At 67.0% G+C, this 57,671-nt stretch carries 51 protein-coding genes and 1 pseudogene (2 of these 52 only partly in view); 26 read left to right on the forward strand and 26 right to left on the reverse strand.

From position 1 onward, the window contains the following. The 5 genes and pseudogenes from kdsA to tpiA all read right to left on the reverse strand — a co-directional run. Positions 1 to 405, reverse strand: partial view of a 3-deoxy-8-phosphooctulonate synthase gene (gene kdsA, locus LH400_RS14060; RefSeq protein WP_229153361.1) — the 5' portion only. It extends 426 nt beyond the left edge of the window; the window shows 405 of its 831 coding nt (coding positions 1–405); it begins with the start codon at positions 403 to 405; its stop codon lies beyond the left edge, outside the window. Then, on the reverse strand, positions 402 to 1,238 hold the full coding sequence (locus LH400_RS14065; protein ID WP_229153362.1) for a VOC family protein: 837 nt from the start codon (positions 1,236 to 1,238) through the stop codon (positions 402 to 404). The genes kdsA and LH400_RS14065 overlap by 4 nt, the downstream gene beginning before the upstream one ends. Positions 1,239 to 1,265: 27 nt before the next feature. Further along, on the reverse strand, positions 1,266 to 2,894 hold the full coding sequence (gene pyrG / locus LH400_RS14070; protein ID WP_229153363.1) for a CTP synthase: 1,629 nt from the start codon (positions 2,892 to 2,894) through the stop codon (positions 1,266 to 1,268). A 534-nt stretch (positions 2,895 to 3,428) separates the two neighbouring features. After that, positions 3,429 to 3,977, reverse strand: a pseudogene (secG, locus tag LH400_RS14075) (preprotein translocase subunit SecG); the annotation flags it as partial. A gap of 98 nt (positions 3,978 to 4,075) precedes the next feature. Then, entirely contained in the window at positions 4,076 to 4,831 is a 756-nt protein-coding gene (tpiA, locus tag LH400_RS14080) for a triose-phosphate isomerase (RefSeq protein WP_229153364.1), read from the reverse strand. Positions 4,832 to 5,035: 204 nt separating this feature from the next. Here tpiA and LH400_RS14085 point away from each other — a divergent pair, with 204 nt between their 5' ends. From LH400_RS14085 to lexA, 6 genes are all read left to right on the forward strand, one after another. Continuing rightward, positions 5,036 to 6,922: a peptidyl-prolyl cis-trans isomerase gene (locus LH400_RS14085; protein WP_229153365.1), complete on the forward strand. Its 1,887-nt coding sequence runs from the start codon at positions 5,036 to 5,038 to the stop codon at positions 6,920 to 6,922. After that, a complete protein-coding gene (gene trpD, locus LH400_RS14090) occupies positions 6,919 to 7,950 on the forward strand; it encodes an anthranilate phosphoribosyltransferase (protein WP_229153366.1) in 1,032 nt (343 codons plus the stop codon). The genes LH400_RS14085 and trpD overlap by 4 nt, the downstream gene beginning before the upstream one ends. Next, positions 7,947 to 8,762, forward strand: coding sequence for an indole-3-glycerol phosphate synthase TrpC (gene trpC, locus LH400_RS14095; RefSeq protein ID WP_229153367.1), 816 nt, complete (start codon positions 7,947 to 7,949; stop codon positions 8,760 to 8,762). The genes trpD and trpC overlap by 4 nt, the downstream gene beginning before the upstream one ends. Beyond that, positions 8,759 to 9,250, forward strand: a complete 492-nt coding sequence (gene moaC, locus LH400_RS14100; RefSeq protein WP_229153368.1) for a cyclic pyranopterin monophosphate synthase MoaC — start codon at positions 8,759 to 8,761, stop codon at positions 9,248 to 9,250. The genes trpC and moaC overlap by 4 nt, the downstream gene beginning before the upstream one ends. Beyond that, on the forward strand, positions 9,247 to 10,458 hold the full coding sequence (locus tag LH400_RS14105; protein WP_229153369.1) for a molybdopterin molybdotransferase MoeA: 1,212 nt from the start codon (positions 9,247 to 9,249) through the stop codon (positions 10,456 to 10,458). Before moaC ends, LH400_RS14105 begins: the two co-directional genes overlap by 4 nt. 79 nt (positions 10,459 to 10,537) lie before the next feature. Further along, a complete protein-coding gene (lexA, locus tag LH400_RS14110; RefSeq protein WP_229153370.1) occupies positions 10,538 to 11,299 on the forward strand; it encodes a transcriptional repressor LexA in 762 nt (253 codons plus the stop codon). Here lexA and LH400_RS14115 read toward each other — a convergent pair. Continuing rightward, positions 11,293 to 13,743 (reverse strand): ComEC/Rec2 family competence protein, encoded by a 2,451-nt coding sequence (locus LH400_RS14115; protein ID WP_229153371.1) that lies wholly within the window; start codon positions 13,741 to 13,743, stop codon positions 11,293 to 11,295. The two genes, lexA and LH400_RS14115, sit on opposite strands and share 7 nt — an antisense overlap. 117 nt (positions 13,744 to 13,860) lie before the next feature. Here LH400_RS14115 and gltX point away from each other — a divergent pair, with 117 nt between their 5' ends. Next, positions 13,861 to 15,285 (forward strand): glutamate--tRNA ligase, encoded by a 1,425-nt coding sequence (gene gltX / locus LH400_RS14120; RefSeq protein WP_229153372.1) that lies wholly within the window; start codon positions 13,861 to 13,863, stop codon positions 15,283 to 15,285. A gap of 145 nt (positions 15,286 to 15,430) precedes the next feature. Further along, positions 15,431 to 16,723: a citrate synthase gene (gene gltA, locus LH400_RS14125; protein WP_229153373.1), complete on the forward strand. Its 1,293-nt coding sequence runs from the start codon at positions 15,431 to 15,433 to the stop codon at positions 16,721 to 16,723. A gap of 108 nt (positions 16,724 to 16,831) precedes the next feature. On the opposite strand, the gene lpxB is transcribed toward gltA, so the two are convergent. From lpxB to LH400_RS14220, 19 genes are all read right to left on the reverse strand, one after another. Beyond that, a complete protein-coding gene (lpxB, locus tag LH400_RS14130) occupies positions 16,832 to 17,986 on the reverse strand; it encodes a lipid-A-disaccharide synthase (RefSeq protein WP_229153374.1) in 1,155 nt (384 codons plus the stop codon). Continuing rightward, positions 17,983 to 18,876, reverse strand: coding sequence for an LpxI family protein (locus LH400_RS26375; protein ID WP_229153375.1), 894 nt, complete (start codon positions 18,874 to 18,876; stop codon positions 17,983 to 17,985). Before LH400_RS26375 ends, lpxB begins: the two co-directional genes overlap by 4 nt. 10 nt (positions 18,877 to 18,886) lie before the next feature. Then, positions 18,887 to 19,693, reverse strand: coding sequence for an acyl-ACP--UDP-N-acetylglucosamine O-acyltransferase (lpxA, locus tag LH400_RS14140; RefSeq protein WP_229153376.1), 807 nt, complete (start codon positions 19,691 to 19,693; stop codon positions 18,887 to 18,889). A 2-nt stretch (positions 19,694 to 19,695) separates the two neighbouring features. After that, positions 19,696 to 20,163, reverse strand: a complete 468-nt coding sequence (gene fabZ, locus LH400_RS14145; RefSeq protein ID WP_229153377.1) for a 3-hydroxyacyl-ACP dehydratase FabZ — start codon at positions 20,161 to 20,163, stop codon at positions 19,696 to 19,698. Continuing rightward, a complete protein-coding gene (gene lpxD / locus LH400_RS14150) occupies positions 20,156 to 21,214 on the reverse strand; it encodes a UDP-3-O-(3-hydroxymyristoyl)glucosamine N-acyltransferase (protein WP_229153378.1) in 1,059 nt (352 codons plus the stop codon). Before lpxD ends, fabZ begins: the two co-directional genes overlap by 8 nt. 44 nt (positions 21,215 to 21,258) lie before the next feature. Next, entirely contained in the window at positions 21,259 to 23,739 is a 2,481-nt protein-coding gene (bamA, locus tag LH400_RS14155; protein ID WP_229153379.1) for an outer membrane protein assembly factor BamA, read from the reverse strand. Between the two features lie 204 nt (positions 23,740 to 23,943). Beyond that, on the reverse strand, positions 23,944 to 25,083 hold the full coding sequence (gene rseP / locus LH400_RS14160) for an RIP metalloprotease RseP (protein WP_229153380.1): 1,140 nt from the start codon (positions 25,081 to 25,083) through the stop codon (positions 23,944 to 23,946). Positions 25,084 to 25,198: 115 nt separating this feature from the next. Beyond that, the gene (locus LH400_RS14165) at positions 25,199 to 26,050 is read right to left on the reverse strand and encodes a phosphatidate cytidylyltransferase (protein ID WP_229153381.1); all 852 of its coding nucleotides are present in this window, start codon (positions 26,048 to 26,050) and stop codon (positions 25,199 to 25,201) included. A 4-nt stretch (positions 26,051 to 26,054) separates the two neighbouring features. Beyond that, the gene (locus LH400_RS14170; protein WP_229153445.1) at positions 26,055 to 26,741 is read right to left on the reverse strand and encodes an isoprenyl transferase; all 687 of its coding nucleotides are present in this window, start codon (positions 26,739 to 26,741) and stop codon (positions 26,055 to 26,057) included. Between the two features lie 87 nt (positions 26,742 to 26,828). Beyond that, a complete protein-coding gene (frr, locus tag LH400_RS14175; protein WP_229153382.1) occupies positions 26,829 to 27,386 on the reverse strand; it encodes a ribosome recycling factor in 558 nt (185 codons plus the stop codon). 46 nt (positions 27,387 to 27,432) lie between these two features. Next, positions 27,433 to 28,152 (reverse strand): UMP kinase, encoded by a 720-nt coding sequence (pyrH, locus tag LH400_RS14180; RefSeq protein WP_229153383.1) that lies wholly within the window; start codon positions 28,150 to 28,152, stop codon positions 27,433 to 27,435. Between the two features lie 216 nt (positions 28,153 to 28,368). Further along, the gene (gene tsf, locus LH400_RS14185; RefSeq protein ID WP_229153384.1) at positions 28,369 to 29,295 is read right to left on the reverse strand and encodes a translation elongation factor Ts; all 927 of its coding nucleotides are present in this window, start codon (positions 29,293 to 29,295) and stop codon (positions 28,369 to 28,371) included. Between the two features lie 161 nt (positions 29,296 to 29,456). After that, entirely contained in the window at positions 29,457 to 30,290 is an 834-nt protein-coding gene (gene rpsB, locus LH400_RS14190; RefSeq protein ID WP_229153385.1) for a 30S ribosomal protein S2, read from the reverse strand. Between the two features lie 333 nt (positions 30,291 to 30,623). Next, positions 30,624 to 31,451: a universal stress protein gene (locus LH400_RS26380; RefSeq protein WP_229153386.1), complete on the reverse strand. Its 828-nt coding sequence runs from the start codon at positions 31,449 to 31,451 to the stop codon at positions 30,624 to 30,626. A 141-nt stretch (positions 31,452 to 31,592) separates the two neighbouring features. Then, complete coding sequence (locus LH400_RS14200) at positions 31,593 to 31,967, reverse strand: response regulator (RefSeq protein WP_229153387.1); 375 nt, start codon at positions 31,965 to 31,967, stop codon at positions 31,593 to 31,595. A 211-nt stretch (positions 31,968 to 32,178) separates the two neighbouring features. Further along, positions 32,179 to 32,802 (reverse strand): response regulator FixJ, encoded by a 624-nt coding sequence (gene fixJ / locus LH400_RS14205; RefSeq protein ID WP_229153388.1) that lies wholly within the window; start codon positions 32,800 to 32,802, stop codon positions 32,179 to 32,181. Next, on the reverse strand, positions 32,789 to 34,684 hold the full coding sequence (locus tag LH400_RS14210; protein ID WP_229153389.1) for a PAS domain-containing sensor histidine kinase: 1,896 nt from the start codon (positions 34,682 to 34,684) through the stop codon (positions 32,789 to 32,791). Before LH400_RS14210 ends, fixJ begins: the two co-directional genes overlap by 14 nt. A gap of 116 nt (positions 34,685 to 34,800) precedes the next feature. Continuing rightward, positions 34,801 to 36,159, reverse strand: a complete 1,359-nt coding sequence (gene hemN / locus LH400_RS14215) for an oxygen-independent coproporphyrinogen III oxidase (RefSeq protein ID WP_229153390.1) — start codon at positions 36,157 to 36,159, stop codon at positions 34,801 to 34,803. Further along, positions 36,152 to 36,694 (reverse strand): hemerythrin domain-containing protein, encoded by a 543-nt coding sequence (locus LH400_RS14220; RefSeq protein ID WP_229153391.1) that lies wholly within the window; start codon positions 36,692 to 36,694, stop codon positions 36,152 to 36,154. Before LH400_RS14220 ends, hemN begins: the two co-directional genes overlap by 8 nt. A 180-nt stretch (positions 36,695 to 36,874) precedes the next feature. Here LH400_RS14220 and ccoN point away from each other — a divergent pair, with 180 nt between their 5' ends. The 8 genes from ccoN to ccoS all read left to right on the forward strand — a co-directional run bounded on the left by ccoN (position 36,875) and on the right by ccoS (position 45,197). Further along, positions 36,875 to 38,509 (forward strand): cytochrome-c oxidase, cbb3-type subunit I, encoded by a 1,635-nt coding sequence (gene ccoN, locus LH400_RS14225; RefSeq protein ID WP_229153392.1) that lies wholly within the window; start codon positions 36,875 to 36,877, stop codon positions 38,507 to 38,509. Between the two features lie 10 nt (positions 38,510 to 38,519). After that, entirely contained in the window at positions 38,520 to 39,320 is an 801-nt protein-coding gene (gene ccoO, locus LH400_RS14230) for a cytochrome-c oxidase, cbb3-type subunit II (protein ID WP_229153393.1), read from the forward strand. Between the two features lie 10 nt (positions 39,321 to 39,330). Next, positions 39,331 to 39,486: a cbb3-type cytochrome c oxidase subunit 3 gene (locus LH400_RS14235; RefSeq protein WP_229153394.1), complete on the forward strand. Its 156-nt coding sequence runs from the start codon at positions 39,331 to 39,333 to the stop codon at positions 39,484 to 39,486. Between the two features lie 3 nt (positions 39,487 to 39,489). Next, entirely contained in the window at positions 39,490 to 40,362 is an 873-nt protein-coding gene (gene ccoP, locus LH400_RS14240) for a cytochrome-c oxidase, cbb3-type subunit III (RefSeq protein ID WP_229153395.1), read from the forward strand. A 270-nt stretch (positions 40,363 to 40,632) separates the two neighbouring features. Continuing rightward, positions 40,633 to 42,195: a cytochrome c oxidase accessory protein CcoG gene (gene ccoG, locus LH400_RS14245; RefSeq protein WP_229153396.1), complete on the forward strand. Its 1,563-nt coding sequence runs from the start codon at positions 40,633 to 40,635 to the stop codon at positions 42,193 to 42,195. Further along, complete coding sequence (locus tag LH400_RS14250) at positions 42,192 to 42,674, forward strand: FixH family protein (protein WP_229153397.1); 483 nt, start codon at positions 42,192 to 42,194, stop codon at positions 42,672 to 42,674. The genes ccoG and LH400_RS14250 overlap by 4 nt, the downstream gene beginning before the upstream one ends. A 7-nt stretch (positions 42,675 to 42,681) precedes the next feature. After that, the gene (locus LH400_RS14255) at positions 42,682 to 45,006 is read left to right on the forward strand and encodes a heavy metal translocating P-type ATPase (RefSeq protein WP_229153398.1); all 2,325 of its coding nucleotides are present in this window, start codon (positions 42,682 to 42,684) and stop codon (positions 45,004 to 45,006) included. Next, on the forward strand, positions 45,003 to 45,197 hold the full coding sequence (gene ccoS / locus LH400_RS14260; protein WP_229153399.1) for a cbb3-type cytochrome oxidase assembly protein CcoS: 195 nt from the start codon (positions 45,003 to 45,005) through the stop codon (positions 45,195 to 45,197). The genes LH400_RS14255 and ccoS overlap by 4 nt, the downstream gene beginning before the upstream one ends. A gap of 122 nt (positions 45,198 to 45,319) precedes the next feature. On the opposite strand, the gene LH400_RS14265 is transcribed toward ccoS, so the two are convergent. Next, positions 45,320 to 46,261 carry a LysR family transcriptional regulator gene (locus LH400_RS14265; RefSeq protein WP_229153400.1) on the reverse strand — a complete coding sequence of 314 codons (942 nt, stop codon included), beginning with the start codon at positions 46,259 to 46,261 and terminating at the stop codon, positions 45,320 to 45,322. Between the two features lie 154 nt (positions 46,262 to 46,415). On the opposite strand from LH400_RS14265, the gene LH400_RS14270 reads away from it, so the two are divergent. The 10 genes from LH400_RS14270 to LH400_RS14315 all read left to right on the forward strand — a co-directional run. Further along, a complete protein-coding gene (locus LH400_RS14270) occupies positions 46,416 to 48,026 on the forward strand; it encodes a GMC family oxidoreductase (RefSeq protein WP_229153401.1) in 1,611 nt (536 codons plus the stop codon). Between the two features lie 182 nt (positions 48,027 to 48,208). Beyond that, a complete protein-coding gene (locus LH400_RS14275) occupies positions 48,209 to 49,810 on the forward strand; it encodes an ABC transporter substrate-binding protein (RefSeq protein ID WP_229153402.1) in 1,602 nt (533 codons plus the stop codon). 113 nt (positions 49,811 to 49,923) lie between these two features. Next, positions 49,924 to 51,024 (forward strand): mandelate racemase/muconate lactonizing enzyme family protein, encoded by a 1,101-nt coding sequence (locus LH400_RS14280; RefSeq protein ID WP_229153403.1) that lies wholly within the window; start codon positions 49,924 to 49,926, stop codon positions 51,022 to 51,024. Positions 51,025 to 51,106: 82 nt separating this feature from the next. Continuing rightward, positions 51,107 to 52,594, forward strand: coding sequence for an aldehyde dehydrogenase family protein (locus tag LH400_RS14285; protein ID WP_229153404.1), 1,488 nt, complete (start codon positions 51,107 to 51,109; stop codon positions 52,592 to 52,594). Between the two features lie 46 nt (positions 52,595 to 52,640). Continuing rightward, positions 52,641 to 53,597: an ABC transporter permease gene (locus LH400_RS14290; protein WP_229153405.1), complete on the forward strand. Its 957-nt coding sequence runs from the start codon at positions 52,641 to 52,643 to the stop codon at positions 53,595 to 53,597. Next, on the forward strand, positions 53,594 to 54,493 hold the full coding sequence (locus LH400_RS14295) for an ABC transporter permease (protein WP_229153406.1): 900 nt from the start codon (positions 53,594 to 53,596) through the stop codon (positions 54,491 to 54,493). The genes LH400_RS14290 and LH400_RS14295 overlap by 4 nt, the downstream gene beginning before the upstream one ends. An 8-nt stretch (positions 54,494 to 54,501) precedes the next feature. Further along, positions 54,502 to 56,121, forward strand: a complete 1,620-nt coding sequence (locus tag LH400_RS14300) for an ABC transporter ATP-binding protein (protein WP_370638392.1) — start codon at positions 54,502 to 54,504, stop codon at positions 56,119 to 56,121. Between the two features lie 372 nt (positions 56,122 to 56,493). Continuing rightward, positions 56,494 to 56,703: a hypothetical protein gene (locus LH400_RS14305; RefSeq protein ID WP_229153407.1), complete on the forward strand. Its 210-nt coding sequence runs from the start codon at positions 56,494 to 56,496 to the stop codon at positions 56,701 to 56,703. A gap of 261 nt (positions 56,704 to 56,964) precedes the next feature. Continuing rightward, complete coding sequence (locus LH400_RS14310) at positions 56,965 to 57,144, forward strand: hypothetical protein (protein WP_229153408.1); 180 nt, start codon at positions 56,965 to 56,967, stop codon at positions 57,142 to 57,144. Between the two features lie 111 nt (positions 57,145 to 57,255). Beyond that, positions 57,256 to 57,671 carry the 5' portion of a hypothetical protein gene (locus LH400_RS14315; protein ID WP_229153409.1) on the forward strand. Its footprint extends 154 nt past the window's final position, so 416 of the gene's 570 nt are visible here — the first part of the coding sequence; its start codon is at positions 57,256 to 57,258; the stop codon falls past the right edge of the window.

Below are 57,671 nucleotides of genomic sequence, written 5' to 3' on the forward strand. Positions count from 1 at the left end.
GATCACCCGGCCGGTCTTCGCGGCGGCGATCAGAAGATCGGTCTGGCGGCAGAGGAAGGCCGGGATCTGCAGGATGTCGCAGACGGCGCCGACCTCGCGGGCCTGCTCTTCCGTGTGGATGTCGGTCAGCACCGGCAGGTCGAACGTCTCGGCGATTTCCTGGAAGACCGGAAGCGCACCGGAAAGGCCGATGCCGCGCTTGCCCGAAAGACTCGTGCGGTTGGCCTTGTCGAAGCTCGCCTTGAAGACGTAGGGGATGCCGAGATCGGACGTGATCCGCTTCATCTTCTCCGCGATCATCATCGCATGGTCGCGGCTCTCCATCTGGCACGGCCCGGCGATCAGCGCGAAGGGCGCTGCGTTGGAGAACGAGGCGGACTTGGCGGAGACGGTTGTGGCGGTCATGAGCGGTCCTCGATGAAGCGGATGCGGCCGGTGCCGTTCGGACAGGCGATCGAGACGGCGTCGTCTTCGTCGGCGCAGTCGATCTCCCGGCTCTGCCAGAACTCCCGGGCGAAAGCGAGGTCGGCGACCGCGATGGTCGCACTGGCCACCGCCAGCGTGTCGACATCGCCGGAGATGACGTCCAGCCGGCCGTTTTCGAGGGAGACCGACAGCGTGCCTCCGCCCCCGTCCCGGACCTCTGCGCCGGTGACGGCTGCGAGATAGCTGCGATAGACCTGCGGCTCGCGCGTTGCCAGCGTAACGCCGACAATGCCGCGGGCTCCGTTCGGATGCCGGGTGAGCATCGAGCGGTCGGGCGTTACCCGATGCCGCGCCTCGACGTAGAAGAAGCTGGGCGCGCCGGCGGAAAAGACCGCTGCGAAGGCGAGGCGAAAGGCGAGGTCTGTCGCACCGCCATCCGGCAGGCGCATGGCGCGCGAAAACTCCACGAGCCCCTCTTCGCCGAACCCGGCGGTAAGGAGCTGCTCCCGGTCCGCCCACGCGTCCATGGAGCGGAATGCGAGCCCGGAAATCGCCGGCGGTGCGTCGGCATGGCGCGCCATCGCGTCGCGCTCGACAAAGAGATGCCCGTCATCTCGCGATTGCTCATAGACGGCAGGCTCGGCGACCGCGAGCGGCTCCAGATACCGTCCGTCGGCGAAGAAGATGCAGGCATTGCCCGTTCCGAATGGGTGGACGGCGTCAGGCGCGACGAGGAAGCCGAGACGCTCGAACCAGCCGCGTGCGGCGGCGAGCGTCTCGAACGGCATCACCAGATGATCGATCGAGCGCATGGGCTCCTCCGTGCTGCCTGAGCGCTCCTAGACCAGCCGCGACTGCTCCACCGCCGCCGCGACGAAGCTTGCAAACAGCGGATGCGGATCGAAGGGCCGGGACTTCAGTTCGGGGTGATACTGGACGCCGATGAACCACGGATGCTCGGCAAGTTCCACCGTCTCGGGCAGGAGACCGTCCGGCGACATGCCGGCGAAGTCCATGCCCGCCTTCTCCAGCGCCGCGCGATAGTCGCGATTGACCTCGTAGCGGTGGCGATGGCGCTCCTCGATTTCCGTTGCGCCGTAGATGCCGGCGATCTTGGAGCCTTCACGAAGCTGCGCCTTGTAGGCGCCGAGCCGCATGGTGCCGCCGAGATCGCCCTCGGAGGCGCGCTTTTCCAGCTCGTTGCCCTTCAGCCATTCGGTCATCAGCCCGACCACCGGCTCCGGCGTCGCGCCGAACTCGGTCGATCCGGCCGCCGCGATGCCCGCGAGAGACCGGGCCGCCTCGATCACCGCCATCTGCATGCCGAAGCAGATGCCGAAATACGGCACGTTGCGCTCCCGGGCGAACCGCGCGGCGAAGATCTTGCCCTCCGCGCCCCGCTCGCCGAAGCCGCCGGGCACGAGGATGCCGTTGACGCGCTCCAGATAGGGTGCGGGATCCTCGGCCTCGAAGACCTCCGACTCGATCCAGTCGAGCCGCACCCGGACACGGTTGGCGATGCCGCCGTGATAGAGTGCTTCGATCAGGGACTTATAGGCGTCCTTCAATCCCGTATATTTGCCGACGATGGCGATGGTGACCTCGCCCTCGGGATTGCGGATGCCGTCCACCACCTGGTGCCAGCGCTGCAATTGCGGCTTTGGCGCCGGATCGATGCCGAAGGCGGCGAGAACTTCCGTGTCGAGCCCTTCGTGGTGATAGGCGATCGGCACGTCGTAGATCGTCGCAACGTCCAGCGCCTGGATGACCGCGGTCTCGCGGACGTTGCAGAAGAGCGAGAGCTTGCGCCGTTCTTCGGCCGGGATCGGCCTATCGGCGCGCACGAGCAGGATGTCCGGCTGAATGCCGATGGCCCTGAGTTCCCGCACCGAATGCTGGGTCGGCTTGGTCTTCAGCTCGCCCGCCGTCGGAATGTACGGCATCAGCGTCAGATGGACGTAGATCGCCCCGCCCCGCGGCAGATCGTTGCCGAGCTGCCGGATCGCCTCGAAGAAGGGCAGACCCTCGATGTCGCCGACCGTGCCGCCGATCTCGCAGAGGACGAAGTCGTAGTCCTCGTTGCCGTCGAGAACGAATTCCTTGATCGCGTCGGTGACGTGGGGAATCACCTGGACGGTGGCGCCGAGATAGTCCCCGCGCCGTTCCTTGGCGATGATCTGCTGGTAGATCCGCCCGGTGGTGATGTTGTCCATCTTGTTCGCCGAGCGCCCGGTGAAGCGCTCGTAATGGCCGAGATCCAGATCCGTCTCGGCGCCGTCGTCGGTGACGAAGACCTCGCCGTGCTGGGTCGGGCTCATCGTGCCGGGGTCGACGTTCAGATAGGGATCGAGCTTCCTGAGCCGAACGCGGTAGCCCCGCGCCTGAAGGAGAGCGCCGAGCGCCGAGGAGGCGACGCCCTTCCCGAGGGAAGAAACCACGCCGCCGGTAATGAAGATATATCGCGCCATGGGCCTTCCCGATAACGCCGAAGCATCGATTCTGCCAGTCACATTTGCTGGCCGCGAAAACAATCGGGGCGCCCAGGGCGCCCCGACGAAGCTGTGCCGCTCTCCGGCGATCCGCTATTGGCCGGCGGCCTGCGCGTCCGTGGCCCCGCTCGCGCCCGAAGACTCGACCGGCGGCACGGACAATGACGTGTTATCCGACGGAGAAGCAGACGGGGTCGTGGTTTCCGAGCCTGCCGCGTCCGCTCCTGCATCGCTGGACGTATCCGGCTGCGAGGTCTCGGCCGGGCTCGATGTGGTCTCGGCCGGACTCGAGGAGGCCGGCGCGGTGGCCCCGCCAGACGACGAGTCGCCGGCGGGCGAGACAGGCTCGCTCGTCACCGGAGCCGAGGCTGCCGGTGTCGACGACCCGGACTGTTCGGCGGGTGCGGCCGGCTCGTCGGACGATCCCGTGGCGGTCGGAGCCTCCGAGGTCGAAGACGAAGAAGCCGCGGGGGCCGTTTCGGCCGGCTCTGCTTGCGTGCCGGCGCCTTCGGCCGGCGCGACCGGCGTGGTGCCGTCCGTCGCAGCGCCACTGGCCGGCGTCGAACTTTCGCTGCCGGTCGTCGCCGCGGCACCCGAAGCAGCGGCGGGCGCGGTCGCCGGAGCCGAGGCGGGAGCCGCATTGCCGTTGGGAACACCGAGGTCATCTGCCGGGGCAGCGGGCGCGGCGACCGGCGCCGGCTGTGCCTGTCCTGCGACCGGGGCCGGCGAGGAAGTGCTGCTGTCCGGCAGGCCGCCAAGCTGGTCGAGCAGGCTGCCGCTCCCCTCGCCCGTTCCCGACTGGTTCGGCTGGAGCCGGTCGAGGATATCCGTCGGCTGGGCCCCGTAACGCGCGAGAATGCCGAGGGAGAGCGACGTCACGAAAAAGGCCGCCGCAAGGATCGCCGTCGTACGGGTCAGCGCGTTGGCCGCGCCGCGCGCCGACATCAGACCGCCGCCACCGCCGCCGATGCCGAGCGCCCCGCCTTCGGACCGCTGCAGGAGCACCACTATGACGAGCGCAATGACGATCATCAAGTGGATGATGATGAGAATGGTTTCCATCGAACTTTCGTTACGCGTCTTTGGGAATTTCCGCGCCTTCTATCGGAGCTTGCCCGGCTTTCCAACCGGATTTCTCCAAAGTCGGCGCCGCCGCCCACTCAGCCGACGGGTGTTGCCCGGCATATCGCGATGAAATCGTCGGCCTTCAAGCTGGCTCCGCCGACCAGCGCGCCGTCGACATCGTCGATCGCCAACAGCTCGGCCGCGTTGCCCGGCTTGACCGAGCCGCCATAGAGAATGCGCACTGCGGCGCCCCTCTCCTCGCCGAGTCGTTCCACCAGCGTCCTGCGCAGGAAACCATGCGCATCGGCAATGTCCTCGACCGCGGCCGTGCGCCCCGTCCCGATCGCCCAGACCGGCTCGTAGGCGAGGACGAGATTTGCGCCCGTCGCGCCATCGGGAACCGATCCGGCGACCTGTGCGCCGAGGACGTCGAGCGTCTCGCCTGCCTCGCGCTGTGCCTCGCTCTCGCCGATGCAGACAATTGCGACGAGACCGGCGCGCCAGGCCGCCTCTGCCTTGGCTCTGACCGCGGCATCGTCCTCGTCATGGTCGGCACGGCGCTCGGAATGCCCCACGATCACGTAGCGTGCACCGACATCGGCGAGCATTTCCGCGGACAGATCACCGGTATGGGCGCCGCTCGGCGCCGCGTGGCAGTCCTGGCCGCCGATCGCGACCTTCTGGCCGAGAATGCCGCGGCTGGCCGACAGGATGGTCGCTGGGGGACAGATCAGGAGATCGCGGCCCTCCCCGATCTCCCCGGCCGCCTCGGCGATCATCTGCAGCTCCGTCAGCTGGCGCAGGAGGCCATTCATTTTCCAGTTCCCGGCGATCAGGGGCCGTCGCTTCATCCGCTGTCTCCTCCTCAGACGGGCCACCGCCTCCCGGTTCCCGTCATCCTTGCTCGCTCATCGGGGGAGCATTGCCAGCCACCTTGCCGGAAATCAATTGTCGCTTCTGCTTGCGCCCCAAGGCCGCTGTTTCCTAATAAGGCCGGATAGGAAAGACGATCGCGGACCGCGGGCTGGGCCCGGCCGCGCCGACGGGAGATGACGATGCTCGACATGCTGCGCCGAAGCGTGACCGGCTGGACCGCGAAGATCCTGATGTCCCTCCTGGTCCTCAGCTTCGTCGTCTGGGGCATTGGCGGCGCGATCAATGGCGGCTCGGTCGGCGCGGTGCTGTCGGCCGGCGAGACCGCCGTCACGCCGCAGGACTATGCGCTCGCCTACAGCCGGGCCGAAGCGCGGATCGCCCAGCAGATCGGGCGCCGCCCCAGCGCCCAGGAAGCGCAGATGTTCGGCCTCGACCAGAGCGTTCTCAGCCAGCTGATGGCGGGCGCCGTGCTCGACGAGCAGGCGCGCCGGATCGGCCTCGGCATGTCCGAGGACGAGCTCGCCAAGCAGATCGCCAGCGACCCGACCTTCCACGATTCCAACGGCACGTTCTCGCGCACCGCCTTCCGCAACATTCTGGCCAACGCCCGGATCAGCGAGGAGCAGTACATCACCAGCCAGGCGCAGTCGGCCCGGCGGACCCAGCTGCTCGAGGCGGTCTCGACCGGCGCCGACGCGCCGAAGACCTTCGAAACCGCTCTCGGCCTCTACAATGGCGAGCGCCGCACGATCGACTATTTCACGCTGACGGCGGCCGCGCTTCCCCCCGTCGCCGATCCGGACGAGAAGGCGCTGCAGACCTATTTCGACGCCCATAAGGACAATTACGCCGCGCCCGAATACCGCTCGATCGCCTATGCCGATCTGAGCCCGCAGGCGATCAGCGATCCCTCCACGATCAGCGAGGACCAGATCGCGGCCGACTACGAGGCGCATAAGGACCTGTACACGACACCGGAGCGCCGGCGCGTGCAGCAGATCGTCTTTTCGGACACCGATGCGGCTCAGGCGGCGAAGGCCAAGCTCGATGCCGGCGAAAGCTTCGAACAGGTGGCCAAGGACAACGGCAAGAGCCTCGCCGATACCGAACTCGGCCTTCTGTCTAGGACCCAGATCCCGGACGACAAGCTCGCCGAGGCGGCGTTCTCGCTGGAAAAGGACGGCATCTCCGACGTCGTGCAGGGCGCCTTCGGTCCGGCTATCCTTCACGTCACCGAGATCGAGCCGGCCGGGGTGAAGCCGCTGCCCGAGGTCTCCGACGACATCCGCAAGCAGCTCGCCCTCGCCAATGCCGCCGACGCGGTAAATACCGCCTATGACACCTTCGAGGACGCGCGGGCGGGCGGAGCGACCTTCATGGAATCCGCCAAGAATGCCGCGATCCCGGTCAAGACCGTCGCCGCCGTCGATAGCCAGGGCAACGGACCGGACGGCAAGCCGGTCGACCTGCCGGCGGGCAAGGACCTTCTCGAGCAGGCATTCCAGACCGAGCCCGGCTTCGACAACGTCCCGGTGAATCAGGGCTCGAACGGCTATGTCTTCTACGACGTCGTCAGCGTCGATCCGGCGCACGCCCGCACGCTCGACGAGGTGAAGGACAAGGTGGTCGCCGACTGGAAGGAAGAGCAGACCCGGGATGCACTCCAGAAGAAGGCCGAGGCGTTGAAGGCCGAGGTGGAGAAGGGCAAGAGCATTGCCGATGCCGCGAGGGAAGTGGGGGGCGAGCCCAAGACAGCAGCCTCCGTCACCCGCCAGTCCGGCCTTTCCGAGCTCGGCCAGTCGGGCATCGCCGCCGCCTTTTCCGGACCTCGCGGGACGGTCGCCGCGACGCCGGCGAGCAACTCCGACAGCCGGCTGATCCTGAAGGTGGCGGAAGTGTCGCCGCCGGCCGATCCGCAGTCGAATGTCGGGACGCAGGAACGCCAGCAGATGAGCGCTATGCTCGAGAACGACTTGGTGCAGTCCTACGTGACGCTTCTCCAGAACCAGTATCCGGTCAGCGTCAATCCGGCCGCCATCGACCAGGCCAAGGCCATGGTGCGATGAGCGCGTCGCTGAAGCCTCTCCTCGCCAAGGTCGCGAATGGCGAAGGCCTGACCCGTTCCGAAGCCGAGTCGGCCTTCGCGGCGATGATGTCCGGCGAGGCAACGCCCTCGCAGATCGGCGGCTTCCTGATGGCGTTGAGGGTGCGCGGCGAGACCGTCGACGAGATCGCTGGCGCGGTTTCGGTGATGCGGGCGAACATGCTGCGCGTGACGGCGCCGGCGGATGCGATCGACATCGTCGGCACCGGCGGCGACCATGCCGGCACGGTGAACGTCTCCACCTGCTCGGCCTTCGTGCTTGCCGGTTGCGGCGTGACCGTCGCCAAACACGGCAACCGCGCCCTCTCCTCGAAATCCGGGGCTGCGGACGTCCTCACGGCCCTCGGCGTCGATGTCGAGCTTTCTCCCGCGGAGATCTCCGAGGCGATCGCCGAGGCTGGCCTCGGCTTCATGTTCGCGCCAAGCCATCACGCGGCGATGCGCTTCGTCGGGCCGAGCCGGGTCGAGCTCGGCACGCGCACGATCTTCAACCTGCTCGGCCCCCTGTCCAATCCGGCCAGCGTCCGGCGGCTTCTCGTCGGCGTGTTCTCGCCCGAATGGCTGACGCCGCTGGCAGACGCGCTACGGGCGCTCGGAACCGACGCCGCCTGGATCGTCCATGGCGACGGGCTGGACGAGATGACGGTGACAGGGACGACCGAGGTCGCCGAATTGAAGGACGGAGAGATCCGCCGCTTCACCATCGAGCCTGAAGATGTCGGGCTGAGGCGCTGGGAGCTTTCCGACGTCAAGGGCGGTGACGCCACGAAGAACGCGGTCGCCCTGCGTGCGGTGCTGGACGGGGCAGCCGGCGCCTATCGCGACATCGTGCTTCTCAATGCGGCCGGCGCCCTGGTCATGGCGGGCGCTGTGCCCGATCTTTCGGCCGGTGTCGCAAAGGCCGCCGAGGCGATCGACACGGGGCGCGCACGCGCCGCGCTGGAGCGGCTCGCCGCCGTGACCCAGCGTATCTCCGGAGCGCGCCGATGAGCGACATTCTCGAACGGATCAAGGCCTACAAGCTGGACGAGATCGCGGCGGCCAAGGCGAAGATGCCGCTGGCGCGGCTCGAGGCGGAAATGTCCCGAATTCCTGCGCCCCGCGGCTTTGCCGCCGCCATAAGGCGAACGGTGGCAGGGGGAGACCTCGCGCTGATCGCCGAGGTGAAGAAGGCGAGCCCTTCGAAGGGCCTTATCCGCGAAGACTTCGACCCGCCCGCTCTGGCCCGTGCCTACGAGGCCGGTGGCGCGACCTGCCTCAGCGTGCTCACCGATGCGCCGTCCTTCCAGGGCGAGCCGGGCTTCCTCACCGCCGCGCGCAATGCCACTTCGCTGCCCGCCCTGCGCAAGGACTTTCTCTTCGATCCCTATCAGGTCGCCGAAGCGCGTGCCTGGCAGGCGGACGCGATCCTGATCATCATGGCGGCGGTGGACGACGCGCTCGCCGCCGAGCTCGAAGCCGCGGCGGAAACTTATGAGCTCGACGTCCTGATCGAGGTCCATGACGAGGCCGAATGCGAACGGGCCCTGCGCCTGAACTCTCCGCTGATTGGCATCAACAACCGCAACCTCCGAACCTTCGAGACCAGCCTCGAGACGTCGGAACGGCTGGCGCGCCTCGTGCCGGAGGGCCGCATCGTCGTCGGCGAGAGCGGCATCTTCACCAATGACGACTGCCGCCGCCTCGCCGGCCATGGGATCCGGACATTCCTCGTTGGAGAGAGCCTGATGCGCCAGCCGGATGTCGCCGCCGCAACGCGAACGCTCCTCGGCCGGCCGGCGGAGATCAAGGCGGCATCATGAGCGACGAAGCGCGGCTCACCCATCTCGACGCGGCCGGATCGGCGGCGATGGTCGATGTCGGCGACAAGGCCGAGACGGTTCGGGTCGCAGAGGCCGAAGGCCTCGTCGTCATGCAGCCGGAGACACTCGAACTGATCCGCGCCGGCGAGGCGAAGAAGGGCGACGTCGTCGGCGTCGCGCGGATCGCCGGCATCATGGCCGCGAAGCGGACGCACGAGTTGATCCCGCTCTGCCACCCGCTGATCCTGTCGAAGATCGGCGTCGACATCGCGTTCGATCCGGCCCTTCCGGGGCTCCGGGTGACAGCGACGGCGCGTCTCACCGGCCGTACCGGCGTCGAGATGGAAGCGCTGACCGCCGTCACCGTCGCCTGCCTCACCGTCTACGACATGGCCAAGGCCGTCGACCGCACGATGGAAATCACCGGTGTCCGACTGCTCGCAAAATCCGGGGGGCGGTCAGGCGACTTCACCGCCGAAGCGCGATGAGCCTGCTTCCGGTCGAAGAGGCGTTTCGCCGCATCATCGTCTCGGCGAACCCACTCGCCCGCCGCGAGCGCCTGCCGCTGCGCCTCGCCGCCGGCCGCATTCTTGCCGAAGATGTCCGCGCCACCCGAACCCAGCCGGGCTTCGACGCCTCGGCGATGGACGGCTACGCCGTCCGCGCGGCGGACACCGCCGCGCCGTTCCAGCCGCTTCGTGTGATCGGCGAATCCGCCGCCGGACGGGCCTTCGGCGGCTCGATAGGGCCTGGCGAGACCGTGCGGATCTTCACCGGCGCGCCCGTGCCGGAGGGAGCCGACGCGATCCTCATCCAGGAGGACGCCGAGAGGCTATCCGACGACACGGTCCGTCCGACCGAGACGGTCCGGCAAGGACAGCACATCCGCCCGGCCGGCGTCGACTTTTCCGAGGGCGCCCTGCTTGTCCCGGCCGGCTCGCGTCTCAGCCCCGGCGGCCTCGCGCTGGCGGCCAGCGGCGGTCATCCCGCCCTGCCGGTCGTTGCCCGGCCGAGGGTCGCGATCCTGTCGACCGGCGACGAGCTGGTGCTGCCGGGCGAAGCGGTCGGCCCCTCGCAGATCGTCGCGTCGAACACCTTCGGGATCGCGGCGCTCGTCGAGGCGGCGGGCGGCGAGGTGCTCGACTGCGGCATCGCGCCCGACGACGAGGTCCAGATCGGCGAACATCTCGACGCGGCAGTCGCCGACACGGCGGACGTCTTCGTGACAATCGGCGGCGCGTCCGTCGGCGACCACGATCTCGTCGGCAAGGTCTTCGCCTCCCGCGGTGTCGCCCTCGACTTCTGGAAGGTGGCGATGCGCCCGGGCAAGCCGCTGATGGCCGGCCGCCTCGGCGAGATGCGGATCGTCGGCCTGCCCGGCAATCCCGCCTCCTCCATGGTCGCCGCGACGCTGTTCCTCGGACCGCTGGTGCGCCGCCTCGCGGGACTGCCGGACCGGCCGCTGATGCGATCGGGCGTTCTGGCCGCCGCCATGCCCGCCAACGGTCTGCGCGCCGATTTCGTGCGTTCGCGCCTTACCGTCGATGAGGACGGCCGCCACCTCGTCGAGCCGCTGCCGCGCCAGGACTCCTCGCTCCTGTCGATCTATGCAGCGGCAAACGTCCTCCTCTACCGCCCGCCCCATGCCGGGCCGGCGGACCCCGGCGCCCCCTGCCGCTTCGTCGACCTCGACTGAGCATTTCCGGCGAAAGGGACTTGCAGAACACAACTAGAACAGATAGCTTTGTTCAGGTTTTGTTTTGAGGAGTCGCCCCATGCTGACCAAGAAGCAGCACGACCTTCTGCTGTTCATCAACGAACGGCTGAGGGAAACGGGGGTGCCGCCGTCCTTCGACGAGATGAAGGATGCGCTGGACCTCAGATCGAAGTCCGGCATCCACAGGCTGATCACTGCGCTGGAAGAGCGCGGCTTCATTCGCCGTCTTCCCAACCGGGCTCGGGCGCTGGAAGTGCTGAAGCTTCCCGAATCCATGCGCGCCGGCCGGCCAGAGGCCACTTCGGCAGGTGGTGGTCGGCCAGGCTTCACCCCGAGCGTGATCGACGGTAGCCGCGGCGCGGCCGCGAAGCCTTCGCTCGCCCCTCGATCCCCCGGCGTCGGCGTCGGCGTCGGCGTCGGTCGAAGCGCGGCCGAGAGCGCGGTGTCCATCCCCGTTATGGGCCGGATCGCTGCCGGCGTTCCGATCTCCGCGATCCAGCACAACACCCATTCGATCGCCGTGCCACCGGACATGATTGCCGGCGGCGAGCACTATGCGCTCGACGTCAAGGGCGATTCTATGATCGAAGCCGGAATCCTCGACGGCGACACCGTGGTGATCCGCCGGGGCGACACTGCCTCGCCGGGCGAGATCGTGGTCGCCCTCGTCGACGACGAGGAGGCGACCTTGAAGCGGTTTCGGCGGCGGGGCGACACGATTGCGCTGGAAGCGGCCAATCCCGCCTACGAGACGCGCATCTTCGGGGCGGACCGGGTCAAGGTGCAGGGCAAGCTGGTCGGGCTCATCCGCCGCTACTGATCCTCGCCGGCTTCCGCTTCCGGCGTCGATCCGCTCCCGGGCCGAGCGGCTGGCTGGTCCGAACGAGCAGGTCCCGCGTGCGGTGCGCGGCCGCGTGGGCTTGTCGGGACAGCCGTAGCCGCACCGGCCGGAGCGGCGCTGTCGGTGGCCTGAGACTGGGCTCCGGGTTTGGGCTTGCGCCAAGATTCCGGCCAAGGCGCGAGACGATGCCGGTTCCAGGGCGCCGGCGGCTCTGCAATCGCGTAAGTGACGGCGGGCCGCCCGGTCGCCGGGTCGCGCCGGATGGCAAGCGATCCGCTGACGCGCAGAGTCCGGAGCGTGACGAGCTTCGCACCGGAGCGGCATGCGGCAAGGCGAATCGCGCGCGCGACGATGGCGACGTCGGCGTGGTCGCAGGCATAGCCGGTCTGACGATAGTCGTCGGTCCAGACCACCTTGAGGCCGGCAGGCGTCGTGAAGCTGCAGAGATGCGCGTCGCAGGCGGGCGCGATCCGGATCCGGCCGGACTGAGGTGGCGGGTCGGACGATGCGGCATAGGCGCGTTCCCATTGCTCGGCGACGAAGTCGTTCGGGCGCTTGCGCAGAAAGGCGATGGTGCCGTCGGCCTCGATCGTCGCGACTTCCTTGCCGCTCTCGAAGATGAGTAGGTCGGGCGGCGGGGTCCGGTTGGGCGCGAGGAACAGCCCGGCAGCGGCCAGCGGAAGCGCCGTAAGGCGAAGCCAGCTCGCAAGCAGCGTCACGGCCAGGATCGCCGCCGCAAGAAGCGCCAGGCCGATGCCGGTGACGAGCCCGATCTTCTGGTCCGGAACGATGCCGGCGAGCCATTCTGTGATGTCGAGGACGATTCCGAGCGCGATGCCCATGGGTTGCAGGCACAAGGCGTCGAGACCGAACGGCATCAGGAGCGAGCCGATCAGGGCGAGCGGCATGATGACGAAGCTGAACAGCGGCATGGTCAAAAGGTTGGCGATCAGGCCGAAGGCCGCGACCTGGTGGAAATGGTATGCGGAGAACGGCGCGGTCGCGGCGCCGGCGACGAGCGACGTCATGAGGATGCCGCCGACAGCGAGAAGCGCGTGGACCCACGGGCCGCGCTTCGCCCAGCGCCGGTCCCGCCGCTCTCGCCTTTGGCGCCCGGCCTCCGACAGGGCCCGATAAGCGCCGACGAGGGCTGCGGTGGCGGCAAAGCTCATCTGGAAGCTTGCCGTCATGACGACGTGCGGCGCTGTCAGGATGATGAGGGTCGCGGCAATCGAGACGTTGCGGATGGTGAGCGCGGGCCGGTCGAAGATCACCGCGGCGAGCATGATCGCCAGCATGACGAAGGCGCGCTGCGTTGCGACATTGGCGCCGGACAGGCCGAGATAGAGGGCCGCGATGGCGAGCGCGCATCCCGCGGCCCATTTCTTGGCCTGCGAGCGCAGCGCGATCGCGGGAGACAGCGCCAGGAGCGAGCGCACCAGGACCATGACCGCGCCGGCGACGATGGCAAGATGCAGGCCGGAGATCGACAGGACATGGGCGATGCCCGTCGAGCGGAACCATGTCTCCACCTCCTCGGGGATGCCCTGCCGCTCGCCTGTGATCAGCGCCGCGGCGACCGCCCCTTCCGGCCCCGGGATCACCGCGCGGATGCGGTCGGTCATCGCTTCGCGCAGCTGCGCCAGGAACACCGTGATCGTTCCCGGCCCTTGATCGGGCTGTGGCATTTCGAGGCCTTCGGGCGGCGCTCTCGTCGGGGCGCCGAGCGAGAAGCCGTAGGCGCCGAGCCCGTCGAAAAACGGCGAGAAGGCAAAGTCGTAGCCGCCCGGATAGGCCGGCCCGGATGGCGGGCCGAGGCGTACGAGGCCGTAGAAGGCCTCGCCCGGCTCAAATGGCTCGTGCCGGCTGTTGACGAGGATGCGTGCCCGCTCCGGAGGCCGGGACAGCAGCGGCCGGGCCGTCGCCGCGATGTCGACGAGGTAGCGATAGCGGCCGCGATCGTCGATCGAGCGTTCGACCACGCGTCCCGCAATCCGGGTCGTCGCCGTGCCGGAGATGACCGTCGTCCGCGTGGTTGCGATCTCGGCGAGCGAGAGCGCCGCTCCGAGGAAGACGAAGCCACCAAGAAGCGCCAGATTGCGGCCGGTCGGTCGATCTGACAGACGCCATGCGGCAAGGAGCAAGGCTGCCGCGCTCGTTCCGGCGACGGCGACGATCGGCCGCCAGCCAAGACCGTGGACCGCAACGATGCCGAGGATCAGGCCGACCGGCATCAGGTGGAAGGCCGAGCGCGCACCGGTCTCGATGGCCACCTGCCGGGACAGCCAGATCGCCGCCGTCTCACCGAGGAGACGCCGGTCTGCCAGACGACGCAACGGTCCCGCGGCGAACAGCCGGCCGAGGTCGAAGCGCCGCGCGTCGGCGCTTTGGGTCTTGCCGTCCGGATCGTGGGTCGGGTCCACGCGGAAAGTGTCCGTTGCTTGTCTCTCGGCCACCCTATGCTACACAGCCGCCACGCAAATGCGATGTCCGGTGAGAGCGCCGGGCCGCAGCACCCGATTCTAACGAACGGAGCCTCCATGACGGACACCGTCGTGACCCGCTTTGCCCCCTCGCCGACCGGCTTTCTGCACATCGGCGGGGCCCGTACGGCGCTTTTCAACTGGCTCTACGCCAGAGCCAAGGGCGGCAAGATGCTGCTGCGGATCGAGGACACCGACCGCCAGCGCTCCACCGAGCCGGCGGTGAAGGCGATCATCGACGGGCTCGACTGGATGGGCCTTGCCGCGGATGAGCCGCCGGTCTCGCAGTTCGAGCGCGCCGCGCGCCACCGCGAGGTCGCCGAGGAGCTTCTCGCCAGGGGAATGGCCTATCGCTGCTACACCAGCCAGGCCGAACTCGAGGCGCTGCGCGAACGCGCTCGCGAGGAGCGGCAGCCACCGAGCGTCGCGACCCGGCTGTGGCGCGACCGCGACCCGTCCGAGGCGCCGGAGGGCGTCGAGCCGGTCATCCGCCTGCGCGCGCCGCTCGAGGGCGAAACGATCGTCCGCGACCAGGTCCAGGGCGACGTCCGCTTTGCCAACAAGGATCTCGACGATTTCGTGCTGCTGCGCTCCGATGGCAATCCGACCTACATGCTGGCCGTGGTTGTCGACGACCACGACATGGGCGTCACCCACATCATCCGCGGCGACGACCACCTCACCAATGCTGGGCGCCAGACGCTGATCTATCAGGCGATGGGCTGGGACGTGCCGGTGATGGCGCATATCTCGCTGATTCATGGACCGGACGGCGCCAAGCTGTCGAAGCGCCACGGCGCGCTCGGCATCGAGGCCTATCGCGGCATGGGCTACCTTCCGGTCGCGCTCAGGAACTACCTCGTCAAGCTCGGCTGGAGCCATGGCGACGACGAGATCATGTCGACCGAGGACCTGATCCGGTGGTTCGACTTCGACGGCATCAACAAGGGAGCGGCGCGCTTCGACTTCGCCAAGCTGGAGGCGCTCAACGGACACTGGATCCGCGCGAGCAAGGATGCGGACCTGGTCGAGATGCTGATGAGCGAGCGCGACGTCCTGCCGAATGGCGACATCCTGAAGACGCGCCCGGACGATCTCCTGCGTGAAAAGCTCACGGCGGCGATGCCCGGCTTGAAAGAGCGCGCCAAGACTTTGGTCGAGTTGACGGACAGTTGCCGATATCTGTTCGCCGACCGGCCGCTGCCGCTGGAGGAGAAGGCGGAGCAGATCCTCGCCGATGGCGGACGCGCGATCGTCGGGGCGCTGGTGCCGCAATTCGAGGCGGTTTCCAGCTGGTCCGCGGCGGAGCTCGAGGGCATCGTGCGCGCCCATGCGGAACAGGCGGGCCTGAAGCTCGGAAAGGTGGCGCAGCCGCTGCGTGCCGCGCTGACGGGACGCACCACATCTCCCGGCGTCTTCGACGTTCTGGAGGTTCTCGGGCGCGATGAGGCGCTCGCGCGGCTTCGCGAGCAGGCGGCGTGATTCGGGCTCGATCTGTTGCAGCGCAACCGGTTAGGCTTGGGGAAACTTGTGGAGCCCCAGCCTTTGGAGTAGGCAGAGGTTGGTCGAAACGTGTGCGCTGCGAAAGGTTCGTCCTTTCCGGTGGCAATGATCGAAAGGAAACCGCATGACAGACCAGTCGGCGAAATTTACACTGGGATCGACGAACGCCGATCTCGCACTGCGCAGCGGCACAATCGGACCGGACGTCGTCGACGTCACGTCGCTCTACAAGCAGTCCGGCGTGTTCACCTATGATCCCGGATTTTCCTCGACGGCGTCCTGCGAATCCAAGATCACCTATATCGACGGCGACGAGGGCATGCTGCTCCATCGCGGCTATCCGATCGACCAGCTCGCCGAGCGCGGCGACTATCTCGAGACCTGCTATCTCCTCCTCTATGGCGAGCTTCCGACGGCCCGCGAGAAGGAAGACTTCGTCTACCGCGTGACGCGGCACACGATGGTCCACGAGCAGATGAGCCGCTTCTACACGGGCTTCCGCCGCGACGCCCATCCGATGGCCGTCATGGTCGGCTCGGTCGGCGCACTATCGGCTTTCTACCACGACTCGACCGACATCGCCGATCCGCATCAGCGCATGGTGGCGAGCCTGCGTATGGTCGCCAAGATGCCGACCATCGCGGCGATGGCCTACAAGTACCACATCGGCCAGCCTTTCGTTTATCCGCGCAACGATCTCTCCTATGCGGAAAACTTCCTTCATATGTGCTTCGCCGTTCCGTGCGAGCCCTACCGGATCGACCCGGTGCTCGCCCGGGCGATGGACCGGATCTTCATTCTCCACGCCGATCACGAGCAGAACGCCTCGACCTCGACGGTGCGGCTCGCCGGCTCGTCCGGCGCCAATCCCTTCGCCTGCGTGGCGGCCGGCATCGCCTGCCTGTGGGGCCCGGCGCATGGCGGCGCCAACGAGGCGGCGCTGAACATGCTGACCGAGATCGGCTCGAAGGACCGCATCCCGGAGTTCATCGCGCGCGCCAAGGACAAGAACGATCCGTTCCGCCTCATGGGCTTCGGCCACCGGGTCTACAAGAACTACGACCCGCGCGCCAAGATCATGCAGAAGACCTGCCACGAGGTCCTCGACGAGCTCGGCATCAAGGATGATCCGCTGCTCGAGGTCGCGATGGAGCTCGAGCACATCGCGCTCAACGACGAGTACTTCATCGAGAAGAAGCTCTATCCGAACGTCGACTTCTATTCCGGCATCACGCTGAAGGCGCTCGGCTTCCCGACCGCCATGTTCACCGTGCTGTTCGCCGTCGCGCGGACCGTCGGCTGGATCGCGCAGTGGAAGGAGATGATCGAGGATCCGCATCAGCGCATCGGCCGTCCGCGCCAGCTCTACACCGGCGCGCCGCTTCGCGACTACGTCCCGGTCGACGAGCGCAGCTGACCATCTGCGACAAACTTCCTTTTCAGGTTGACATGATCGAGACGGGCGCTTCGGCGCCCGTTTCTGCGTCCGGAGGGCGCGATCGCCGTCGGGCCGGCCTCGAGTTCGCTACCCTTGCCGGCGCCCGATCTCGGCAAGAACGATTTCGGCCGCCGTCTCTCCTGGCGCCTGGTCGATCGCCATCAGCCGCCGGATCTCCTCGAACCCGGTCAGCTGGGCCCGCCGCTCCGGCGTGTCGGTCAGGAGCCGCTCCAGGCGTCGCGCCAGATGCTCCGGCCTGACGAATTCGTGGAAATGCTCCGGCACGAGCGGATGGCCGACGATGAAATTGGGCAAGGCCGCCGTCCAGGCCGTCACCAGATGGCGAAAGCGGTAGGCGACGGGGTCGAGGCGATAGGCGAGCGCCATCGGGATACCGGCAAGAGCGAGTTCGAGCGAGACCGTGCCCGAGGCGGCAAGTGCCGCGTCCGCAGCGGCGAAGGCCGCCCATTTCTCCGCCACGCCGGTCACGATCTTCGGTTTCTTCTCCCACCGGCCGACCGCGGCCTCGATCCGCTCGCGATGGCGCGGCAGCGTCGGCAGGATCGCCCTCAAACCCGGCAGGCGGAGATGAAGCCGCTGCAGCGTCTCGCCGAAATCGTCGATCAGCCGAACGACCTCGCTGCTGCGCGAGCCCGGCAGGATCAGGAGCGTCGGCGGCGAGTTTGGCCGCTTTTCCGCGACGGTCCCGTCACGGGCGAGGATCTCGGCAAGGCCAGGCACCTTCATCAGCGGGTGCCCGACATAAGTCGCGGGCGGCCCGCTCAGCCCTTCGAGGATTGCCGGCTCGAAGGGCAGAGCGCAGATCGCGTGGTCGACATAGGGCCGCATCGCCGCCGCCCGGCTTTCCCGCCAGGCCCAGACCGTGGGCGGGATATAGTTGACGATCGGCATGTCCGGCAGCTTGTCCCGCACCCTGCGAGCGACCCGGTGCGAAAAGGTCGGGCTGTCGATGATCACCAGAGCGTCCGGCCGCTCGGCCACGATGAAGCGCACCGTCGCCGACAGGCGCTTGAGAAGCTGCGGCAGCCGCATCGCGATGCCGGCGATTCCGATGATCGACAATTCCTCGATGTCGAAGAGGCTTGTCAGGCCCTCGGCCTGCATCGCCTCACCACCGAGCCCGACCGGCTCGAGCCGGTCCACCCGGCGCCTCAGGCCGCGGATGAGATCCGCACCGATCTCGTCTCCCGACGGTTCCCCGACGACGAAGGCGATCTTCATGGCGACCCCGCATCGATCGGAGACGCATCTGCCGGCCCGGGTTCTGGCAGAAGGCCGACGAGCGCAATGTTCGCGGCGTCGGCCGCGGCGACGACGTCATCGAGCCCGAGAATCAGGCTGCGCCCGGCCGAAAGGCCGATCGCGGTGAGGCCAGCCTCCCTCGCCTCCGCGATCGTCGCCGTCCCGATCGAGGGAAGATCGAAGCGCAGATCCTGTTGCGGCTTGATGCTTTTGACGAGAACGCAGCGCTCGGTGCGCCCCAGGCGCCCTGCGGCGCGGAGCCCGGCCACCCGCCGCAGCATCTCGCGCGTTCCCTCTACCGCCTCGACCGCGATGACCCGGTCCGGCGAAGCCACAACGGCCTGGCCGATGTCGAGGCTGCCCAGCCGTTCGGCGGCCCGGGCGGCAAGCGCAAGGGCCGCTGTCTCGGCCGCGTCGGGGATGCGGTGCGTCAGCGGCCCGACCGGTGTCAGCAGTGCCGGGACGACGTCCTGCACCGCCAGCATGACGAAGCCCTGCCGCTCCAGATAGCGTCCAAGGGCACGCAGCAGCCGGTCGTCCCCGCCCCGCACGATCCTCAGCGCCTGAGGAAGCCGCCGCAATGTTCGAAGACTTGGAATCAGTGACCGGAAATCCGGCCGCCGGCTGATCGTGCCGCAGAAGACCACGTGCCTGATCCCGTGCCGCTTAAGGGCGTCGATCGCGTCGCCTGCGCGGCCCCAGGCGAAGTCGGCGCCGTCGAAACCCGTCCAGTCGTCCTCGCAGCCATCGGCGATGCGCAGGACAAGCGGCTTCCAGCCCTTGTCCCTGGCAGACTCGGCCACGATCCGCGGCAGGGTTCCACCACCGGCGACGATGCCGAGCGGCGCGCCGGGGCTGTCCGGCTTCACGGCACGGTCCTCAGGCCGGGGGCGCGTGGCGCGGGAAGCAGAGCGCACGGTCGCCACCGGCGCGGATGAAGCCGAGGAGGTCCTGGACGAGCGGATCGTCCGGGAATTCCGTCTGGACCTCGTCGATGTTCTCCTTGAACGTCAGATCGTCGGAAAACAGCATCCGATAAGCACGGCGGACATTGCGGATCGCTTCGCGATTGAAGCCGGCCCGCTTCATGCCGATCACGTTGAGGCCCGACAGATAGGCCCGGTTGCCGAGCACCATGCCGAATGGGATGACGTCGCCTTCCACAGCCGCAAGCCCGCCGATATAGGCGTGATGGCCGACCCGCGTGAACTGATGGATGCCCGAGCCGCCGGCAATGGTCGCAAATTCGCCGACCGTGCAGTGGCCCGCCAGCATAACGTTGTTGATCAGCGTGACATTGCGCCCCAGCATGCAGTCATGCGCCACATGCGCGCCAGTGAAGAAGGCGCAATTGTCGCCTACGGTCGTCTCCGAGCGGCCCTGCACCGTCCCCGCGTTCATCGTCACATGCTCACGGATCAGGCAGTTGCGGCCGATCACAAGGCGCGTGTCCTCGCCGCGATACTTCAGATGCTGCGGGGCGTGGCCGAGGGATGCAAACGGCCAGATCTGGGCGCCCTCACCGATGACGGTATTGCCCCAGATGACGACATGAGAGCGCAGGCGGCTGTTCGCGCCGAGCACGACCTGCGGGCCGATATGGCAGAACGGGCCGATCTCGCAGCCCTCGCCGATCGACGCACCGTCCTCGACGACCGCAGTCGGATGAATGGTCGTGTCAGTCATGATCAGACGGGATCGCGCGGGACCAGCATCGCGCTCACCGTCGCCTCGGCGACCTTGGCTTCGTCGACCTTCGCAACGCAGTCGAACCTCCAGATATTGCCGCGCTTCTTGGTCTGGACCACATGATATTCGAGGCGGTCGCCAGGCACGACGGGCTTTCGGAACTTGGCGTTGTCGATGGTCATGAAATAGACGAGCTGCGGCGTGCCGCCGCCGGTCGCGAGCGTACAGATGGCGCCCGCCGTCTGCGCCATGCCCTCAATGATGAGAACGCCGGGCATCACCGGAGCCGAAGGGAAGTGGCCGAGAAAATGTGGCTCGTTCGCCGTCACGTTCTTGATTCCCACGGCACGCCTGTCGCCCTGGATGTCGACGATCCGGTCCACCATCAGAAAGGGATAGCGATGCGGTAGCAGCGCCATGATCTTGTGGATGTCAGCGCTTTCGAGCACCGTCGCCTCTTCAGTCATCTTTCTTCCCCGGCGCCCGCCGCTTTCTCGCCATTTCCGATAACAGCGTCATCTCCCGAAACCACTCCCGCACAGGCTTGGCCGGCGTTCCACCCCAGCGCGCGCCGGGCGGAACATCGCCCTGAACGGTCGAGACGGCCGCGATCTGGGCTCCGTCGCCGATGGTCACGTGCCCGTTGACGCCGGTCTGGCCGCCGATCATCACCTGATCGCCGATGTCCACAGAGCCGGATATCCCGACCTGGGAGACGATGACGCAATGGCGCCCGATCCGCACGTTGTGCGCGATTTGAACGGCATTGTCGATCTTGGTGGCCTCGCCGATCACCGTGTCGCGGATCGCGCCACGATCGATGGTGGTGTTCGCGCCGATCTCGACGTCGTCCTGGATGATGACCCGGCCGATCTGCACGACCTTCTCCAGGCCCGCCCGGCCGGGCGCATAGCCGAAGCCGTCCTGCCCGATCCGCACGCCCGGATGAAGGATCACGCGGTTTCCGAGGAAGGCGTGCGATATCGTGACCGAGGCACCAACCCGGCAATCCCGGCCGATCCGGCATCCGGCAGCAATCGCGGCGCCCGCGGCGATCACCGTTCCCTTGCCGATCACGGCGCCCGCACCGATGACGGCGAAGGCCTCGACGGTGACGTCCTCTTCGAGGAGTGCTGTGGGGTGGATCTCTGCCTTCGGAGACAGGCCCGATTCGCCGAAGATCGGCTTCGGCCAGAGTGCATCGGGAAACAGTGCCCGGCCGGCACTGGCGAAGGCCGCCTGCGCGTTCCGCGCCACCAAGCGCGGCAGGTCGGGACGCACCAGGCCGACATGTCTCTCGCCGACGATGATGCAGCCGGCGCCGGTCGCGGCGAGTGCCCCGCCATAGCGCGGATTGTCGAAGAAGGAGAGATCGTCCGGACCGGCGGCTTCCAGCGGCGCCAGACCGGTCACCCGGACTTGGGGATCGCTCCCCTCCCCCAGCGCGGCTCCGGTCAGATCGGCCAGTTCGCCGAGCGAGAGCCCTCTACCACTGGGAAAGAACGGAGAATCATGCATCGGCCCCGCGGGAGGGCCATACGGCCGACCCCCGCTCCCTGACGTCAGAACCGGGACGAGAACCCGAAGGAGAATTCCTGCAGATCGTCGAAATCCTCCTTGATGAACGGATGCGCGTAGTTAACGCGCAGCGGTCCGAAGGGAGACGCCCAGATCAGGCCGACGCCCGCGGAGGCGCGCAGCGACGCATCCGTTCCCACGACACCGGGCTGACCCGAATACTCGCTGCCCCAGAGCGAACCGGCATCGGCGAAGATCGCGCCGCGAAAGCCGAGGTCGCGGGACAGGAGCGGCAGCGGGAAGGTCGCTTCCGCGGAGGCGTTGGCATAGTTCTCGCCGCCGATCGACACGCCGTTCTGGCGCGGGCCGATGCCCTTGTAGTCGAAGCCGCGAACGATGTCCTGGCCCTTGAAGAAGTTGTCGAAGACCCGCAAGCCGTCGCCACCGAGCGACGAGACGTTGCCGGCGCCGCCGCTCAGCTGACCGATGACGTCGTACTCCTCGCTCAGCAGCTTGAAGTAGCTGGCCTTGCCGGTCGTCTTGATGAACTGGGCATCGCCGCCGAGACCTGCAAATTCCTGGCCAGCCTGGATAAAGAAGCCGTCGCGCGGGTCGTTATTGTTATCCAGCGTGTTGTAGGTCAGCGAGTAGGAGACCGAAGACGTCAGATAGGGGCTATCGCAGATCGCCTGGTTGATGATTGGCGAGTCCGTGTAGTTCGGCGCCTGCGCGACATTGCCGTTCTTGTCGAGCAGATCGCTGCCGGTGACGGTCTTGTAGGCCGCAGGATTGGGATCGCCGCAGGTGCTGCGGATGGCTTCGCCGGTCACGGGATCCGTATAGGTGTTGTCGTTGGCATCGGTCGGGGTAAGACCGTTATTGCTGCCGAACGTCTCCTGCTTGAAGTTGTAGGCCATCTGGGCCGTCAGGTTCTCCGTGATCGGAGCGGCCACGCGAACGTCGCCGCCGATGCGCTTGGAGTCGTAATCGCCCGACGTGCTCTTGTTGTAGTAGACGTCGAAACCGGCAGCCAGGCGCCGACCGAGGAAATAGGGCTCGGTGAAGGACAGGCTGTAGTTCTGCGACGACGTTCCAAGCCCCGCAGACACCTTCACGAACTGGCCGCGACCGAGGAAATTGCGCTCCTGCACGCCGACTTCCGCCACCGGACCGGAGGTGTCGCCGCTGGTGGTGTAACCGCCGCCGATCGAGATCTCGCCCGTCGCCTTCTCGGAGACGTCGACGATCACGATCACCTTGTCGGGCTCGGACCCGGGCGCCGTCGAGATGTTGACCTTGTCGAAGTATTTCAGGTCCTCCAGGCGCTGCTTGGCGCGCTGGATGAGGACCTGGTTGAAGGCGTCGCCTTCCGAGACGTCGAACTCGCGGCGGATGACGTAGTCGCGAGTCTTGGTGTTGCCGCGAATCTCGATACGCTCGACATAGGCGCGCGGCCCCTGGTCGATGACGTAGTTGATCGCGATGGTGCGATTGGTGAAGTCGCGGTCGCCGCGGGGCGTGACCTGGGCGAAGGCAAAACCGTTCGAGGCGAGTTCATTGGTCAGGCTGACCAGCGAGTCCTCGACGTCCTTGGCGCGGTAGACGGCGCCCGGCTCCGTCTTCAGCTCGCCGTAGAGCGACTGCGTGTCGATGCCAGGCACGGTGGAATCGATCGTCACCTGACCGAAGGCGTAGCGCTCGCCCTCGTCGACCGTGACGGTGATGAAATAGGCGTTCTGCTTCTCGTCGAGTTCGGCGACGGAGGACAGGATCCGGAAGTCGGCATAACCGTGGTTGTAGTAGAAGCGCCGCAGCGTCTCCTCGTCGGTATGCAGCCGGTCTTCGTCATAAATGTCGTCGCGCTGGATGAAGCTGAGGATGCCGGTCTCGCGCAGCGCGATGACCTGCTTCAGCCTGGAATCGCTGAACGCGTTGTTCCCGACGAAGCTGATCGAGGCGATCTTGGTGCGGTCGCCTTCCTGAACGTTGTAGATGACGTTGACGCGGCCTTCGCCGATCTGCTGCGTCTGAACCGACACAACCGCGTCGCTGCGGCCGATCCGCCGGTAGGCTTCCTTGATGGCGTCGACATCGGCATCGACCGTCGACTTGGAATAGGCCCCGCGCGGCGTGGTCTGGACGACCGAGGTAAGCTGCTCGTCCTTGATCTTCGAATTGCCCTGGAACAGCACCTGATTGACGATCTGGTTCTCTTCGACCTGGATGATCAGCGTCCCGCCGGACTGGCTGACCCTGACGTCGGAGAAGAGGCCGGTGGAGAAGAGGCGCCGGACGGCTTCGTCCTGATCGCCTTCGCTGACGTTCTGTCCCGGCTTGATCTGGGCAAAGCTTCGGACCGTTTCCGCCTCGACCCGCTGGTTCCCCCGCACGTCGATCCGATTGACCACGGCCGCCATCACGGCGGTACTGCTGGCCAGTTGAACGCTGAGCGTCGTCGCAGCGAGAACGGTCGACGAAAGCGCGACGGCAGCCGCTGCGCGCAAAATGTTCGTTCCAGCCTTCATAGGCCCAACCACCTTCTCGTTCTTGTGTCGAAGCGCCGGGAGAGAGAACCGCCTTGGTGCCTTGTACCGGCTTTCCGAGTCCGTTCAAGCAAACTCAACCGACTCCATTGAGGAATCGGAAACGCCGTTGCACCGCAGTCACGAACGCGGTCGTGATGGTTAACGATTTGCAACCCCCAAGCCCCCCGACTCGGCGGTCTCGCATCATACGAGACCGGATATGTCATTCCAGAATGCGAATATCATAAGCAGCATGACTAGCGCGAGCCCGATCCGGAAACCGATCTCCTGAACCCGGGCGCTCAGGGGCCGGCCGCGGACCGCCTCGCAGGCATAATAGAGGAGATGGCCACCGTCGAGCATGGGAACCGGCAGAAGATTGAGAATGCCGATCGAGACTGACAGAAGCGCCACAAGATTGAGCAGCGCCGCCATGCCTATGGTGGAAACCTGCCCGGAGACCTGCGCTATGCGGATCGGCCCGCCGATCTGGTCGGCGCTCTGGCGGCCGGTGATCACCTGGCCCATGAACTCGACGGTGCGCGATGTCACGAACCAAGTCTGCGAGACGCCGTATTCCAGCGACTGCCAGGCCGAGAGCTGCTCGACCCGGAACGCCGCAGTGTCGTTGTCGGCATGCAGGCCAATGACCGGCATGGTGAAGGAGTTTCCGAAGCCGTCGGTCCGCGTCTCGACCCGCGGCGTCACGTTGAGGTCGACGGTCCTGCCGCCACGCTCCACGGTGATCGCGATGGGCGACCCGGAATTGCCGGACACCGCCTTCTGCAGATCCGAGAAATAGGAAATTTCCGTCCCGTCGACCGACACCACGCGGTCCCCAGCCGCGAAACCGGCAGCCTCGGCCGGAGAGCCCTGCTCGACCGCCGATACGACGGGATCGCCGACGACGCGGCCGTTGACGAAGGCGACACCCGCAAAGACGACGATCGCGAGGATGAAATTGGCGATCGGACCCGCCGCGACCGTTGCGGCACGCCGGCCGACGCTTTTCGCCGGAAACGCCCCTTCCCGCTCGGCATCGTCCATCGCGGCCACCGCCGCCTCGTCCGGCATGGAGGCCGCGTTCTCGTCGCCGAGGAATTTGACGTAGCCGCCGAGCGGCACGGCGGCGAGCTTCCAGCGCGTGCCTTGCCGGTCCGTGAAGCCGATCAGTTCCGGCCCAAATCCGACCGAGAACACCAGGGCCTTGATGCCGCACCAGCGCCCGACCAGGAAATGCCCCAGTTCGTGGAAGAAGACGATGATCGTGAGGACGAACAGGAACGGCACGACATAGATCAGGCCGTTGCTCCAGATTGCGGCGATGTCCGCCGTCAGTTCCATCGGTCTTTCCCCGTCATCGATCCGCCGCGCAGATCCCGCCTGCATGACCCGTCTGATAGCATCGCTCAATCAAGACGCAATCATGGCCGGTGTGCGGCCATGGCACAGCTAAACCCTATAGCGGAAAGATTCCGTGCGCGGGTTGCGAAAATCCCGCAATCAGGACGCCAACGATCCAGACTGCGCCGATCGCCACGATCAAGGCATCGATCCGGTCCATAAGCCCGCCATGGCCGGGAATGATGCGCCCGGAATCCTTCACCCCGAAGCGCCGCTTGATCCAGGATTCGTAGAGGTCGCCGGCCTGGCCGAGAGCCGACAGCAGCGCGGCGAGGACGATGACGAACAATCCGACCGAACCGGTCGCCCATTCCGCGAACAGCGCGCCGAAGGCGATGCCGGCGGCAAGACCGCCGAGCGCGCCGGAGATCGTCTTCTTCGGCGAAACGCTCGGCATCAGTTTGGGTCCGCCGAAGGTGCGGCCCGAGAAATAGGCGAAGATGTCGGTCGACCAGACGATGGCGATGACGAAACCGATGGTCACGAGCCCGGACGTGTCGGCCCCCCGCACGAAGCCGGGCGTCATCGCCGCGACCCCGGCGTAGAGGAGACCTCCCAGCACCCAGTCGGCCTTGTGCTCGTCGCGGTCGACGAAGGCGATGAAGAGCGCCCCGGCCGCAAGGATCGCGAGCGCCGCAAGATTGAAGCCGAAGACGAAGGCGAGAAGGGCGAGATAGAAGCAGCGGCGGGCAAAATGGAACAGCGGCCGGACACGGCGCGCGCGGGTCATGCGCGACCATTCGTCGAAGACGATGAGGCCTGCCGCGCAGCACAGGATCCTGAATGCCCAGCCGCCGACAAAGGTCAGCCCGATCGCCAAAATGCCCAGGATGACCGCGGAGATCAGCCGCGAGCGAAGATCGCTCCAGCTTCCCTCCCGAAAGAACCGCCCGATTGCTAAACCCATCAGCTCACGAGGCGATCTCGCGTGACAATCCTCCGAAGCGCCGGTCCCGGCTGGCATATTCCGCGATGGCGTCCTCGAATGCCTGGCGGTCGAAGTCGGGCCAGAGGCAGGGCAGGAACACGAATTCCGAATAGGCCGACTGCCACAGGAGGAAATTGGACAGCCGCAATTCGCCGCTGGTGCGGATGACGAGATCCGGATCGGGTATGCCCGCCGTGTCGAGATGCTCGTCGAGGAGATCCGCCGTCAGCCCGTCCAGCGACACCTCGCCGGCCGCAAATTTCTCGGCGATCCGGCGCATGGCGCGGGCAACCTCGTCGCGGGCCCCATAGTTGAAGGCCACCACCAGGGTCTGACGCTGATTGTCTCGGGTGAGGTTCTCGGCTTCTTCGAGAAGACCGCGAATGTCGCTCGTCAGATCGTCCCGTGCGCCGATCACCCGGACGCGGACCCCCTCCTTGTGCAGGTCCGCGAGATCGCGGCGGATGAAGTGCTTGAGGAGACCCAGCAGCTCATCCACCTCTTCCTTGGGTCGCCGCCAGTTCTCGGAGGAGAAGGCGAACAGCGTCAGATAGTCGATGCCAAGCTCACCGGCCGCGCGCACCGCCTGCCGCACGGCTTCGACGCCGCGCCTGTGGCCCATGCTGCGCGGGAGACCCCGGGCCCGCGCCCAGCGTCCGTTGCCGTCCATGATGATGGCGACATGTTGAGGGTGCCGCACGTCGATCCGCCTTTTGTCTGGTGTGGCCGCGTCGTCCAACGCCGATTTTGCCGGATCCTAGACCTGCATGATTTCGCCTTCCTTGACAGACAGCAGCTTGTCAATGTCCGAGATAGTCTCGTCGGTCATCTTCTGGACGCGGTCGGCCTGCTGCCGGCTCTCGTCCTGGCCGATGTCGCCGTCCTTTTCCATCTTCTTCAGCTCGTCCATGCCGTCGCGGCGTACGTGCCGCACCGCCACCTTGGCGCCCTCTGCATATTGATGCGCAACCTTGACCAGCTCCTTGCGCCGCTGCTCGTTGAGCTCGGGCAAAGGGATGCGCAGCGTGGTGCCGTCGGTGATCGGGTTGAGGCCGAGATTGCTCTCGCGGATCGCGCGCTCGACCTTGCCGACCATCTGCTTGTCCCATACCGAGACCGAGACCATGCGCGGCTCGGGGACGGAGACGTTGGCGACCTGATTGATCGGCATCTGGGCGCCATAGGCCTCGACCGTGATCGGATCGAGGAGGTTCGGCGAAGCCCGGCCGGTGCGCAGCCCCGCGAGATCGCCCTTCAGGCTCGACACGGCACCATCCATGCGCCGCTTCAGTTCATTCAGATCGAGTTCGGCCATCGGGCGGGTCTCCTCTCTTAGCTGGCACTCGTCTCGAAGCCTAGGCTCAATCCGAGACGATTGTCGCCCGGCCGGCGCCGGACAGGATTCTGGCGAATTCCCCAGCTTCGTGAATCGAAAACACGACGATGGGAATATGATTTTCGCGGGCGAGCGCGACGGCCGCGACGTCCATGACGGCAAGGCCCTTGCGCAGGACATCCTCGTGGGTCAGGTGATCGTAGCGCTCGGCATCCGGATGCATCTTCGGATCGGCCGAGTAGATCCCGTCGACCTGAGTGCCCTTGAACAACGCGGCGGCGCCCATCTCCGCGGCGCGCAGAGCGCCGGCGGAATCGGTCGTGAAGAAGGGATTGCCGGTGCCGCCGGCGAAGATCACCACGCGGCCCGCCGCCTGATGGGCAAGCGCGGTGCGCTGGGAGAAGCTTTCGCAGATCTCCGGCATGGCGATCGCCGACAGGACGATCGTGTCGACCCCGAGCTTGATCAGCGAAGTGCGCAGCGCCAGCGCGTTGATCACCGTTCCAAGCATGCCCATGTGGTCGCCGGTGACACGGTCGCCACCCTTCGACGCAACGGCAACGCCGCGGAAGATGTTGCCACCGCCGATAACGACGGAGATCTCGACGCCGAGCGCGCGGGCCTCGGCGATATCCGCAGCGATCCGATCAGCGACGGCGACGTCGATGCCGAACCCCTGCTGCCCCATCAGCGCTTCGCCTGAAACCTTCAGAAGCACACGCGGATATCGAATCGCAGCCGTCATCAGTCACCTTGCATTGATCCGGCGGAGCCGGAGCGGCACTCGCTGGAACGAACCCGGCGGCCGCGCTCCCGCTTCCTCGGCGGCTCCAACCGCGCCGGAGTGGCGGTCGGGAGACGCCGCGCGCAGGCGCGGCTGCCATACCGGCCCGCAGTCCGATACAATAAGGGCGTCCGCTTGTGAAGCGAACGCCCTCGATTGTGCTTCGATGCTGAGAACTTACTTCTTGCCGGCGGCCGCCGCCACTTCCGCGGCGAAGTCCGACGTCTCCCGCTCGACACCCTCGCCGAGGGCGAAGCGGACGAAGGCGGTGATCTTGGCAGGAGCGCCGAAGTCCTTCTCGGCCGCCTCGAGCGCCTTCTCGACCGTGAGGTCGGGGTTGATCACGAAGGACTGCTTCAGGAGCACGACTTCCTCATAGAACTTGCGCATCCGGCCCTCGACCATCTTCTCGATGATGTTCTCGGGCTTGCCGGAGGCGCGCGCCTGATCGGAGAAGATCGCCTTCTCGCGCTCGACCGTCGCCGGATCGATATCGTCGGCGTTGAGCGCCAGCGGATTGGTCGCGGCGACATGCATGGCCACCTGTCGGCCGAAAGCGGTCAGCGCGGCCTTGTCGCCGGTCGATTCGAGTGCGACGAGGACGCCGAGCTTGCCGAGGCCATCGGCCACCTGATTGTGGATATAGGTTGCGACGACGCCGTTCTCAACGGACAGCATCGCCGAGCGGCGAAGCGCCATGTTCTCGCCGATCGTGGCGACCGCATCCTTGATCGTGTCGGCGGCCGACTTGCCGGTGCCCGGATAGGCAGCGCCGGAGACCGCCTCGACGGAACCGTCGGTCGACAGCGCCACCTCGGCGACGTTCTTCACCAGCGTCTGGAAGGCTTCGTTGCGGGCGACGAAGTCGGTCTCGGAATTGACCTCGACCACGACGGCCTTGGCCTCGCCGGACGCCGCGCCGATCAGGCCTTCGGCCGCCGTGCGGCCCGACTTCTTGTCGGCCTTGGCAATGCCCTTCTTGCGCAGCCAGTCGATGGCCTGTTCCATGTCGCCATTGGTCTCGGCGAGAGCGGTCTTGCAGTCCATCATGCCTGCGCCGGTCTTCTCGCGCAGTTCTTTGACCATTGCAGCGGAGATTGCCATCTTTTCCTCTTTGCAAATGATTGGGCGCACCGGCTCGTCTTGAACGGGTGCGCCAGAATTATGACGCCGTCATTACGGCGTCCGGATCGGGCGGAGCCGTGGCCCGCCGGTCATCCCGCCAATGATGGAGCCGGCCGTTCAGGCCGGCTCCATCACCGGTATCAGGCGGCGGAGGTCTGCTGCTCGGCGCCGGCCTCGTCCGATGCGGGCGTCTCGGTCGCCGCGGCCTCGCTCGCGCCCTCTTCCGGCAGTTCCTCTGCCGGCGCATCTTCCATCGCGCCGATGTCGATACCCATGTCGCCCTGCTGGCGGGCGATGCCGTCGACGGCAGCGCGGGCAATCAGGTCGCAATAGAGCGAGATGGCGCGTGCGGCGTCGTCATTGCCCGGAATCGGATAGTCGATCGGTGCGGGATCGCAGTTCGAATCGACGACCGCGACGATCGGGATGTGCAGGCGCTTGGCCTCTTCGATCGCGATCGACTCCTTGTTGGTGTCGATGATGAAGATCATGTCGGGCACGCCGCCCATGTCGCGAATGCCACCGAGAGCCCGGTCGAGCTTGTCGCGCTCGCGCTGCAGCGTCAGGCGCTCCTTCTTGGTGAAGGCCTGAGCCTCGCCGCCGGCGAGCAATTCGTCGAGCTTGCGCAGCCGCTGGATCGAGTTCGAGATCGTCTTCCAGTTGGTCAGCATGCCGCCGAGCCAGCGGGCGTTGACGTAGTACTGGGCCGAACGCTGGGCCGCGTCGGCGACGATGTCGGAGGCCTGCCGCTTGGTGCCGACGAACAGCACGCGTCCACCGCGCGCCACCGTGTCGGACACGGCGAGCAGCGCCCGGTGCAGGAGCGGCACCGTCTGCGCGAGGTCGAGAATGTGGATGTTGTTGCGGGCGCCGAAGATATAGGGCGCCATCTTCGGGTTCCAGCGATGGGTCTGGTGGCCGAAGTGGACGCCGGCTTCGAGCAGCTGGCGCATGGAATAATCTGGCAGAGCCATTTCTATCTGTCCTTTACCGGTTATGCCTCCACGGAACGAAGCGGCCGAAGCCGCCACCGGTGGATCGGTTCGGACGAACGAACTCGTCCGACGACCCGGTTTCCGTGTGTGGAATGGACGCGGCCGTACAGGAAAAGCCTCGGCTTTGCAACAAGACCCCGCGTCACCGCCACGAGATAGGTATGGGAGATCGCCTTCGCCAGCACGGGAAGGTGGAGACACGCGCAAGCCCCCTGCTCCAAGCCGCACCTTTCGAAAAGGCGAGGCTCGGAGCGGGGGGCTCGCGTGCGAAAAGTAAGAGACGGAAGGGAACCGGGTCCAGGTCCCGCGCGATCAGCGCGACATCAGGACCGGAACGGTCATGTGCTGCAGGATGTGCCGGGTGACGCCTCCGAACAGCATCTCCCTTATCCGCGAATGTCCATAGCAGCCCATCACCAGAAGGTCGGCGCCGTCGTCGCACAGGGTCGACAGGAGATCATCGCCGACCGAGATCTCGCCGCTGAAGGAGGATGCCGCCTCTGCCCGGATGCCGTGCCGCGCCAGCACCAGAGCGAGGTCGTCGGCGGCCGCAAGGCCGGCCTTGGTCGGCTGCCGGGGCGGATCGACCGACAGGACGGTCACCAGGCGCGCATCCATCAGCAGGGGTATCGAATCGAAGGCCGCGCGTGCGGATTCGCGCGTGCCGTTCCAGGCGATCGTGACCTTCTCGCCGACCTTGGTGTAGCGGCCGGCGCTGGGTACGAAGAGGATCGGCCGCCCGGTCTCGATCAGGACGTCGGTGATGAGACCACCTCCGTCCCACTCCGAGGCATGCGGCTGGCCGGCGACGACGAGGTCGGAGCAGAGAGCGTGGCGCGTGACCACCTTCTCATAGTCGGGCGTCGTCGGCTCCTCAAGCCGCCACTCGGCCGAGATGCCGGCCGCGGAAACGCGCGTGTTGAACAGTTCTTCGATCGCTTTGGCGTCCTTGCGCTGCGACCTCTGCACCTCGTCGAGATACTGGACCGAGACCTCCGTCGCGAGGTTGACGAAGACGCTCGGGATGACATGCAGCCCGACGAGATGGGCTTCCTGACGCTCGGCCAGCGGCAGGGCTAGATCGAGAATCGTCTCGGCGCGCTCCTTGGAGTCGAGACAGACGAGGATGGTCTTGAGCACGGGGGTCACTCCCTAGAAGGCCGGTCCGTCCGGGCGGCTGCCGGACCGGAACCGGAGCGGTTCACCCTTTCCCTCTAGGCCCGCCGGGCGACCGGCGCTTTGACCGGCATCAACCGGCGAAAAAACAGGAGATTGCCGCGCTCAGCACGCCCGCACGGCCTGACGGATGCTGTCGAGGAGGACGGTGCCGATCAGAGGCTTCTGGAGAACGGCGAGCGCTCCGGCCGAAGCGGCGCGCTGTCTCAGCGCGCTCGTGGCATGACCGGTGATCAGGATTGCCGGAAGGTTGAGGCCGCGAGATCGGAGGCCCTGAAGGACCTCGATGCCGTCCAGTTCCGGCATCTTGAAATCGATCACCAGGCATTTGGCGAGAGCCAGAGCCGGATGCAGAAAGACGTCCTCGCCGTCGGAGCACAGATTGACTTCCAGCCCCTCCAGTTCGAGCGCGAACTTGAGCGATTCTCGGACCGCCTCGTCGTCGTCGACGACGAGGATCATGGTCTTGGCTGCGGTCATGCCGTAATGCTCCGGCGGCCGCGACGCGGCCGGGGTGTTGATCCTGCGCTGTCATCATGCCCGATGCCGCGCAGGCGCGGTTTGACATGGCGCAAAACCGCGGCACGAAAATCTGCGGGAACGGCTCAAGAATTACGATTATCGTCAGACGGGGCTCCAGCGATCAGATGACCGGGACAGCGGTCACCTGCTCGAACGAATGCGTAAGACGTCAGCGATCGGTAACCGGATCGGCCCGCAGGACCATGCGGACGAGGTCCGACAGGCTCGCCGCACCCATCTTGGCCATGAGGTTGGCGCGATGCACCTCGACGGTGCGGGGGCTGATCCCGAGATCATAGGCAATGGTCTTGTTGGGGTGGCCGGCGAGCAGCCCGTCGAGGACCTGGCGCTCGCGCGCCGAGAGCGCGGAAAGCTTCGCACGCGTCGCGGATGTCTCCGCGTCCTGCTCGACGTTCGCGCGAAATCCCCCGAGCGCGTTGCGGATCGCGGCCAACATGGCGTCTTCGTCGAACGGCTTCTCGATGAAGTCGATCGCCCCGTCCTTCATCGCCTGGACCGCAAGCGCCACATCCGCGTGGCCGGTCATGATGATCACCGGCAGACGGATCCCGCTGGCCTTCAGGCGGCGCTGGAGTTCCAGCCCGTCGATCCCGGGCATGCGCACGTCGCTGACGACGCAGCCCGGCTGCAGGGTGTCGATCACGTCGAGAAGCGCAGACCCGGACTCGTAGACGCGCACGGCAAAGCCGGCCGTGGCCAGGAGGAAGGCCACCGACTGCCGGACGCTCTCGTCGTCATCGACGAGGTGGACCACGGCATTAGTCGACGTCATCGAAATCCTCCGGTGCGAGATGGCGCAGGGTCAGGCGAAAGATCGTCCCGCCCTTGGGATTGGGCTCGGTCCAGATCCGCCCACCATGCGCCTCCACGATGGTGCGCGAGATCGACAGCCCGACCCCCATCCCCTGCTGCTTGGAGGTGACGAAGGGCTGAAAGAGCTGCGCCGCGATCTCCGGCGCGATCCCGGTGCCGGTATCGCTGACCGCGATCTCGACCATGCCCTCCTCGCAAAGCCGGCTGGAGATGGCAAGCTCGCGGGTGTCCGACTCCTGCATGGCCTCGATCGCATTGCGCATGAGGTTGAGCAGCACCTGCTGGACCTGGACCTTGTCCGCCATGATGTAGTCTGCGTCCAGATCGAGGGCGAAGCTGACCCTGACGCCGGTCTCCTTGGCCCCCAGCAGCGCCAGCGCGCTCGCCTCCTCGATCAGCTTCGGCAGGTTCTCGATCTGCCGCTCGCTCTCGCCGCGGGCGACGAACTCCCGCAGCCGGCGGATGATCTCGCCTGCCCTCAGCGCCTGGGCAGCCGCGCGGTCGACCGCGTCGCGCACGATCGGCAGGGCCTCGGTCTTGCCGCCGTCGATGAGGCGGCGGGCGCCGCTGAGATAGCTCGCCGCGGCCGTCAGCGGCTGGTTGAGTTCATGCGCCAGCGTCGATGCCATCTCGCCCAGCGCGGTGAAGCGGGACATGTGGGTGAGCTCGGCCTGCAGTTCCTGCAGGCGGCGCTGCGTCTCCTGTCGCTCCGTGAGGTCGCGGATGAAGCCGGTGAAGAAGCGGTGCCTGGCCGACTGCATCTCGCCGACGGAAAGCTCCATCGGGAAGGTCGAGCCGTCCTTGCGCGCGCCGACCACCACGCGGCCGATGCCGACGATCCGCCGCTCGCCCGTGGCGAGGTAGCGGGACAGATAGCCGTCGTGCTGCTCGCGATAGGGCGACGGCATCAGGATGCTGACGTTCTGGCCGATCGCCTCGTCGGCGCTGTATCCGAAGAGCCGCTCGGCCGTCGCGCTGAAGGACTGCATGACTCCTGCCGGATCGATCACGACCATGGCGTCGGGCACGGTATCCAGGACCGACTGCAGACGCGCCTCGCGCTCGGCAAGCTCCGAGAGGGCCTTCCTCGCAAGCGTGATGTCGCGGACGATCTTCGAGACGCCGACGATCTCGCCCGCCGCGTCCCGCAGCGGCGCGATCGTCAGCGCGACGTCTACGATCGAGCCGTTCTTGTGGCGCCGCCGCGTCTCCACCTGCTCGACCCGTCCGGTCCGCAGGATGCGGTCGAGGAGCAGGCCTTCCTCGGTGTCGGGACCGTTCGGAAGCAGGATCGCGATCGGCCGTCCGACTGCCTCCTGCTCCGTATATCCGAAGATCGCTTCGGCGCCGCAGTTCCAGTCGGTGATCGTGCCGTCGAGCGAAGCGCCGACGATGGCGATGTCCGACGACGCGACGACCGCGGCCATCCGCCCGTTCGCGGCCTCGACCACATCGCCCGACGGCACGTCGAGGAAAACGCCGCGCAGCGCGGCCGAGCCCTGGCCATCCCTAAGGGCACCGCCCCTGGCGCGCAGCCGGCGGACCGGCGCCTCCTCGGCGGCGAGCCGAAATTCCAGATCTAGCGGCACACCCTCCCCGCGGCTGCTGCGGAAAGCGGCTTCGACCCGCTGCCGGTCCGTCGAATGGACACGCTCCAGGAATACGTCGAGGGCGTGCGGATCGTTGCCGCTCCGCAATTGCGCGGCAGCGACGTCCGACAGCCTCACCAGGTCGTCATCGCCCCAGACGAAGGTGCCGAGTCCGGCCGCCTCGACCGCAGCGAGGGCTGCAGCGGCGGCCGCCGCCGGATCGTCGTGAGCACGTTCGTTTCGAAGAGTCATCGCGGCATCGTCGGGACAAGTCCTTGCGGCTCCTATCTGGAGCCTGCGGGCTTGCTGCACCAGGGCCCGAGACAGGTCAAGCCGCCACGCGGCGGCCCCACCCGGTCCCGGCCGACTTACACCGCCTTGGAATAGCGGCCCTCGCCGCCGTCCAGATGCGCGTCGAACCACGACGCGACGACACGGGCGAAGGGCTTCGCCTCCGGCCGGATCGCGAAGGACTGCTCATCCGATACGACGAGGCCGTCGCGGTCGCCGGCGGCAAGCCGCAGACACTCCCGGACATACGGAGCGCCCGCGACCTCGCCGAACCCATGGGCGAGCGCCGCGAAGTCGATGCGGAAGTCGCACATCAGCCGCTCGATCATGTAGCCGCGGATCACGTCGTCGCGCGTGAGCCGATAGCCGCGCTGTGCGGCCAACGCACCGGAATCGACCGCCTGGCGATAGGTCGCGGTCGGCACGATGTTCTGGACGTAGCCGCCGCGGAAGCGGCTGATCGCCGAGGCGCCGAAGCCGATCAGCGTCTCGCAGGCGTCGGTCGTATAGCCCTGGAAATTGCGATGCAGCCGCCCCGTCCGGGCGGCCTCGGCCAGAGGATCGCCCGGACGGGCGAAGTGATCGATACCAATCGCCGCGTAGCCCGCCCCGGTCAGCTTTGCCGATGCGCGGGCGGCGTCGCCGAGCCGCTGTTCGCGTCCCGGCAGGTCTTCCTCGCGGATCATGGTCTGGTGCTTCTTCGCCCACGGCACATGCGCATAGCCAAACAGCGCCACCCGCTCGGGATCGAGCGAGATCACCTGGTCGATGGTGCGCTCCAGGCGTTCCGGCGTCTGCAGCGGAAGCCCGTAGAGCGCGTCGATGTTGATGCTGCACTGGCCCGCGGCGCGAAGCGCGGCGATGACGTCGCGAGTCGCCTCGAAGGTCTGGGGCCGGTTGATCGCCGCCTGCACCGCCGGATCGAAATCCTGGACTCCGATCGAGGCGCGCGTCATGCCGAGAAGCGCAAGACCCTCGAGCGTGTCGGCGGACACGTCCGAGGGGTCGATCTCGACGCTGATCTCGGCATCGGCAGGGAACACGAAGGCCTTGCGCAGCGCCTCACCGATCCGCGCGAACTCCGCCGACTGCAGGAGGCTCGGCGAACCGCCGCCGAGATGCAGCGCGGCGACCTTCGGCGCAAAGCCGATCCGCGCCCGCATCGTCGCGATCTCGGCCAGCAGCGAATCGACGTAGTCGACGACCGGCTGATAGCGTCGGGTCTGCTTGGTATGGCAGCCGCAGAACCAGCAGAGCCGGTCGCAGAACGGAATGTGCAGATAGACGGAGACAGGCTTTTCGGGATCGATGCAGTCGATCATGGCGGGCAGCAGCGCCCGGCCTGTCTCGGCGCCGAAATGCGGTGCGGCCGGATAGCTCGTGTAGCGCGGGACCTGTGCGCCGTGCCTGTTCAGGATTGCGGCGGCGTCAAGCATGTCCATATTCCTCGATCCGGAGGACCCGCGGCAAGAGTACCGCCCGCTCGAAGGCGAGGTGCCGGCGGAGCGCCTGCGCAAACTCCTGCAGCCGCCGTCTGAGGCTTTCCACGTCGACGGCAGCGCCGCCGCAGACGAAGTCGATCAGCGCCTGGATCACCTCCTCGGCGCTGCCTTCGTCCTCGAAATGTTCGAACTTCAGCTTATCGAGCGTCAGCGAAAGATCTGCGCGCGCGCCCTTCTGGCGGCGCAGCAGCGGAAACAGCTCGCGTTCTTCGAAATCGTGGGCGCGCCGCAGGATCGGATAGATGCTGCGAGCCAGATGGAGGCAGTGCTGCGCGTCGACCGCGAGCGCCAGCCGGTCGGCCAGCGTCTCCAGCCGCGCGCACAGCGCCTCCTGGATGATCAACTGGTTCTCGAGCCGGGACGACAGAGGCTCGGTCCGGCAGATGGCCGGCACGACGCCGGAATGGGCGGCGACGGCGAGCGCCACGCAGCCCGAAGGCGCGGTGGATCGAAACGGTCGAAGGCCCATGCTGCGTCTCCCTGGCTGCCGACACTTGTCTCCCGACCCGTCTAGCCCGGGCGCGGCCCCGCCTCCTTGATCCACGTCAAGGCGTCACTCGATGCCTCCTGCCAAGGAGGAAGCCGGCCGCCTTGGCGCACCGGGGGACCCGGTCGTGCGCGGGCGGAGAGGCTAGAGGTCAGATCCAAGATGAAACACCAAATGGAGGCGATCCTGATCGGGGGAGCGGCATTCATAGCCCTTCTCGCCGCGGGATTCGCCAAGGATGCCGCATTCCAGGCCCATGCCTGGGTTCTGTTCATCGCTCTCGGCGTCGCGACGATCGTGATGTTGCGCCGGATTGAGTTCGGCGACGCCAAGATGATCCCGCTGCGCATGCAGGCGTCGAACGCCAGCGACCAGGGCTATTTCGACGAGGTCGTGCGCTATGGCGTGATCGCCACGGTCGGCTGGGGCCTTGCCGGCTTCCTGGTCGGCGTCCTGATCGCGTCCCAGCTCGCCTGGCCGCATCTCAACCTCGAACCCTGGTTCAACTTCGGACGGCTGCGCCCGCTGCACACCTCGGCGGTGGTCTTCGCCTTCGGCGGCAATGCGCTGATCGCGACGTCCCTGTACGTGGTCCAGCGCACATGCCGGGCCCGGCTCTGGGGCGGCAATCTCGCCTGGTTCGTGTTCTGGGGCTACCAGCTGTTCATCGTGCTCGCCGCGACCGGCTATCTCCTCGGCATCACCGAGGGGCGCGAATATGCCGAGCCGGAATGGTATGTCGACATCTGGCTGACGATCGTCTGGGTCGCCTATCTCGCCGTGTTCCTCGGGACGCTCGTGAAGCGCAAGGAACCGCACATCTACGTCGCCAACTGGTTCTACCTCTCCTTCATCGTGACCATCGCGATGCTGCATGTGGTCAACAACCTGTCGATGCCGGTGTCATTCCTCGGATCGAAGAGCTATTCGGCCTTCTCGGGCGTCCAGGATGCGCTGACGCAGTGGTGGTACGGCCATAACGCCGTCGGCTTCTTCCTGACCGCCGGCTTCCTCGGCATGATGTACTACTTCATCCCGAAGCAGGCGAACCGTCCGGTCTATTCCTACCGGCTGTCGATCATCCACTTCTGGGCGCTGATCTTCCTCTACATCTGGGCCGGCCCGCACCACCTGCACTACACCGCCCTGCCCGACTGGGCGCAGACGCTCGGCATGGTGTTCTCGGTGATGCTGTGGATGCCGTCCTGGGGCGGCATGATCAACGGCCTGATGACCCTGCAGGGTGCCTGGGACAAGCTTCGCACGGACCCGATCCTGCGCATGCTGGTGATCTCCGTCGCCTTCTACGGCATGTCGACCTTCGAGGGTCCGATGATGTCGATCAAGTCGGTCAACTCGCTTTCCCACTACACCGACTGGACCATCGGCCACGTGCATTCCGGCGCGCTCGGCTGGGTCGGCATGATCTCCTTCGGAGCCGTCTACCACCTGACGCCGAAGCTCTGGGCCCGCGAGCGGCTCTACTCCCTGCGCCTCGTCAACTGGCACTTCTGGCTCGCCACGCTCGGCATCGTCGTCTACGCGGCGGTCATGTGGGTGTCCGGCATCATGCAGGGCCTGATGTGGCGCGAATACGGAGACGACGGCTACCTCGTCTACTCCTTCGCCGAGACGGTCGCCGCGATGCATCCCTACTACGTCCTGCGCATGCTGGGCGGGCTGATGTACCTCTGCGGCGCTCTGATCATGGCCTTCAACGTCTACAAGACCATCCGCGGCGACGTGCGGGCGGAAGTGCCGATGGGCGGCGTGCCCGCGGCGCAGCCGGCACAGTGAGGCAAGAACAATGAGCAAGAACAACACCGACCCCGCTCTGGCCGGCGCCCGGCCGGAACTGAAGGCCGATCCCGTCGCCCGCGGCATCCTGGCCCATCACGGCAAGATCGAGCGCAACGCCACGCTGCTCCTCGTCTTGTCGCTGCTGGTGGTCACGATCGGCGGCATCGTCGAGATCGCGCCGCTATTCTACCTGCAGAACACGGTCGAGAAGGTGAAGGGCATGCGGCCCTACTCACCGCTCGAACTCGCCGGCCGGAACATCTATCTGCGCGAGGGCTGCTACAACTGCCACAGCCAGATGATCCGGCCCTTCCGCGACGAAGTCGAACGCTACGGCCACTACAGCCTCGCCGCGGAATCCATGTACGACCACCCGTTCCAGTGGGGCTCCAAGCGCACCGGGCCGGACCTCGCCCGGGTGGGCGGCCGCTATTCCAACGAGTGGCAGGTCCAGCACCTCGTCGACCCGCGTTCGGTCGTGCCGGAATCGATCATGCCGACCTATGGCTTCCTGGCAAAGGCCGATCTCGACATGGAGGATCCGGCCGCGCATCTGGCGGCGAACCGCGACGTCGGCGTTCCCTATACCGACGAGATGGTCAAGGAGGCCGCGGCCGATCTGAGGGCCCAGGCCGATCCGAACGCCGACACCTCGGGCCTGCTCGCCCGCTATCCGAAGGCCGTGGTCGCAGATTTCGACGCCAATCCGCAGCGCCTGACCGAGATGGACGCGCTCGTCGCCTATCTCCAGATGCTCGGCACGCTCGTCGACTTCTCCGCCTACGAACCCGAACAGAACGACCGTTGAGGAGGGCTCGATGAACGCCGACTACCACGCCCTGCGTGCCTTCGCCGACTCGTGGGGGCTCCTCGCGATGACGCTGTTCTTCATCGCGGTCCTCGTCTTCGTGTTCCGGCCCGGCGCCCGCCGGGCGGCCGACGAGGCCGCCAGTATCCCCTTGAAGGAGGACTGATCCGTGGCCGAGACCAAGGACGTCGATCAAGTCACCGGTGTCGAGACCACGGGTCATTCCTGGGACGGCATCAAGGAACTCAACAATCCCCTGCCGCGCTGGTGGCTGTGGACCTTCTACGGCTGTATCGCCTTCGCGCTGGTCTACTCCATCCTGTACCCCGCCTGGCCGTTGCTCCATTCGGCGACGAGCGGGGTTCTCGGATGGTCGAGCCGCCAGGACCTGCGTCAGGAGATGGCGAGCCTGCAGGCGGAAAATGCCGACAAGCTGGCCGCTATCCAGACGCTGGACGTCGACGCCATCGCGGCCGATCCGAACCTCAAGCCGATGGCGATCGCCGCTGGCCGGGCGGCATTCAAGGTCAACTGCGTCCAGTGCCACGGCTCGGGCGCGGAGGGCGGCGCCGGCTATCCCAACCTGAACGACGATTCCTGGATCTGGGGCGGCTCGCTCGACCAGATCCACACGACGCTCCAGCACGGCATCCGCTACGCCTCGGACGACGACACCCGCATCTCCGAGATGCCGGCCTTCGGTCGTGACGGCATCCTCGACCGCAACCAGGTCTCGGATGTCGCCTGGTATGTCCGCAAGATCTCCGGCCAGGAGACCGACGCTGCGGCGGCGGAACGCGGCACCCAGATCTTTGCCGACAATTGTGCCGCCTGCCACGGCGAGACCGGCGAAGGCAATCGCGATGTCGGCGCGCCCCGGCTGAACGATGCGATCTGGCTCTATGGCGGCAGCCATGCCGACATCATGGCGCAGGTAAACGGCCCCCGCCACGGCGTGATGCCGGCCTGGGGCCAGCGCCTCGGCGAGACCACCGTCAAGGAGCTCACGGTCTACGTCCACAGTCTGGGCGGCGGCGAATAAGCCCCAACTGCCGTCATCCGGTGCGGGCGACAGCGGGCCCCCGTCCCTTGGGCGGGGGCCCGTGCTTTTTTCGGTCGGGCCGACGGCCGGTGGCGGCACATCCGAATTGACGCCCCCTTGCAAATCGGGTTCGGTCCCAGTGCGCCGCGAACCGGCGGCGACTGACGCGCGCCCGGTCGCTTGACCTGGATCAAGGCGGTCAGGCCCCGCTCCTCTTAGACGATCGGTGATCTTCCGGCCCTTTCGGGCCACCAATCCCGAGTCCGCCTCATGCTTCAACGCTCCGACATCCATCGCTTCGACGTCGAGCCCGTCAACGCGCCGGAACGCCAATCGCAGCCCCTCTACGAAGCCCGCAAGAAGATCCATCCCAAGCGCGCCGAAGGTCGGTTTCGGCGGCTGAAGTGGATCATCATGCTGGTGACGCTCGGCATCTATTACGTCACGCCGTGGCTGCGCTGGGACCGCGGTCCCTTCGCGCCGGACCAGGCGGTGCTGATCGATCTCGCCAACCGCCGCTTCTACTTCTTCTTCATCGAGATCTGGCCGCAGGAGTTCATCTTCGTCGCCGGCCTGCTCGTCATGGCCGGCATCGGGCTCTTCCTCGTCACCTCCGTGGTCGGCAGGGCTTGGTGCGGCTATGCCTGTCCGCAGACCGTCTGGACGGACCTCTTCCTGGTGGTGGAGCGATTCTTCGAGGGCGACCGCAATGCCCGGATCCGGCTCGACAAGGCGCCGTGGAGCTTCGACAAGGTCAGGAAGCGGGTCCTGAAGCACTCGACATGGCTGCTCATCGCAGTCGCGACCGGCGGCGCCTGGATCTTCTACTTCGCCGACGCGCCGACGCTCCTGTGGAATTTCCTGCGTGGCGACGCGCCCTTCGTCGCCTATGCCACCGTCGGCATCCTGACCGCGACCACCTACGTCCTCGGCGGACTGATGCGCGAACAGGTCTGCATCTACATGTGCCCGTGGCCACGCATCCAGGCCGCCATGCTCGATGAGGATTCGCTCGTCGTCACCTATAATGACTGGCGCGGCGAGCCGAAGAGCCATGGTGCCAAGAAGGCGGCTGCGGCGGGTCTTTCCGTCGGCGACTGCGTCGACTGCAATGCCTGCGTGGCGGTCTGCCCCACCGGCATCGACATCCGCGACGGCCAGCAGCTCGCCTGCATCACCTGCGCGCTCTGCATCGACGCCTGCGACGGTGTCATGGACAAGCTCGGGCGCGAGCGCGGCCTGATCTCCTACGCGACGCTGAAGGACTACAACTCCAACATGGCGATCGCGACGGATCCCGCGACCGGCGCGATCGACCCGGCGCGGGTGCGCGACGAGACCGGCCGCTTCAGGGATCGGCTCAAGCACTTCGACTGGCATGTCTTCCTCAGGCCGCGCACGCTGATCTATGCGGGCCTGTGGGCGGCGATCGGTGTCGGCCTCCTCGTTGCGCTCATGGCGCGCGAGCGGCTGGAACTCAACGTCCAGCGCGACCGCAACCCGGTCTATGTCAGGCTCTCCGACGGCTCGATCCGCAACGGCTATACCGTCAAGCTGCTCAACATGATACCTGAGCCGCGCGAATTCCGGCTGTCGCTGGAGGGTCTGCCGGGCGCGACGATGTATTCCGACGACCTCAGCCAGCCGGAGGGGCGGAGCTTCGCGGTAAAGGTCGATCCGGACCGCCTGAGGACGCTGAAGTTCTTCGTCGTCGAGCCTGCCTCTGCGGTGAAGCCCGGCACCACGGATTTCCGCTTCGTCCTGAACGACATGAACAGTTCCGAAAGCGCCGTCTACGACGCCGCCTTCGAAGCCCCGGAGAACGGCAAATGAGCGTCAACAGCCGCGCCCCCCGCGAATTCACCGGCCGCCACATGGCCCTGGTGATGGCCCTCTTCTTCGGGACGATCATCTCGGTGAACGTGACCATGGCCTATTTCGCCGAGAGCACCTGGAGCGGGCTCGTCGTGGAGAACAGCTATGTCGCCAGCCAGACCTTCGATGCCGATACGGCGAAGCGTGAGCAAGAGGTCGCGCGCGGCTGGGACGCCAGGGTGGCCTATGCGGACGGGCAGTTCCGGGTCGACTTCGTCGATGCGGCCGGCAAGCCCGTCACCGACGCCGCGGCGAGCGTCACGATCGGCCATCCCGTCAATGCCAATTTCGACCGCACCCTGACGCTGGAGCCCGTTGCCGGCGGCGGATACGGGGCAAAGACCCAGCTGACCAGCGGCCGCTGGGAAGCGCGCCTCGTCCTCACCGCCGAGGGGCTCACCCCCTGGCACCGGGCCGTGCGATTCAGCGTGGAGTGAGACGGCGATGAGCTGCTGCAGTCCCAATTACGATCTCGTCACCGCCGAGGAGAACGTCGCCGCATCCGCGGACCCGAAGGCGCAGGAACTGCGCCGGGCGGGACGGGTCGCAGAGGACGGGACGGTGATCTATGTCTTCGCCGCGCCCGCGATCCATTGCGGCGCCTGCATTGGGGCAATCGAACGGGCTCTCGGGCCGCTGCCGGGTGTCGTCGAGGCGCGGGTCAACCTGACGCTTCGCCGCGTGACGGTCGTCCTCGAATCGGCCGGCATCTCCCCCCTCCCCGTCGTCCAAACGCTGGCCCGCATCGGCTTTCCCGCGACGCCGGTCGATCTCGGCGATCTCGACCAGCTGTCGCGCGAGCGGGAATCGAACCGGCTCCTGATCGCTCTCGCGATCGCCGGCTTCGCGGCGGCCAACATCATGCTCCTGTCGGTTTCGGTGTGGTCCGGCGCCGACGCCGCGACGCGCGACCTCTTCCATCTGGTCTCTGCGCTGATCGCCATTCCGACCGTCGCCGTCGCCGGCCAGGTGTTTTTCCGCTCGGCTTTTTCGGCGGTGCGCGGCGGCAGGCTCAACATGGACGTCCCGATTTCGCTGGCGCTCCTCCTGTCGCTCGGGATGAGCCTCGTCGAAAGCCTGACCGGCGGTGCGGAGGCCTATTTCGACGCGGCCGTGACGCTGCTCTTCTTCCTGCTCGTCGGCCGCTATCTCGACAGCCGCATGCGCGAGCGCGCCCGCAGCGCGGTCCTCGGCATCGCCCGGCTCGCGGCCAAGGGCGCGACCCGGATCGACGGCGGCGAACAGGTCTACGTTCCGCTCGACGAGGTCGTCCCCGGCATGACGCTCAGGGTTCCGGCGGGAGAGCGGATCCCCGTCGACGGGAAGGTGGTCGCCGGGTCGAGCGATCTCGACCGCTCGCTGGTCACCGGCGAAAGCGACCCGGTTGCCGTCGCCGCGGGAGCACGGATCGAGGCCGGGACGCTGAACATCTCCGGCTCGCTGGACATCGAGGCGCTGACCGACGCCCGGCACTCCTTCCTCGCCGAGATCATGGCGATGATGGAAGCGGCGGAGACCGGCCGAGGCAGTTACACGCGGATCGCCGACCGCATGGCGCGGCTCTACGCCCCCGTGGTCCACATCCTCGCGGCCGCGACCTTCCTCGGCTGGCTGATCGTCAGCGGCGGCGACTGGTATCACGCGACCTATACGGCGATCGCGGTCCTGATCGTCACCTGCCCCTGCGCACTCGGCCTGGCGGTTCCGGTCGTTCATGTGATCGGCGCCGCACGGCTCTTCGAGGCCGGCATCCTGATGAAAGACGGCTCGGCGCTGGAGCGACTCGCCGAGGTCGACACGGTCGTCTTCGACAAGACCGGAACGCTCACCACGGGGACGCCACGCCTTGCCGCGACCGACATCCTTCCCGGCGAGGCCGCCGACGCGGCCCGGGCGCTCGCCGCGCGCTCCAGCCATCCGGCCTCGCGCGCCGTCCGCGACGGACTTGCGAACGGGACAGACCCGGACCTTCGCGATGTCCGGGAAGTGCCGGGATGCGGGATCGAGGCAGTGATCGACGGGCGGCCGGCACGGCTCGGCCGCCGCGAATGGGTCGCCGAAATCGCTGCGGAATACCACGAGCCTACCGGGGCCAGCGGTCCCGCTTTCGCCTTCGCCGGCGGTCCTCTGGCTCGCTTCGACCTTGCCGAGACGCTGCGCGAGGGCGCGGTGACGGCGGTCCCCGCCCTGAAGGCGGCGGAGCATCTCTCCGTCCAGCTCCTGTCGGGCGACGCCGAGTTGCCAGTCGAGCGCGTGGCGACGTCGCTCGGGGTCGAAGACTTCACCTCCGGCCTCACCCCGGCCGGCAAGATCGACCGGATCCGCGCGCTGCAGGCCGGCGGCAGGACGGTCCTGATGGTCGGCGACGGTCTCAACGACGCGCCGAGCCTTGCCGCCGCCGACGTGTCCATGGCGCCAGCCTCGGCCTGCGACGCGGGACGGCTTGCCGCCGACTTCGTCTTCACCCGCGACAGCCTTGAGGCCGTGCCGTTCGGCCACAGGATCGCGCTGAAGGCCAAGAGCCTCGTGCGGCAGAACTTCGGGCTTGCGATCCTCTACAACGGCTTTGCCGTGCCCTTGGCCATGGCCGGGCTCGTCACGCCGCTCGTCGCCGCCATCGCCATGTCGACCTCCTCCATCGTCGTCGTCGCGAACAGCCTGCGCCTGTCGTTTGTCTTCCGGGCATCCGCCCCGGGCAAGGCGGCGCGCGCGAGCGTCCGGCGGGGCCGGGCCGGCGGCGAAGCGCTGGTCAGGGGAGCCTCGTCTTGAACGTCCTCGTAATCCTCCTGCCGATCGCTCTGCTGCTCGGCCTCACGGGTCTCGGCGCCTTCTTCTGGGCGCTCAGGAGCGGCCAGTACGACGACATCGACGGCGCTGCCTGGCGGGTGCTTGCGGATGACGACGAGCCGGCCGGAAAGAGCTCGGGAAAGGCGAGCGGCCGCAAGACAGGCCGGGGCTGACAGGCGGGAGCCGGACTTAGAGGGTCGAGGCTCGTTCGACGGCTCTGCCGAGACGGTCGTGCCGCGACCCGTCTCACGAAAGACTGCGCTAGCGGACCGATACGTCCGATCGAGGCGGAGGCTCAGTCGGGCACGCTCGCCGGCTCCGGCCCCTCGCCCCGGCTGGAGGTGCCGCCGCCGCTTCGGCCGGCCATCAGCCAGTCCTTGAACAGCATTGCTTCGGCGCGCCCGCCGGTCTCTTCGACCGGCATCAGCAGGAAGTGCCCCTGCCGGGTGGGCAAGGCGGTCTCGATGGGCCGCACGAGACGGCCGGCTTCCAGATAGCAATCGGCAAAGCCGCGTGAGACGAGGAGCGGCGCGAGGCCGCTCGCCGCCATCTCCAGCGCCATCGCCGAACTGTCGGCGATGGCGGCGGTTCTGATCGCAAGCGCCGGATCGGCGCCGACCCTGGCGAGAAGCTTCGGCCAGAGATCCTCGCATCCCATGACCAGGATGACGCCGGACGCCGCGCATTCGGAAAGGTAGTCCGCCGCGCTCTGCCCGCTTCTGGCGGGCGCCTTCGCCACCACGATCGATTCGAAGGTTTCGAGCCGCTCGGCGGTCCAGCCGGGCCAGTCACCGTCGCCATAGCGGATCTCGACGTCGGCGTCCTCGTTCTCCGGCCGGTCAGACCAGATGGTGGAGAACAGCCGGATCGAGATGTGGGGATAGAGCTGCCGGAACTCAGGCAGACGCCGCGGCAGGACGAGTGTGGCATAGGAGGCGGAGGCACGCACGGTCAGCACCACCTCCTCGCGGCCGAACAGGCCGACCGTCGACATGGCGATGTCGTCGAAGGCGCGGCGGATCGCCGGCAGATAGGCCCGGCCGACATCGGTCAGTCGCAGCCCCCGCGGCAGGCGCTCGAACAGCCTGAACCCCAGAAGCTGCTCGAGCGAACGAACCTGGTAGCTGACCGCCGCCGGCGTGAGATTCACGTCGGAGGCCGCCTTAGCGAAGCTCGAATGGCGGGCGGCCGCCTCGAAGGCGCGCAGCCAGTTGAGCGGCGGAAGCTTGGCGGCCATGAACGAGCCTCAAATGAATTGACCCCTTGGCCTGATATTCCTTTGTTTGTTTGCGGGAAAGGGCCGTGGGACAGTGTTACTTCCGCTGCGGCGGCGCCGCGAACCGAACCCGGGTGCCTGCCGCGAGACACCGTCCGATCCATTCGAAGGCCCCATGCAGGAATTCGACTACATCGTCGTCGGCGCCGGCTCGGCGGGCTGCGTCCTCGCCGACCGGCTGTCGGAGAACGGCCGCCACTCCGTGCTCCTGCTCGAGGCGGGCGGCAGCGACCGGCGCTTCTGGATCAAACTGCCGATCGGCTACGGCCGGGTGTTCTACGACGAGCGCGTGAACTGGAAGTTCGAGACCGAGCCCGATGCCGGCCTTGGCGGGCGCAGCTCCTACTGGCCGCGCGGCAAGGTGGTCGGCGGGTCGAGCTCGATCAACGCCCTCCTCTATGTTCGCGGCCTTCCGCACGACTTCGACGACTGGCGCGATGGCGGCGCCTCCGGCTGGAGCTGGGACGATGTCAGGCCCTATTTCGAGAAAGTGGAGCGACGGATCGCGTTGGACGAAACGAGCGAAGGCAGCGGTCCGCTCCAGATAACCAATGTCGCGCGGCGCGCGCACCGGGCCAACCGGCACTTCTTCGCGGCGGCCGAAGAGATGGGGCTCGAGCGCACGGCCGACTTCAATGGGAATGCGCCCGAAGGCGTCGGGACCTACGACATCACGACGCGAGGCGGCATGCGTCATTCGGCCGCCGACGCCTTCCTGCGTCCGGCGCTGAAGCGGCGAAATCTCGCGCTCCTCACCCATGCGAGGGTCCGGCGCGTGACCTTCGACGGCAAAGTCGCGACCGGCGTCGAATACGAGCGGAACGGCGTCGTCGAGTCGGTCCGTGCGCGCGGCGAGGTCATCCTGTCCGGGGGCGCCATCGCCTCGCCCGGCCTCCTGCAGATCTCGGGCGTCGGCCCTGCCCCGCTCCTTGCCCGGCTCGGGATTCCCATCGTCAAGGACAACCCCGCCGTCGGCGGCAATCTCCAGGACCACATCGCCATCAGCTATCTCTACGAGGCGAGCGAGCCGACGCTCAACAACCAGCTGGCGCCCTGGTGGGGCAAGCTGCGCGCCGGGCTGCAATACGCCATGGCACGCAGCGGCCCGCTGAGCCTCAGCGTCAACCAGTGCGGCGGCTTCGTGCGCTCGCATCCGAAGGCCGCGCGTCCGGACCTGCAGCTCTATTTCAACCCGGTGACCTACACCACCGCGCCGTCCGGCAAGCGTCCGATCATCAATCCCGATCCGTTTCCCGGCTTCGTGGTCTCGTTCCAGCCGGCGCGTCCGACCAGCCGCGGCCGGGTCGACATCGCGTCACCGGACATCGCGACGCCGCCGCGGATCGAGCCGCGCTATCTCTCGACCAACGAGGATCTCGACAAGGTCGTCGCCGGCGGACGGCTGATGCAGGCCATGGTGGCGACGAAGGCGATGCGAAAGCTGATCAGGGTGCCGATCGAGCCCGACGTCGAGACGCTCGACGAGGCCGGGCTGGTGGCCGATTTCCGCGCGCGCGCCGGCTCGGTATTCCATCCGACGTCGAGCTGCCGGATGGGTCGCGAGGGCGAGGACGCCGTCGTCGGCCCTGATCTCAAGGTGTTCGGCCTGTCGAAGCTGCGCGTCGTCGACGCCTCGGTCTTTCCGAACATCACCTCAGGCAATACCAATGCGCCCACGATCATGCTGGCGAGAAAGGCGGCGGATGCCATCCTGCGCGATGCATGATCGCAGCCGCCCGGAGGGCGGACGCCTCTCCCGTGCGGCAGCCGACGCCATCCGGCAGGGCCGGCGCGATTATGACCGGCGCTGTCATCCGGCCTCGGATGCGGCGTGCTAAACTTGCGTTTCAGGGATCGAGGAGGGATGGCAATCCGGCCACCGACGATCCATCAAGGGAAGGAGATTCAATGTCCGCATTCGATCCGTTCGACCGCTCCGGACGCCTGCTTGGCCTCAACGAGGTCTCGCGCCGCAAATTCCTCGCCGGAACGGCCGTCTTCGGCCTGTCGGCGGCGTTTGGAACCGGCATCGGGCTCGGCTCGGCGCGCGCCGCCGAACCCAAGCAAGGCGGTCACTTCAAGCTCGGGATTTCCGGCGGCTCGACCACGGACACGCTCGATCCGGCGCATTATTCCGACAATTACATGCAGTCGATCGGCCATGCGATCCACAACTTCCTTACGGAAGTGAACGACGAGGGCCAGCTCGTCGGCGAACTCGCGACCAAGTGGGAGCCGTCGGCGGACGCCTCGCAATGGGTCTTCACGCTGCGCGACGGCGTGACCTTCCACGACGGCAAGCCGGTCACGGCCGACGACGTGGTCGCCTCGATCAACCATCACCGCGGCGAGAAGTCGACTTCGGCCGCAAAGGTGATCGTCGAGCCGATCAAGGACATCAAGGCCGACGGCAAGAACAAGGTCGTCGTCCAGCTCGACGCCGGCAATGCCGACTTCCCCTTCCTGATGTCCGACTATCACCTGGCGATCATGCCTGCCAAGGACGGATCGGCCGACTGGGAATCCGGCATCGGCTGCGGCGCCTATGTGCTCGACCGCCTCGATCCGGGCGTCGAATGCCATGTGACGAAGAACAAGAACTACTGGAAGAGCGATCGCGGCTGGTTCGACGAGGTGAGCTTCCTGTCGATCAAGGACGCCGCAGCCCGCACCAACGCGCTGATGACCGGCCAGATCCACGCGATGAACCGGGTCGATCTCAAGACGGTCAATCTCCTGAAGCGCAATCCGCAGATCGAGATCGCCTCGATCGCCGGCGGCCAGCACTACACCGCGCCGATGCTCACCGACGTCGCGCCGTTCGACAACAATGACGTGCGCATGGCGCTGAAGTTCGGCATCGACCGGCAGGCGATGGTCGACACCATCCTCAACGGCTTCGGTGAGGTCGGCAATGACCAGCCGATCAACTCGACCTATCGCTATTTCGCCGATCTGCCGCAGCGGACCTACGATCCGGACCAGGCCAAGCACTATCTGAAGAAGGCGGGAATGGACCGGCTGACCGTCAATCTGTCGGCCGCCGACGCCGCCTTCCCGGGCGCGGTCGACGCCGCCGTCCTCTTCAAGGAGCAGGCGGCCAAGGCCAATATCGACATCAACGTCGTGCGCGAGCCCGATGACGGCTACTGGGACAATGTCTGGATGAAGAAGCCGTTCTGCATGTCCTATTGGGGCGGCAAGGCGACGGCGGACTGGGCGTTCTCGGTCGGCTATTCGGAAGGTGCCGCCTGGAACGACACCCACTGGAAGAACGACCGCTTCAACAAGCTGCTGGTCGAGGCGCGCTCGGAACTCGACGAGAAGAAGCGCGCCGAGATGTATGCCGAGATGCAGCGTCTGGTGCGCGACGAGGGCGGCGTCGTCCTGCCGATGTTCGCCAATTATGTCGACGGGCTGCGCAAGAATGTCGGCCACGGCAAGATCGCCTCGAACTGGGACCTCGACGGCCTGAGGGCAGCCGAGCGCTGGTGGTTCACCGACGTCTGACGAGACGCGGTGTGGCCGGCGGATCCGTCCGCCGGCCCCTCTCCGATTTCCCGACACTTACACTTTCGAAACAGCCGACGCCCGGTCGCAGGACCGGGCGACAGAGAGAGACCATGCGTATCGACAGCCTCGAAACCTTCTCCAACGAATTCGTCGCCATGGTGCGCGTGCGCACCGACGACGGGGCGGAAGGCTGGGGCCAGACCTCGACCTACAATGCCGACATTACCGCGGCGATCCTGCACCGGCAGGTGGCGCCGCATGTCCTCGGCGAGGAGGCGGACGACATCGGAAGCCTGGTCGAGCGCGTCTTCGAGCGCGAGCACAAGTTTCCCGGTTCCTATCTCTGCCGGGCGGTCGCCGGGCTCGACACGGCGCTGTGGGACCTGAAGGGCAAGCAGGCCGGCCGAAGCGTCTGCGAACTCCTCGGCGGCACGCCCCGCCCCTTCCCCGTCTACGCCTCGTCCATGCGTCGCGACATCACCCCGGAGGCCGAGGCGGAGCGGCTGGCGGCGCTCTGCGCACGCTACGGCTACCGCGCCGTGAAGTTCCGCGTCGGCAAGGAATGCGGCCATGACGAGGACGAATGGCCCGGCCGCTCCGAGGCCGTGGTGGCGGCTGTGCGCAAAGCGGTCGGCGACGATGTGAAGCTCCTCGTCGACGGCAACAGCTGCTATTCGCCGCAAAAGGCCATCGAAGTCGGCCGCATGCTCGAAGCTCACGGCGTCGTCCATTTCGAGGAGCCCTGCCCCTACTGGAAGATCGACTGGACGAAAGAGGTGACCCAAGCCCTGTCGCTCGACGTCACCGGCGGCGAACAGGACTGCTTCCTGCCGGTCTGGGAGCGGATCGTCGAAAGCCGCGCCGTCGACGTCGTCCAGCCGGACATCCTCTATATGGGCGGCGTCTGCCGCACGCTGGAGGTGGTGAAGCTCGCGGCAGGGGCGGGACTGCCCGTCACCCCGCATTCGGCCAATCTCGGCCTCGTCACCCTGTTCACGCTCCACCTGATGGGCGCCATCGAAAACGCTGGCCCCTATGTGGAATTCTCGATCGAGGGCGAGGACTATTATCCTTGGCAGACCGGCCTGTTCGCGCCCGGCCATGTCGTCGAGGACGGCAAGGTGACGATCCCGGACGCGCCCGGCTGGGGCGTGACGATCGATCCCGACTGGCTGAAGCGCGTCGATCACCGGATCTCCCGCCGCGCCTGATCCGCCAGTCCGACCGAACCGCCTCGTCCACGCCGCCCCCGGCGGGACGACGGCTCATCATATTCTGAAATCCGAGGTCCCCATGACCGAGACCCTGACAGCCCTCATCGAAGAAGCCAAGACCACCGGAACGCTGAAGGGCCTGCCGACGCAGCTCTTCATCGACGGCGAGTGGCGCGCGGCAAAGTCCGGCCATAGGCTGGGCGTCGAGGATCCCGGCCGCGCCGAGATCTTCGCCGAAGTCGAATCGGCCGGCGCCGAAGACGTCTCGGACGCGGTGTCGAGCGCCAGCCGCGCCTTCCGCACTTGGCGGGAGGTTCCCGCCGCACGCCGAACGGCGATCCTGCTTGCCGCGGCCGACGCCGTCCGGCGCAATGCCGACCGGCTGGCGGTCGTCGAGGTCCTGGAGTCCGGAAAGCCGCTCTCCGACGCGAAAGGCCAGATTGCGTCCTGCGCCCGCGCGCTCGAATATTACGCCGGGGCGGCCGACAAGCTCGAAGGCCAGACGATCCCGCTCGACAAGGATCATTTCGCCTTCACGGTGAACGAGCCGGTCGGCGTCTCGGCCCATGTCGTGCCCTGGAACTACCCGGCCTCGACGGCGATGCGCGGGATCGCGCCGGCGCTCGCGGCTGGCTGCGTCTGCGTGCTCAAGCCGGCCGAGGAGACGCCGCTGACGGCCCTGATGTTCGGCGAGATACTCCGCCAGGCGGGGCTGCCGGCCGGCGTCCTCAACGTCGTGCCGGGCGGACGGGAGACCGGCGCAGCACTCGTTGCCGATCCGCGCGTGCGCCACGTGACCTTCACCGGCTCGGTCGAGACCGGCAAGCGGGTCATGGAAGCCGCTTCGCGCAACGTCGCCAGCGTGACGATGGAGCTCGGCGGCAAGTCGCCGCTCGTCGTCCTTTCGGACTGCGACCTCGACCGCGCGGCCGACGATGCGATCGGCGCGATCTTCTCGCATGCCGGACAGGTCTGTTCGGCCGGCTCGCGGCTGATCGTCGAGCGCGCCGTCCACGAGGCGCTGATCGAGAGGCTCCTCGACCGGGTGAAGACGCTCGAGCCGCGCCATGGGCTGGAGGACCCGGCATTCGGGCCCGTCGTCTCCGAGCGCCAGCTTGCTCGGATCGAGGGCTTCGTCGACGCCGCGCGGGGGCGGGGCCGCACCATCCTGTGCGGCGGCAGGCGCACCACTGATACCGCGACCGGCAAGGGCTGGTTCTTCGAGCCGACCATCGTCGACGATCTGCCGGCAGAGGACCCGATCGTCGCCGAGGAGGTGTTTGGGCCGGTTCTCGCGGTCCAGGTGGTCGAGGATTTCGAGGCGGCGATCGCCGCCGCCAACGCCAGCCGCTACGGTCTCGTCGCCGGCATCCAGACGAAGGATTTCTCCAAGGCGATGCGATTTGCGCGCGAGGTCGAAGCCGGACAGGTCTATATCAACGAGTTCTACGCCGGCGGCATCGAGGTGCCCTTCGGCGGGGTCAAGGATTCCGGCTTCGGCCGCGAAAAGGGTCTCGAGGCGCTCAAGAGCTATTTGCAGGTGAAATCGGTCGCGGCCCGGATATGATCGGGCGACCGGCCCGGACGAGGCGGACGAAGGAGGTGGAAGAGATTTGCTGAAGATTGCGAAGATCCTCGGGCAGAGGCTGGCGCTCGGCGTGGTGACGCTGTTCGTCGTCTCGCTCGTCATCTTCCTGGCGATCGAACTGTTGCCGGGAGACGTCGCGACCGAGATCCTCGGTCAATCGGCGACGCCGGAAACCGTCGCGGCAATCCGCGAGCAGCTCGGGCTCGATCAGCCCTTCTTCCTTCGCTATCTCCACTGGCTGGGCGGAGCCGTGCAGCTCGATTTCGGCACCTCGCTCGCGAGCGGCCGGGAGGTGTCGGAACTGATCGGCCGGCGGCTCGCCAACACGCTGTTCCTTGCGGCCGTCACCGCGGCGATCGCCGTGCCCTTGTCGCTCGCCCTCGGCATGCTCGCCGCGCTCTATCGCAATTCTCCGCTCGACCGGCTTCTCAACGCCGCCGTTCTCGGCGCGATCTCGATGCCGGAATTCTTCGTCGCCTATGTCCTGATCCTCTATTTCGCCGTCCGCCTGCCCTGGTTTCCGAGCCTTGCCAACGTCACCCCCGGCATGGCCTTGTCCGACCGGCTCCATGTCGTCGTCCTGCCGGCGGTCGCGCTGACCCTCGTCATCGCCGCGCACATGATGCGCATGACCCGGGCCGCGATCATCAACCTCCTCGCCAGCCCCTATATCGAGATGGCGATGCTGAAGGGCCTGCCGCGCTGGCGGATCATCTTCCACCACGCTCTGCCGAACGCCTGGGCGCCGATCGTCAACGTCATCGTCATCAACCTCGCCTATCTGATCTCGGGCGTCGTCGTGGTCGAGGTGGTCTTCGTCTATCCCGGCCTCGGCCAGCTGATGGTCGATTCCGTCGCTAAGCGCGACCTGCCGGTCGTCCAGGCCTGCAGCATCATCTTCGCGGCCACCTACGTCCTGTTGAACCTGTCGGCCGACGTCGTATCGATCATCACCAATCCCAGGCTCCTGCATCCGCGATGACCAGTGTCGACCAAACCGAACTCCAGGACGTCGACGGCGGCTCCGGTCTCGCGCCGCGGCGCACCACCGCGCAGAACGCGGCGCGGGAACTGAAGCGCGCGCCAGTCGGCGCGAAGATAGCGCTCGTGGTGATCCTGGCCTACATCCTCACCGCCCTGCTCGCGCCGGTCCTCGCCCCCTATGGCGAGACCGCGATCGTCGGCAGCCAGTTCGGGCCTTGGAGCGCGGCGCACTGGCTGGGGACGGACACGCTCGGCCGCGACATGGCGAGCCGCATGATCTTCGCCGCGCGTAACACGGTCGCCATCGCCTTCCTCATGACCATCGTTACCTTCCTGATCGGAGGGACCATGGGTCTCGTCGCCGCGACGATCGGCGGGGTGACCGACCAGATCCTGTCGCGGGCGGTCGACGTCCTGATGGCGATCCCGATCCTGATCTTCGCGCTGCTCCTCCTGACGATCTTCGGCACCTCGATCCCGGTCCTCGTCGCCGTCATCGCTGTGCTCGAATCAACGCGGGTCTACCGGGTGGTGCGGGCCGCAGCGATGGGCGTCGTGGTCATGGACTATGTCGAGGTGGCGCGGCTCAGGGGCGAAGGCACGGCCTGGATCGTCGGGCGCGAGGTATTGCCCAATATCCTGTCGCCGCTGTTCGCCGAGTTCGGCCTGCGCTTCTGCTTCATCTTCCTCTTGATCAGCGCGCTGAGCTTCCTGGGGCTCGGCCTGCAGCCGCCGACGGCCGACTGGGGCGCGATGGTGCGCGAGAACGCCATCCTGATCACCTTTGGCGACTTCACCCCGCTCCTGCCTGCCGGCGCGATCGCGATCCTCACCATCGCCGTCAACACGGTCGTCGACTGGTTCCTCGACCGCACCAGCGGACTGAAGGACTGATGCCGCCCATGACCACCGACACGCTCCTGCGCATGACCGGGCTGAAGATCGACGGGCGCACCGGCGACGACTGGCAGCCGATCGTGAAGGGCGTCGACCTGGAACTGAAGCGCGGCGAAGTGCTCGGCCTGATCGGCGAATCTGGTGCCGGAAAATCGACCATTGGCCTCGCCGCCCTCGCCTATGCGCGCGGCGGCTGCCGGTTCTCCGGCGGCGAGGTCGTCTTCGAGGGCACCGACCTCCTCTCGCTGAGCGAAGCCGGCCGGCGCCGCTATCGCGGCAAGCGCATCGCCTATGTCGCACAGAGCGCCGCCGCCTCCTTCAACCCCGCTCATAGGCTTGGCGACCAGTTCGTCGAAATGGCGACGACCCACGGCGTCATGGGCGAGAAGGAGGCCGCGCGCTACGCCGTCGATCTGTATCGCCGGCTGCAGCTGCCCGATCCCGAGCACTTCGGCCGCCGCTTTCCGCATCAGGTCTCCGGCGGACAGCTGCAACGGGCGATGGTTGCGATGGCCATGGCCTGCAAGCCGGATCTCATCGTCTTCGACGAGCCGACGACGGCGCTCGACGTGACCACCCAGATCGAGGTTCTCGCGGCGATCAAGCAGGCGATCGCCGACAATGGCTCGGCGGCGCTCTACATCACCCACGATCTCGCAGTGGTCTCGCAGGTCGCCGACCGGATCATGGTTCTGCGGCATGGCCGGGTCGTCGAGGAAGGCGAAACCCGGCAGATCGTGGAGCATCCGAGGGAAGACTACACCCAACGCCTCCTCAACGTACGCAGCCTCAGCCACGAGCCGGTCGAGGCGGAGCGCGACGAACTGCTCGCCATCGACGGGATCACCGCCGCCTACGGCAATCAGGGCTTGATCGTCCTCGACGATGTCAGCGTCCGCCTGGATCGCGGCCGCACCGTCGCGATCGTCGGCGAGTCCGGCTCCGGCAAGAGCACTCTGGCGCGGGTCGTCACGGGCCTGCTGCAGCCACGGAAGGGCGCAGTGCGCATCGGCGGCAAGACGCTGCCCGCCGGGCTTGCCGCCCGCGACCGCGACCTCCTCAGGCGCGTGCAGATGATCTACCAGTCGCCCGACACCGCGCTCAATCCGCGCCAGCGCGTGCGCGACATCATCGGCCGGCCGCTCGGCTTCTATCTCGGCATGGACCGGTCGAAGCGAGAGGCGCGGGTCGCCGAGCTCCTGCGGCTCGTCGAACTCACGCCCGACTTCGCCGATCGGCTGCCTGGCGAACTCTCCGGCGGCCAGAAGCAGCGCATCTGCATCGCGCGGGCGCTCGCCGCCGAGCCCGAGATCGTCATCTGCGACGAGGTGACCTCGGCCCTCGACCAGCTCGTCGCCGAGAACGTCCTGAAGCTCCTTCTGCGGCTCCAGAAGGAACTCGGCCTCTCCTATCTCTTCATCACCCACGACATCGCCACGGTCCGCGCGATCGCCGACGACGTCGTGGTGATGCATCGCGGCAAGATCGTCGAGAGCGGCCCGAAGGCCGAGATCTTCTCGCCCCCGCATGCCGCCTATACCGAGACGCTGTTGAAGTCGGTGCCGGAGATGGACCCCGACTGGCTGGACCGGCTTCTGGCCGAACGGCGCGCCTCCGCGGCCTGAGCGCATCGCACCGAGAAGTGGAAACCGGTTCTCGGTCCGATGCAACAACCACGAGATCGGTCGTAGGAGCGATTGCGGCTTGCCGCCCGACGCTCGAGATCCCGGCGGCTCGCCCCTCGAGCACGCGTCCGGGCAGCTGCCGCCCTGCCCTTCCCGCGACCGGCAGCCTCGGCCTCGCGACCCATGCAACGCGGAAACCCTGCGCAGCCGTGGCTCGTCGCATTCCGGTCCGGCACGAAAAGCCGGCCGAGATGCCGGAATGCGGAGCCGGCGCGGGGTGTGACCTGGGTCACTGAGGAAGGGAACCGGCCTCGGTAGGGTCTGTCCATCGGCGCAGGACACCAGACGCCGACAACCCGAAGGAAGACCCCCATGATCCGCAAGACCCTCCTCGCCCTCGCCGCCTTCGCCGTCGCGGGCATCGCCTCCATCTCGGCCGCGAGCGCCGGTTCCTACGGCAACGGCTACAGCGACAACTCCGGCTACGCATCCTGCCACTGGGAAAAGCGCAAGGTCGTCGACTATTACGACGACTACGGCCATGCCCACTACAAGTGGGTTCGCGTCCGGATCTGCGACTGATCGCACACCGGTCGATGAAGGCCTCCCCGGGCTCTCGGCAGACGCCGAGAGCCCGTTCGGCTTGGGCGATCGGCGGAGCAGAACCTGCCGCCCCAAATAGAAGCCAAGGTTTTCTGGCTCGCTCTCCACCTTGTGTTTTCTGGATTTGCAACGAGGAAACACATTTCTCCGTTGAGAAGCGTAGGGCAGCCGCTACGGAAGTACCGCGACAAGTGCTGCCGTCATGCTATCATGCGGGCGGCAGGTGCGAGGAACGAGACCATGCGGCCGGAAGCGAAGTATTCCAGGGAGCACCGCCCGCGCGGAACGCTCGGCTTCCTGATTCTCGCCCTCGTGGTTTTTGCCATCGCGGCCGGCGTCCTCGCCGCAGACTGGATGAAGAACCCCTCGCAGAACATCGATCCGATCCAGCAGGGCGCGCCCGGCGACCTCAGCCGGTAGCATGACGGAAGACGCTTCCGAATGCCGTGATGTGATTTGCGCATTCTCGAACCGATGTCCGCGGCCCGCGGCTGCGGGAGGTCCTGGGTCGTTCAGGTGGAAGGCATGCAGATGGCCATCGTCGCTAGGTTGAGGACGGCTTCGGCGGCCCTGTTCCTGGCTGCCACGCTCACTGGTGGAGCGACGGCAGCGGAGCCGCCGAGCGAGCTGGTTTCGCTCGGTTCGGATTCCGTTCCGGAGGCCGTGAAGAGCGCCTTCACCTGCGACGGGGATCCGGAAGCGACGATCCTTCGCCGCAGTTTCCGCGGTGCGGTGATCTTCACCAACCGCTGCCCCGGCAACAATCAGAACTATGTGGAGAACCTCGTCCATGCAGACGACGAGACGGGCCGCGGAGCGACGCTCCTCGCCTTCCCGCGTGGACGGGGCGCGCCGGCCGAGACCGCGATCGCGAATGTCCGCTTTTTCGAGAGGACCGGGACGATCGGGGAAATCGCCGTCGATACCGAGCATGAGCAGAACGCGCC

Source organism: Jiella soli (assembly GCF_020615385.1).
Lineage (GTDB): Bacteria > Pseudomonadota > Alphaproteobacteria > Rhizobiales > Rhizobiaceae > VKMB-3413.

Coding starts and splice junctions, on each gene's coding strand:
- LH400_RS14065 (WP_229153362.1), bottom strand. CDS start 1,238: ATGCGCTCGATCGATCATCTGGTGATGCCGTTCGAGACGCTCGCCGCC.
- pyrG (WP_229153363.1), bottom strand. CDS start 2,894: ATGGCGCGATATATCTTCATTACCGGCGGCGTGGTTTCTTCCCTCGGG.
- tpiA (WP_229153364.1), bottom strand. CDS start 4,831: ATGAAGCGACGGCCCCTGATCGCCGGGAACTGGAAAATGAATGGCCTC.
- LH400_RS14085 (WP_229153365.1), top strand. CDS start 5,036: ATGCTCGACATGCTGCGCCGAAGCGTGACCGGCTGGACCGCGAAGATC.
- trpD (WP_229153366.1), top strand. CDS start 6,919: ATGAGCGCGTCGCTGAAGCCTCTCCTCGCCAAGGTCGCGAATGGCGAA.
- trpC (WP_229153367.1), top strand. CDS start 7,947: ATGAGCGACATTCTCGAACGGATCAAGGCCTACAAGCTGGACGAGATC.
- moaC (WP_229153368.1), top strand. CDS start 8,759: ATGAGCGACGAAGCGCGGCTCACCCATCTCGACGCGGCCGGATCGGCG.
- LH400_RS14105 (WP_229153369.1), top strand. CDS start 9,247: ATGAGCCTGCTTCCGGTCGAAGAGGCGTTTCGCCGCATCATCGTCTCG.
- lexA (WP_229153370.1), top strand. CDS start 10,538: ATGCTGACCAAGAAGCAGCACGACCTTCTGCTGTTCATCAACGAACGG.
- gltX (WP_229153372.1), top strand. CDS start 13,861: ATGACGGACACCGTCGTGACCCGCTTTGCCCCCTCGCCGACCGGCTTT.
- gltA (WP_229153373.1), top strand. CDS start 15,431: ATGACAGACCAGTCGGCGAAATTTACACTGGGATCGACGAACGCCGAT.
- lpxB (WP_229153374.1), bottom strand. CDS start 17,986: ATGAAGATCGCCTTCGTCGTCGGGGAACCGTCGGGAGACGAGATCGGT.
- lpxA (WP_229153376.1), bottom strand. CDS start 19,693: ATGACTGACACGACCATTCATCCGACTGCGGTCGTCGAGGACGGTGCG.
- fabZ (WP_229153377.1), bottom strand. CDS start 20,163: ATGACTGAAGAGGCGACGGTGCTCGAAAGCGCTGACATCCACAAGATC.
- lpxD (WP_229153378.1), bottom strand. CDS start 21,214: ATGCATGATTCTCCGTTCTTTCCCAGTGGTAGAGGGCTCTCGCTCGGC.
- bamA (WP_229153379.1), bottom strand. CDS start 23,739: ATGAAGGCTGGAACGAACATTTTGCGCGCAGCGGCTGCCGTCGCGCTT.
- rseP (WP_229153380.1), bottom strand. CDS start 25,083: ATGGAACTGACGGCGGACATCGCCGCAATCTGGAGCAACGGCCTGATC.
- LH400_RS14165 (WP_229153381.1), bottom strand. CDS start 26,050: ATGGGTTTAGCAATCGGGCGGTTCTTTCGGGAGGGAAGCTGGAGCGAT.
- LH400_RS14170 (WP_229153445.1), bottom strand. CDS start 26,741: ATGGACGGCAACGGACGCTGGGCGCGGGCCCGGGGTCTCCCGCGCAGC.
- frr (WP_229153382.1), bottom strand. CDS start 27,386: ATGGCCGAACTCGATCTGAATGAACTGAAGCGGCGCATGGATGGTGCC.
- pyrH (WP_229153383.1), bottom strand. CDS start 28,152: ATGACGGCTGCGATTCGATATCCGCGTGTGCTTCTGAAGGTTTCAGGC.
- tsf (WP_229153384.1), bottom strand. CDS start 29,295: ATGGCAATCTCCGCTGCAATGGTCAAAGAACTGCGCGAGAAGACCGGC.
- rpsB (WP_229153385.1), bottom strand. CDS start 30,290: ATGGCTCTGCCAGATTATTCCATGCGCCAGCTGCTCGAAGCCGGCGTC.
- LH400_RS14200 (WP_229153387.1), bottom strand. CDS start 31,967: ATGACCGCAGCCAAGACCATGATCCTCGTCGTCGACGACGACGAGGCG.
- fixJ (WP_229153388.1), bottom strand. CDS start 32,802: ATGACGTCGACTAATGCCGTGGTCCACCTCGTCGATGACGACGAGAGC.
- LH400_RS14210 (WP_229153389.1), bottom strand. CDS start 34,684: ATGACTCTTCGAAACGAACGTGCTCACGACGATCCGGCGGCGGCCGCC.
- hemN (WP_229153390.1), bottom strand. CDS start 36,159: ATGCTTGACGCCGCCGCAATCCTGAACAGGCACGGCGCACAGGTCCCG.
- LH400_RS14220 (WP_229153391.1), bottom strand. CDS start 36,694: ATGGGCCTTCGACCGTTTCGATCCACCGCGCCTTCGGGCTGCGTGGCG.
- ccoN (WP_229153392.1), top strand. CDS start 36,875: ATGAAACACCAAATGGAGGCGATCCTGATCGGGGGAGCGGCATTCATA.
- ccoO (WP_229153393.1), top strand. CDS start 38,520: ATGAGCAAGAACAACACCGACCCCGCTCTGGCCGGCGCCCGGCCGGAA.
- LH400_RS14235 (WP_229153394.1), top strand. CDS start 39,331: ATGAACGCCGACTACCACGCCCTGCGTGCCTTCGCCGACTCGTGGGGG.
- ccoG (WP_229153396.1), top strand. CDS start 40,633: ATGCTTCAACGCTCCGACATCCATCGCTTCGACGTCGAGCCCGTCAAC.
- LH400_RS14250 (WP_229153397.1), top strand. CDS start 42,192: ATGAGCGTCAACAGCCGCGCCCCCCGCGAATTCACCGGCCGCCACATG.
- LH400_RS14255 (WP_229153398.1), top strand. CDS start 42,682: ATGAGCTGCTGCAGTCCCAATTACGATCTCGTCACCGCCGAGGAGAAC.
- LH400_RS14265 (WP_229153400.1), bottom strand. CDS start 46,261: ATGGCCGCCAAGCTTCCGCCGCTCAACTGGCTGCGCGCCTTCGAGGCG.
- LH400_RS14270 (WP_229153401.1), top strand. CDS start 46,416: ATGCAGGAATTCGACTACATCGTCGTCGGCGCCGGCTCGGCGGGCTGC.
- LH400_RS14275 (WP_229153402.1), top strand. CDS start 48,209: ATGTCCGCATTCGATCCGTTCGACCGCTCCGGACGCCTGCTTGGCCTC.
- LH400_RS14280 (WP_229153403.1), top strand. CDS start 49,924: ATGCGTATCGACAGCCTCGAAACCTTCTCCAACGAATTCGTCGCCATG.
- LH400_RS14285 (WP_229153404.1), top strand. CDS start 51,107: ATGACCGAGACCCTGACAGCCCTCATCGAAGAAGCCAAGACCACCGGA.
- LH400_RS14295 (WP_229153406.1), top strand. CDS start 53,594: ATGACCAGTGTCGACCAAACCGAACTCCAGGACGTCGACGGCGGCTCC.
- LH400_RS14300 (WP_370638392.1), top strand. CDS start 54,502: ATGACCACCGACACGCTCCTGCGCATGACCGGGCTGAAGATCGACGGG.
- LH400_RS14305 (WP_229153407.1), top strand. CDS start 56,494: ATGATCCGCAAGACCCTCCTCGCCCTCGCCGCCTTCGCCGTCGCGGGC.
- LH400_RS14310 (WP_229153408.1), top strand. CDS start 56,965: ATGCGGCCGGAAGCGAAGTATTCCAGGGAGCACCGCCCGCGCGGAACG.